Origin of the sequence: Companilactobacillus kimchii DSM 13961 = JCM 10707, assembly GCF_001435445.1 — a bacterium.
In the GTDB taxonomy this organism is placed as follows: Bacteria; Bacillota; Bacilli; order Lactobacillales; family Lactobacillaceae; genus Companilactobacillus; species Companilactobacillus kimchii.
In genome coordinates this window covers 115344-164890 of the sequence record NZ_AZDH01000017.1, presented here as the reverse complement: position 1 = coordinate 164890, position 49547 = coordinate 115344, and the positions used below count along the sequence as shown (strand labels likewise).

Annotated in this window: 40 protein-coding genes; 8 read left to right on the top strand and 32 right to left on the bottom strand. The window is 34.4% G+C overall.

Annotated elements, in window-relative coordinates; all coding sequences use genetic code 11:
* From FC97_RS07760 to FC97_RS07750, 3 genes are all read right to left on the bottom strand, one after another.
* Window positions 1-1265: PTS galactitol transporter subunit IIC (locus FC97_RS07760; protein WP_235628558.1), on the bottom strand; the 1265-nt coding region annotated here is incomplete at its 3' end.
* A gap of 34 nt (window positions 1266-1299) precedes the next feature.
* The gene (locus FC97_RS07755; RefSeq protein WP_054642181.1) at window positions 1300-1611 is read right to left on the bottom strand and encodes a PTS sugar transporter subunit IIB; all 312 of its coding nucleotides are present in this window, start codon (window positions 1609-1611) and stop codon (window positions 1300-1302) included.
* Between the two features lie 32 nt (window positions 1612-1643).
* Window positions 1644-2108, bottom strand: a complete 465-nt coding sequence (locus FC97_RS07750) for a PTS sugar transporter subunit IIA (protein ID WP_054642180.1) — start codon at window positions 2106-2108, stop codon at window positions 1644-1646.
* A 286-nt stretch (window positions 2109-2394) separates the two neighbouring features.
* Here FC97_RS07750 and FC97_RS07745 point away from each other — a divergent pair, with 286 nt between their 5' ends.
* Window positions 2395-3183: a DeoR/GlpR family DNA-binding transcription regulator gene (locus FC97_RS07745; protein ID WP_225868665.1), complete on the top strand. Its 789-nt coding sequence runs from the start codon at window positions 2395-2397 to the stop codon at window positions 3181-3183.
* Between the two features lie 69 nt (window positions 3184-3252).
* Here the strand turns inward: FC97_RS07745 and FC97_RS07740 are convergent, their stop codons facing one another.
* Genes FC97_RS07740 through FC97_RS07730 form a run of 3 tightly spaced genes read right to left on the bottom strand, consistent with a single transcriptional unit; the run spans window position 3253 to window position 6952 of the window.
* The gene (locus tag FC97_RS07740) at window positions 3253-4179 is read right to left on the bottom strand and encodes an ROK family protein (protein WP_056968038.1); all 927 of its coding nucleotides are present in this window, start codon (window positions 4177-4179) and stop codon (window positions 3253-3255) included.
* Window positions 4180-4190: 11 nt separating this feature from the next.
* Window positions 4191-5774 carry an alpha-L-rhamnosidase-related protein gene (locus FC97_RS07735; protein WP_054642178.1) on the bottom strand — a complete coding sequence of 528 codons (1584 nt, stop codon included), beginning with the start codon at window positions 5772-5774 and terminating at the stop codon, window positions 4191-4193.
* Window positions 5775-5776: 2 nt separating this feature from the next.
* Window positions 5777-6952, bottom strand: coding sequence for an MFS transporter (locus tag FC97_RS07730; protein WP_054642177.1), 1176 nt, complete (start codon window positions 6950-6952; stop codon window positions 5777-5779).
* A gap of 143 nt (window positions 6953-7095) precedes the next feature.
* Here FC97_RS07730 and FC97_RS07725 point away from each other — a divergent pair, with 143 nt between their 5' ends.
* Entirely contained in the window at window positions 7096-8058 is a 963-nt protein-coding gene (locus FC97_RS07725) for an AraC family transcriptional regulator (protein ID WP_054642176.1), read from the top strand.
* Between the two features lie 63 nt (window positions 8059-8121).
* On the opposite strand, the gene FC97_RS07720 is transcribed toward FC97_RS07725, so the two are convergent.
* From FC97_RS07720 to FC97_RS07670, 11 genes are all read right to left on the bottom strand, one after another.
* Entirely contained in the window at window positions 8122-8979 is an 858-nt protein-coding gene (locus FC97_RS07720; protein ID WP_054642175.1) for an AraC family transcriptional regulator, read from the bottom strand.
* A gap of 16 nt (window positions 8980-8995) precedes the next feature.
* Entirely contained in the window at window positions 8996-11137 is a 2142-nt protein-coding gene (locus FC97_RS07715; RefSeq protein ID WP_082604735.1) for a glycoside hydrolase family 65 protein, read from the bottom strand.
* Window positions 11138-11198: 61 nt separating this feature from the next.
* Complete coding sequence (locus tag FC97_RS07710) at window positions 11199-12659, bottom strand: PTS transporter subunit EIIC (RefSeq protein ID WP_056968036.1); 1461 nt, start codon at window positions 12657-12659, stop codon at window positions 11199-11201.
* Entirely contained in the window at window positions 12628-14088 is a 1461-nt protein-coding gene (locus FC97_RS07705; protein ID WP_056968034.1) for a family 1 glycosylhydrolase, read from the bottom strand. Before FC97_RS07705 ends, FC97_RS07710 begins: the two co-directional genes overlap by 32 nt.
* A gap of 321 nt (window positions 14089-14409) precedes the next feature.
* A complete protein-coding gene (locus FC97_RS07700) occupies window positions 14410-14718 on the bottom strand; it encodes a PTS sugar transporter subunit IIB (RefSeq protein WP_162257586.1) in 309 nt (102 codons plus the stop codon).
* Between the two features lie 97 nt (window positions 14719-14815).
* Entirely contained in the window at window positions 14816-15463 is a 648-nt protein-coding gene (locus FC97_RS07695; protein ID WP_054642173.1) for an endonuclease III domain-containing protein, read from the bottom strand.
* Window positions 15463-16086, bottom strand: a complete 624-nt coding sequence (locus FC97_RS07690; RefSeq protein WP_054642172.1) for a DnaD domain protein — start codon at window positions 16084-16086, stop codon at window positions 15463-15465. Before FC97_RS07690 ends, FC97_RS07695 begins: the two co-directional genes overlap by 1 nt.
* Window positions 16087-16150: 64 nt before the next feature.
* Complete coding sequence (locus FC97_RS07685; RefSeq protein ID WP_054642171.1) at window positions 16151-16630, bottom strand: hypothetical protein; 480 nt, start codon at window positions 16628-16630, stop codon at window positions 16151-16153.
* 47 nt (window positions 16631-16677) lie between these two features.
* Complete coding sequence (locus FC97_RS07680; protein ID WP_235628557.1) at window positions 16678-19497, bottom strand: helicase C-terminal domain-containing protein; 2820 nt, start codon at window positions 19495-19497, stop codon at window positions 16678-16680.
* A 9-nt stretch (window positions 19498-19506) separates the two neighbouring features.
* On the bottom strand, window positions 19507-23127 hold the full coding sequence (addA, locus tag FC97_RS07675; RefSeq protein ID WP_056968028.1) for a helicase-exonuclease AddAB subunit AddA: 3621 nt from the start codon (window positions 23125-23127) through the stop codon (window positions 19507-19509).
* Window positions 23120-26659 carry a PD-(D/E)XK nuclease family protein gene (locus FC97_RS07670; protein ID WP_054642167.1) on the bottom strand — a complete coding sequence of 1180 codons (3540 nt, stop codon included), beginning with the start codon at window positions 26657-26659 and terminating at the stop codon, window positions 23120-23122. The genes addA and FC97_RS07670 overlap by 8 nt, the downstream gene beginning before the upstream one ends.
* A gap of 102 nt (window positions 26660-26761) precedes the next feature.
* Between FC97_RS07670 and mvk the strand changes: the two genes are divergently transcribed.
* The 4 genes from mvk to fni are packed head-to-tail and all read left to right on the top strand — an operon-like array spanning window position 26762 to window position 30818.
* Window positions 26762-27712 (top strand): mevalonate kinase, encoded by a 951-nt coding sequence (mvk, locus tag FC97_RS07665; RefSeq protein WP_087882315.1) that lies wholly within the window; start codon window positions 26762-26764, stop codon window positions 27710-27712.
* Complete coding sequence (mvaD, locus tag FC97_RS07660; protein WP_054642166.1) at window positions 27705-28670, top strand: diphosphomevalonate decarboxylase; 966 nt, start codon at window positions 27705-27707, stop codon at window positions 28668-28670. Before mvk ends, mvaD begins: the two co-directional genes overlap by 8 nt.
* A gap of 23 nt (window positions 28671-28693) precedes the next feature.
* Window positions 28694-29773 carry a phosphomevalonate kinase gene (locus FC97_RS07655; protein WP_054642165.1) on the top strand — a complete coding sequence of 360 codons (1080 nt, stop codon included), beginning with the start codon at window positions 28694-28696 and terminating at the stop codon, window positions 29771-29773.
* Window positions 29766-30818: a type 2 isopentenyl-diphosphate Delta-isomerase gene (gene fni / locus FC97_RS07650; protein WP_054642164.1), complete on the top strand. Its 1053-nt coding sequence runs from the start codon at window positions 29766-29768 to the stop codon at window positions 30816-30818. Before FC97_RS07655 ends, fni begins: the two co-directional genes overlap by 8 nt.
* Here the strand turns inward: fni and FC97_RS07645 are convergent.
* Genes FC97_RS07645 through FC97_RS07635 form a run of 3 tightly spaced genes read right to left on the bottom strand, consistent with a single transcriptional unit; the run spans window position 30807 to window position 33944 of the window.
* Window positions 30807-32159 carry an RsmF rRNA methyltransferase first C-terminal domain-containing protein gene (locus FC97_RS07645; protein ID WP_054642163.1) on the bottom strand — a complete coding sequence of 451 codons (1353 nt, stop codon included), beginning with the start codon at window positions 32157-32159 and terminating at the stop codon, window positions 30807-30809. The genes fni and FC97_RS07645 overlap by 12 nt on opposite strands.
* 4 nt (window positions 32160-32163) lie before the next feature.
* A complete protein-coding gene (locus FC97_RS07640) occupies window positions 32164-33141 on the bottom strand; it encodes a hypothetical protein (protein WP_054642162.1) in 978 nt (325 codons plus the stop codon).
* Between the two features lie 41 nt (window positions 33142-33182).
* Window positions 33183-33944: a hypothetical protein gene (locus FC97_RS07635; RefSeq protein ID WP_054642161.1), complete on the bottom strand. Its 762-nt coding sequence runs from the start codon at window positions 33942-33944 to the stop codon at window positions 33183-33185.
* 189 nt (window positions 33945-34133) lie between these two features.
* Here FC97_RS07635 and lepB point away from each other — a divergent pair, with 189 nt between their 5' ends.
* On the top strand, window positions 34134-34799 hold the full coding sequence (gene lepB / locus FC97_RS07630) for a signal peptidase I (protein ID WP_054642160.1): 666 nt from the start codon (window positions 34134-34136) through the stop codon (window positions 34797-34799).
* Between the two features lie 36 nt (window positions 34800-34835).
* Window positions 34836-35021, top strand: coding sequence for an LBP_cg2779 family protein (locus FC97_RS07625; protein ID WP_054642159.1), 186 nt, complete (start codon window positions 34836-34838; stop codon window positions 35019-35021).
* A gap of 63 nt (window positions 35022-35084) precedes the next feature.
* Here FC97_RS07625 and FC97_RS07620 read toward each other — a convergent pair whose 3' ends face one another.
* The 12 genes from FC97_RS07620 to FC97_RS07565 all read right to left on the bottom strand — a co-directional run bounded on the left by FC97_RS07620 (window position 35085) and on the right by FC97_RS07565 (window position 49505).
* On the bottom strand, window positions 35085-36272 hold the full coding sequence (locus tag FC97_RS07620) for a DUF2075 domain-containing protein (RefSeq protein ID WP_054642158.1): 1188 nt from the start codon (window positions 36270-36272) through the stop codon (window positions 35085-35087).
* A gap of 33 nt (window positions 36273-36305) precedes the next feature.
* The gene (locus FC97_RS07615; RefSeq protein ID WP_025085059.1) at window positions 36306-36494 is read right to left on the bottom strand and encodes a 2-hydroxymuconate tautomerase; all 189 of its coding nucleotides are present in this window, start codon (window positions 36492-36494) and stop codon (window positions 36306-36308) included.
* Between the two features lie 306 nt (window positions 36495-36800).
* Window positions 36801-38303: a C40 family peptidase gene (locus tag FC97_RS07610; protein ID WP_056968027.1), complete on the bottom strand. Its 1503-nt coding sequence runs from the start codon at window positions 38301-38303 to the stop codon at window positions 36801-36803.
* Between the two features lie 13 nt (window positions 38304-38316).
* Window positions 38317-39588 carry a C39 family peptidase gene (locus FC97_RS07605; RefSeq protein ID WP_054642156.1) on the bottom strand — a complete coding sequence of 424 codons (1272 nt, stop codon included), beginning with the start codon at window positions 39586-39588 and terminating at the stop codon, window positions 38317-38319.
* Window positions 39589-39943: 355 nt separating this feature from the next.
* Complete coding sequence (gene rsgA, locus FC97_RS07600; RefSeq protein WP_056968024.1) at window positions 39944-41011, bottom strand: ribosome small subunit-dependent GTPase A; 1068 nt, start codon at window positions 41009-41011, stop codon at window positions 39944-39946.
* A 346-nt stretch (window positions 41012-41357) separates the two neighbouring features.
* Window positions 41358-42605: a peptidase T gene (gene pepT, locus FC97_RS07595; RefSeq protein WP_054642155.1), complete on the bottom strand. Its 1248-nt coding sequence runs from the start codon at window positions 42603-42605 to the stop codon at window positions 41358-41360.
* 13 nt (window positions 42606-42618) lie between these two features.
* Complete coding sequence (locus FC97_RS07590) at window positions 42619-43416, bottom strand: Nif3-like dinuclear metal center hexameric protein (protein WP_054642154.1); 798 nt, start codon at window positions 43414-43416, stop codon at window positions 42619-42621.
* Window positions 43416-44105 carry a tRNA (adenine(22)-N(1))-methyltransferase gene (locus FC97_RS07585; protein WP_056968021.1) on the bottom strand — a complete coding sequence of 230 codons (690 nt, stop codon included), beginning with the start codon at window positions 44103-44105 and terminating at the stop codon, window positions 43416-43418. The genes FC97_RS07590 and FC97_RS07585 overlap by 1 nt, the downstream gene beginning before the upstream one ends.
* 8 nt (window positions 44106-44113) lie before the next feature.
* Complete coding sequence (locus FC97_RS07580) at window positions 44114-45310, bottom strand: SAM-dependent methyltransferase (RefSeq protein ID WP_054642153.1); 1197 nt, start codon at window positions 45308-45310, stop codon at window positions 44114-44116.
* A gap of 155 nt (window positions 45311-45465) precedes the next feature.
* Complete coding sequence (rpoD, locus tag FC97_RS07575; RefSeq protein ID WP_054642152.1) at window positions 45466-46581, bottom strand: RNA polymerase sigma factor RpoD; 1116 nt, start codon at window positions 46579-46581, stop codon at window positions 45466-45468.
* 22 nt (window positions 46582-46603) lie between these two features.
* Entirely contained in the window at window positions 46604-48424 is a 1821-nt protein-coding gene (gene dnaG / locus FC97_RS07570) for a DNA primase (RefSeq protein ID WP_056968019.1), read from the bottom strand.
* Between the two features lie 220 nt (window positions 48425-48644).
* Complete coding sequence (locus tag FC97_RS07565) at window positions 48645-49505, bottom strand: GRP family sugar transporter (RefSeq protein WP_054642151.1); 861 nt, start codon at window positions 49503-49505, stop codon at window positions 48645-48647.
* Window positions 49506-49547: the final 42 nt, after the last annotated feature.

Sequence of the window (49547 nt, the reverse complement as noted above, 5' to 3'; positions counted from 1 at the left end):
AAGCCAATAGCCCACCATTCACCTGCAAAAGCTTTTGCAAAGAATAGACGGAAGTCTGGGCCCTCGAATGTTGACCAAGATAATTGTTGTCCAGCATGAACTTTAACAGTACCAGTTGTTTTAGCCAGGTTAGTAATAATTGGTGCAAAGTAAGTAGCACCATACAAGAAGATTGGTGTTGTAATTAATCCAAGGACTAACATTCTAAGTAAGTTGGCACCAGTTAATAATAATGCGGCTACAACGAATGAAAGATTAATGATTCCGGCAAATGGTAAAACTGTATTTCCCGGAAGAATCATTGCAAAAATCAGCATTACAGGTACCAAAATAATAACTGTGACCCACAATTCATTACGGCCGGCTAAAATAGGCCAATCAACTCCAATGAAAACTTGACGTCCATTGAAATGCTTTTTCATAAAATTACTCATGGCATCAGCGATTGGTGACAAAGCTTGCATGAATAATTTAGAAATCATTGGAAATAGAGTCATAGCGGTTGCTGCTTGAATGGCCAGGTTAAGTGATTTTGAAACTGAATATCCAGCACCAAAGCCTAACAAAACACCAATGATAGCCCCCATTACGGTATTATCTCCAAAGATCCCAATCTTTTTTTGAAGAGCTGCGGAATCGAATGGCTTGTTCATAATAGGAATAAAATCTAGTAGCTTATTCAAAGGTTGAAGAATTACAGCAAATAGTGTTACGAAATGAGGTACAGTAACACCGGGCATACCTGTAAGGTCTTCAATATGACGTTGCCACATATCTCCAGCTTTCAATTCAAGGACAATTTGAATACCAGCTACAATGAATCCGAAGAAAGCATTGTGAGTAAAGTACAAAACAACTACATAAGTAAAAATCTTATTCCAAACATTCCACATATCAACGTTTAATGTTTTTGTCCAATTGAAAGTTAGCATTATAAAGTTAATTGCTAATAACAGTGGAAAGAATAGGAATGCCGATTTATAGGACCAAGTTATAGCCGCAACACCAGTCCACCCAGCATCGATAGCATTTAAACTTAAATGGAATATTTTAGACATTGCTTTGGCAGCTGGTGAAATAGAATCCATCATATAGTTAACAACCAAGGTCATACCGCTAAAGGCAACTCCTAATGTTAGAGCAGCTAAAACCGATTTTTTAAGTTTTAAACCCGCACATGTTGCAAGGATAAACATAATTAAAGGAACGAACACTGGAGCACCTAAATCTAGAACATAATTAACAACAGTCTTTAAAACATCCATAATTCAATCTCCCCTCTAGTCTTTTTTCATTAATTTATGCAGATAAACTCTTTAGACCGGCAATAATTTCCTTGTATGAGACTTCTGGATTTTGTCCAGTGAAGATTGGTAATCCATTAACTGAAGTAATATTATTCTTGTCAACAATTGATTGAATCTCTTCATTAGGACGTGCAATCCAAACATAAATATCATAATTGGCTAAAATATCTGGTAATTTTTTAAAGTCAGTTGCTTCTACATCGACGCCAGTAATTCCATGATCTTCAAAAAAGTCTGAAATATGATTTACTACCAATTCACTCGATGCAACACCACTACCACAAGCTACAATAATTTTTGCCATAATTAATATCTCCTAACTAACAATTAATATTTTTATTTTATAAATTCATTTTGGATATATTGATACATTTCGGATTCATCTGAAATACTTTGAAAGTCATCAACGAAATCTTTATTCTGAATTAAAGCCATGAATTTTTGTAATAAAGTCAACTGATCATTCGAATGCTGAATTCCTAGGAAAAAAAAGGTATCAGCGTTTTCCTTTGTGTTATAACCCATTTGAAGAATTTCAATCGGAGTCTTTGTGGTAACGACACAAACGAAAGGTTTATTTATATTTTCAGGATTAGCGTGTGGTAAAGCGATAGAAATATGTTCGCTGACAACTCCCGTTGGAAACTCATCCTCTCTTTTATTCAAAGCCTCCTCATATGATTCTTTAACATATCCCAATTTCAATAATTTAGAAGCTATATTTTTGTATAACCCCTTTCTATCCTTTTCATCTACATTGAGAAATACTAAATCAGGCTTTAACATTTCTTTGTAGTCCATTATTTTATCCTCCTATAAGTTTTTATTCTGAAAACCAGATAATCTTTACATTCAACTTTAAAAAGGTTGTTATAATTGCTAAAATTTATATTGTTAAATTGATTATGTAGTTTGAATGCTTTTACTTCATTACCTTGCCTTCAATTCAAAGTATATTGAAGCGCTTACATCTCTGAAAGTGAATTCATTATTTTATGAAAATCATTCAAGTATTTCGACTGATTTCGTTCATAACCTGAACATTTAATGAACATTTGATGGATCTGCGCTTCCAGGAGGATAATTGATGCCCAAGGATGAACGTATATCTTCAATCTTAAATATTTTAGAAACTCACCAAAAAATTAGTGTAAAACGCTTAATTGACTTAACTGGTGAGAGTACTTCTACCATGCGTAGAGATTTGATTATATTAGAACAGGCCGGAAAAATTCAGCGTACATTTGGGATGGTATCTTTACTGCCAGATTCCAATATTGAATACAGCTCGCCATACAGATTGCAAGAACAGGTTAATGAGAAGAAATTGATGTGCCACCTATTGTCAAAAATCATCAAAGATAATCAAGCAATGTATATTGACCCTAGTACAACGCTTTCCTTTCTCCCACCATTCCTGAAAGACCACAGGAATCTGAATATCATTACTGATAATTTAAGAGTTGCTGTTAAAACTGGAAAAATGTCTAATATCCATGTATTCATAACGGGTGGTGAATTAAAGCCTAATTCAGACTCAATTATTGGCAGTCACGCAATTCAAGACCTTGCAATGTTTAGACCACAATTGGCAATTATGTCGTGCAGTTCATTAGACATGAATGGTGCTTACATGGCAAATGTTGAACAAGCAAATATTAAAAGACAGATGCTTGCCAATGCGCGCGAGGGTATTTTATTGGCTGATCATACTAAATTCAAGAATGACAGTTCAGATTACGTTAAATTAGCGGAATTCCCTGCTTGGACTACGTTGATTACTGATCGGAAACCTCCAATCGATTTTTTAGTTCGTTTGAGAAGATTAAATGTCAAAATAATTTATCCTAATTTTAAAAATAATCCGCTTATTTAGAGCAAAAAAAACTATGCCTAAAATGAACTTAAAAGTTCATCCTGAGCATAGTTTTTTTAGAATGTTTTATTAATTAGTGGCTTGCCCCTTATTCTGAAAATAATTGTCCATATTCATAAGCCAATTATATAGTGCTCCGTACAAGTTAGCGTCATTCTTAAATTTACTATTAATAATCTTAGGTTTAGACAAGGTGGTTTGAATTATAGGAACCTCACTACGTAATTTGATGAATTCCTGGTTAATCGTTTGAGCAACGATAGGTTGTGATGATATTCCACCACCGATAACATATCTATCCAGATCAATAATCGCTTGAATATTATGAATCAAAGTTGCAATATTACGACAATATCTCTCAAAAATTGGCATAATTGAATCATTGTCTTTATTAATTTCTTCAAATACTCTTTTACCATCATTTTTATTATTCAAACCTAATTTTGTGGCACATTCATTGATCATTTTTACCGCTGATCCAGAACTACCTTCTAAGTCATCATAGCCTAATTTTTTTGAATTATTAACTAAGAAACTAACTTCACCAGCTTGAAAGTGTGAACCATAAATCAATTGATGATTCATAATAATTCCGCCACCTACGCCTGTGCCTAACACTATAGCAGCACCATTTTTAATATCTTTCAGATTACCTAACCATAGTTCTGATAAGGCAGCAGCCTTGCCATCATTTTCAACGGCAACAGGAACATCAGTGTTTATCAAATCAGCTAACGACTTTTTATCCATAAATGGTAGACTACCGCCTCCATAAATCTTTCCATCATCGTGGCTTACTCTTCCCGGAACACTAAATGCAATACCTGTAAAACTTCCTCGGTAATAATCGATTATTTTTTGTAAGGAACTTATAAAATCATTTAAACTGTGCAAAGTTACCATTGAATTTTTCTCAATAAGTTTTCCCGAACGATCAATGATAGCATATTTGACATTAGTTCCTCCAACATCAAAAACCAAATATTTATTAATCATAATTTTCTAACCTACTTAACCAAATACTTTCTAATAAGGTATGTCGGCGTACAGCTCCAAGCATGACAATAACTATTGATTACTGGACTACCATATGGTGAGAAATTCAAATCTTCTGGTTCAAATGCTTCCCAGAAAGTATCGGCCCCAAGATCAACCATCTTACCCCAATAATTCTTGATTAATTCAATACCATCATCCTTATGCCCTGATTCAAATAAGGCTTCTGCTATATGATGATACATATAAGGAGTTGCAATACCTGTTACAGGGAATAATTTTTTAATGGCATTAGTCATCAGTTTGTAATTTTCCTCATCATTCAAAACATGTGCTAGTACCATCCATGATTGACTAGCAATATTTATTTCTTTATCTGGACCACTTGTAAAGAGACCCTTGTTTTTATCGTACATTTTTTCAATTGCGGCTTGTGATAATTTTTCAATAATTTCTTTATAAGTATTCAAATCGGGATCATGTTTCAGATCAGCTAAAGTTACAAATTGTTTCATTACATAAATAAGAATTGCTTGACCAGAAGTCTGTTTATCAATGTCATTCGACCAATCGACAAAAACAGGCCAGTCTTCATTCATTTGTAAAATATTGTCTGAATTAACCTCCTTCAAAGCTAAATCAATTTCTCTTTTTGCAATAGGATAGAGATCATCAACTACCGTTTGATCTTTAAAGTTGTCAAAATAGTTTTTAAGAACAGAAATAAAGAACAAACTATAGTCATACATAAAGGTATCATCTGGTGTTGACTGTGGTTTAGTGAAAACATTGGCTGAAATTTTACCTTCTTCAGTTGTCATTCCACCAAAGAGATACAAGCATCTTTTAACTAATTCCTGATTATTGAATGTGGCATAGTTTGCCATTGCTTGAAGACGTAGATCACCTAACCACAAGCGATGATCACGTTTGGGACCGTCTTCAAAAACTTCTTGCATACAATCTTGTAAAGTTTTGATACTTACTTGATCAATTTTTCTTAACATTGGATCATCAATTTTTACTTCTGGTACATCTTTAATAGAAACTGCACTTTCGGTCTCTAGTGTTGGGCTACTAAAACTGACACCCCATTTTGGTGAAGTATCCATAACTTCTAGTTCGACATATCTAAATGAATAACGGCGAGGCATGTGCAACGTTGTAGGTAAAACATCTAAATGAACGTATTCTTCAGTAATCCATGAACTACTCAACCAACCATCATAAGTACTTGAATCAACTCCAATTTCTGCCGGTGTTTCTGCAAAAGTTAAATGTAAGAATAAAGGCGCATCCATGGGTGAACCAACTGAATTCAAATCAATCCCAAAGTGTCCTACTTCATGATTACCGAAATCAAGAACGATTTTTTCACCTTTCTTAAATGAATATGAGGCCAGTTTGCTGATATCCTTGTCACTATCGACTGCCTTAAAACCATTCATAGCATTTTTGTCCGCTACAATGTCTACTATTCTTTTCGCAGAAATATTTTTATGTTTCAAAGTTGGTACATTATCTTCTGCTTTCTTTAGTAATTCTTCATTATGATTAAATTTAACATCGTTATTAATTTGAAATTTAAATGCCATGATTAGCCTTCCTTTACAAATTTTTTATTACGTACTGTTACAAAAATCAAACCAATTATTGCCATAACTGCAAGTACTGTTCCGCCAGCCATGAAAACACCATTTACAGAGCTTGTTCCTGAAATATTTCCTAACAGCGCTAATCCATAAGGTGAAAATGATGATCCTAAGTTAGAACCGACTAATAGTAATGACGTTGATAATGTTGCTGACCCTTTTGGTGAAACAACTGATACTTGATTGAAAAGATATGGTACAAGTAATGAGAATGAAATACCGGTAAGTACACCACCGATACCCGAAAGAACAATACTATTTGATACCGCTAATATGAAAAAGGAAATAGCCATCAAAACAATCGAAACTGGAATTGTATAATGTCTGATGATTTTGAAAATGGTACCAAAAGCAAATCCAGCTAACATGCTACCAATGGACATAATACTAATGATATTTGCTGCATCAGTTGCTGTACCATAACCATTTGACGTAAATAATAGAGCTAATTTAACTTGAACACCCATATAGATAATCAAAACTACAAATAATAAAAGTACATATCCGATAACTTGCATATTAGTAGATTGTTTAACTTCATTATTTGATCTGCCGTTGCTATCTTGTTTCTTCTCTGGGCTTGGAACAAATAGAATAAATAGAACTAAGATGGGTAAAATAATTGCATAGATCCAAAATGTTACGTGCCAGTTAACCTTCAATAATTGACCAGCTACATAAGTCATAATCGCTGTACCTAAACCTTGAAAGGCACTTTGAAATCCAATCAATTGAGCTCTCTCATCACCAGTGAAGTAATCGCTTATCATACTTACAGCTAATGAATTAAAGAGTCCAAAACCAACACCCAACAAAGCTCTGGATACTAAGACGACCGTAAAGTTACTGCTGAAAGCAGGAATGATACCTGAAATCAAAGCAATTATTAATCCCAAAATAACTGTTTGTTTTTGACCTATTTTCTTTGCAATGAAACTACTTAAAATAACAAAAATAACTACCATTAGTGCTGGAATTGTTGTTAACATTTCTACAGATGATAGGGACTCATTTGAGAATGTTTTGGCCATTGCGGGAATATTACCTGAGATGGCTCCAGCAGAAGTCAACACTAGAGAAATTGAAAGCAGTGAAAACTTCATTAACCAACCTTTCTTCATAATAAATACCTCCTAGATAATCTTTTTTTATAAGAATTTCGGTAACTTGTTATCGTTTACATATACATTAAACAATGATAGCGTTAACATAACAATGTCAAATATAATTACTAAAAGTAACAAATATACAGGTGGTATAACGAATGAACTTAGATAAATTACTTAGAGAACCCGATAAAATAGAGAAAAAGCAACTCGAAAATCATGCTTTCGTTATGGATTTTCCACAAATGGAAAAACGTCTTTTACACGGAAATTACCGATTAAACAACGAAATATTTTTTAAAAATAATTCTCTTTATATTTCCAAACATCATCGTTTTGCTCCATATCCTCTTCATTCTCATCAGTTCTTGGAACTCAACTATATGTATTCCGGTAAATGTCGTGAAGTAGTAAATGGTCAAGAAATAAATTTGCATCAGCACGATATTCTTCTATTAGATACTGGTAGCAAACATAAAATAGATCCATTAAACGAGAATGATATTTTAATAAATTTTCTCTTTAAAGAAACCGATTTGAGTCTTGATTTTCTAAACAATATTAATCAACAATATTCACCATCTTTTAGTTTTGTCGTCAATGCTATCATCGGCAACAATTATGATAATCACAAAAATTTCTTATTACTCCGTGAATCAGATTCTTCTTTACCGTTTATTCTGGAGCAAATAATGAATGAATATTTCTTTCCCAAATATTTTTCCAATCAAATTATTAAAAACTATATTCCTATTATTTTTTTCGAAATGGCCAGAGCTGTGAATGTTCAGGTTGAAAATGAGGTTATTCCTAACAATGAAATCATCGTATCTATTTTGAAAAATATCGAACAAAATTACGCTAATATTACTTTGAATCAGATTGCTAAAGAAATGAATTACAGTAGAAATTACGTTAGCAACTTAATTAAAAATAAAACTGGAAAAACTTTCTCTAACATTCTTAATGAGCAGCGCATGCAGCACGCATACGATCTATTAACAAATACGGATCTACCAATTGGAATTATTATTGAACGGATTGGTATGTCGAATCGGACACAATTTTATAATAAATTTGAACAGTATTATCATGAGAAGCCCAGTAAATTTAGAAATTAGAAAATAAAAATCCATCGTAAAACTGTGGATGATCTACACTACAGTTTTTACGATGGATTTTACTTATTCTATTAGCGAATATTTTTTGCGATATTGTTTGGGTGACATTCCCACTTGAAATTTAAAGTTACGATAGAATGTTTTATTACTAGAAAAACCAGATTTTACTAAAATAACACTAATGGAATTATCCGTATTAATTATTTCCCACTTGGCCTTATCGATTCGATAATTATTTAAAAATTCAATAAAAGTTTGACCAACATTCTTCTTGAAAAATCTCGAAAAGTAATAAGGACTAAATCCTGCTTGCCCAGAGACGTCCTCTAATGAGATTCGATATTGATAATTCGATTCTACATAGGTAAAAACCTTATTTAGAGTTTCGAGAATCTCCTTACTCTTTAAGTTAACATCTAGATCCTTAACATCTTTTGTAGTTGGCAATTTTCTAATCATTATGGAAATCAAATGATACATCAAACTAGTAATAATAAAATTCATATCCGTTGCCGATTTATTTTCTTCTTCAACAATCAACATGAGAATATCGTGCATTTCTTTGTTAACAGCATCACTCCAAAAAGTGCTGACCTGTGAGATACTATTCAACCTAGTGACCAAATTAGAATCCTTGACCATCGATTCATTGAAGAGATTCATATCGAATTGATAAACGAAACGGTTGGAATCAGGGGTGGCAACGATATAGTGAATGTCACCACTTTTGAAGAAAGCAATGCCAGTATCTTGCAATTGATATTGCTTGTCATTGATACCTAAATTAAGTTTTCCTTTTGTCAATAAAATTAATTCATATTCACGGTGCCAATGTGGGGTAGTTAAAATATCGCCCCTATTTTTTATAAACTTGAAACCTAACTTAGGGTCAATTTTTGGCATTTCCAAATAAATAGCCACGTATTTGCCTCCTGTATTACTTCTCTACAGTAGATTTAACACCATTGACTACAATATTAATAGGATCTCCTGAAATAATAGTTACTTTAGTATTGTTTTGAGTATATTCAATATTTAACAATCGGCCTTGATACTGAATTCGAATTGTTAATTTGTTCCAAAGTTTAGGCAGATTATTTTGTATATAGAGCAAACCATCTTTAATCTGGATACCACCAAAGCCTGAAACGATAGCAACCCAGCTACCACCTAGATTGGCAATATGTAAGCCATCATTAGTATTACCCTGAAGATCGATTAAATCAGTTTTAGCTGTAGCAATGAAGTATGAGTAAGCCTTATCCTTTAAACCTAATCTGGCCGCTAAAGCACTAAAAATTGAACGTGAGAGTGACGAATCATGTGTTGTAATATTTTCATAGTAATCAAACTCTTTAACTAACTGATCCTTAGAAATATCATCGAATAAGAAATCAGCAAACAAAGTATCTGCCTGTTTATCGACCTGGTATCTGTAAATCGTCAGAGGATGATAATGTAGCAATAAAGGATAGCTTTCCTTCGGCGTTTGTTCAAACGGCCAAATGGGTTTCTTGAAATACGAATCATCCTGTTCGTTAATGCCTTTTTCTTTATCAAATGGTAAAAGAATAGCATCACGGATTGTTGTGAATTCTTTTATCTCATCTTCACTAACACCCAATTGCTGTGCTTTTTCAGGGAACTTTTCAATCAATTCAATAGCAAAAGTCAAATTGAATTTAGCCATGCGGTTTGTATAATAATTATTATTAACGATAGCTGAATATTCATCTGGCCCTGTCACATCGAAAAAGCAGAATTTTTGTTGACCATCAATTTTAGTGAAGCTACCAAAATTGGTCCAGAATCTAGCTGTTTCCAAAACAATTTCTAATCCGTATTTCTTAATTAACTGATCATCATTAGTGACGTTGTAATAACGGTAAATGGAATATGCAATGTCAGCATCAATATGATATTGAGCGGTACTTGCGGGATAATAAGCACTGGCTTCTTTTCCGTTGATAGTTCTCCAAGTGAACAAAGCACCATCTTTTACGCCTAGTGTACGGGCACGTTTTTTAGCTTCGGGCAAAATATTATATCGATATGCAATCAAGTCAGCTGCAATTTTGGGATTTGTGTAAGCAAAGAATGGAGACATATACATTTCAGTGTCCCAGAAGTAATGCCCTTCATAACCGACACCTGAAAGGCCTTTGGCAGAAATATTAGTTTTACCATCCCTACCAGCAGACGACTCTAATTGGTAAAGATTAAAATGAATAGCTTGATCTAGCTGATCATCCCCATCAATCTTAACTTCGCTTTGATTCCAGAAATTTTTCCAAAAATGTTTTGATTCAAGTTCTATTTCTTCAAAAGTAGGCACATTATCTAGAGAAATTTCTTGATTGATATTACCAACAGCCGCAATTACATCAAATGTTATTGGGGTATTCGCTAAAGAAAATGTCTGCTTTAAATTCTTGTCTGTAGTTAAGCCCATTTCAATAAACAATTGACTATTCTCAGTAGTTATTCGCAGTACATTTTGATTCTGTGAAGTCAGAACATTATCGTACTGCAAGGTTGTAATTTCTCTGGATTTTCGAGGATCATCACTATCTTGTGCCGTCTCACCAAACTTCATATCCTGCACAAGTCTAATTTTCCCCTTATAGTCATCACTGGAAATCTTATAACGTAAACCTATAAACTGACTTTTTTCTTGATTGACAACACCAGTTAGCTCTAAGTTAATAAATTCATTTTTGGCATTAGAAATTTTATAAGTTGAGTGTAATATTCCTTGGGCCATATCCAATTTCATATCCTGCAACTGTGTGTGTATAAATTTGTCATCATTTTCATCATAAATTTCTATCTGTCGCAAATCAGGTAGCTTAACTATAGTTTGATTCTTCTCAGCATATCCGTAAGCTTTCTCACCATAAATGATATTTGATTCTTCATAAAATCCATTAACAATTGTTCCTGCATTATCAGAAGGACTAATTGGATCACTGGCTCGTATCCCTAGGTGTCCGTTGGCAATAGAAAAAATAGATTCTAAGTATTCTGGTTGAGTCGATTTTAAATCATCTAACCTAAGCATTTTTGATAATTTAATCATTTTACTATTCTCCAAACCAAAGAGAGGTCGGTAAAGATACCGTTCCCTCTCTTTTTTATTATTAATTAATTGATGAAACGCTATTTAAAGTCACTTCAGTTTTAGGCTCATTAGTATTAGTGGCTTTTTTCTTTTCTACGACTTCTTTAGAACCTTTGGATAGAATTAGGCTAGCAATGAAAGAAACAGATAATGATAAGGCCATCATTATCACACCATTTACAACATTGGTTAGACCTTTGGCACCATTTAATCCGAGAATGGCCATAAAACTATTTTGAGGAACATATAATGTAACGCCCATAATACCGCCATACAGTCCAGCGACTCCAGCACCAATTACAGCACCAATCATTGGTTTCTTATATTTAAGATTAATACCATACATAGCCGGTTCGGTAATTCCCATAATTGCTGAAATTCCTGAAGATGTGGCCAATGACTTTTGACTAGGCTTCTTAGCTCTAATTCCAAAGGCTAATGCAGCCGCACCTTGTGCTAAGTTGGAACAAACTTGTGCTACTAAAATTAATGATTCATGTCCTGTTGAAGCAAATGTTGATAGAAAAATTGGTGTCAGTGCGTGATGCATACCTGTCATAACAATGAAAGGCATACCAGCAGCTAATAAAGTAACCATAATGAAGCCCAAACGTCCCTGAAGCATATTGATGACCCAAGCTAATCCTGCACCAGCAAATGAACCTAATGGTCCTACAATGATTAATGCGATTGGAGCACTAATCAAAAGGATTAGAGTAGGATTTAAAATGATTTTCAAGGAACTAGGAGTTATATGATCTACGCCTTTTTCAATGAAGCCCATGACCCAAACCATAAGTAGTGCAGGAATTACTGTTGCAGCATAAGTATCAGGTGCAATTGGAATTGATAAGAATGAAATTGGTTTACCAGATGATACCCACGCTGTGAAATTAGGATGTAATAAAATCCCAGCAACAATAACAGCTAAAGAAGTATTAACCTTGAATCGTTTTGAAGCATTAATTGCTAATAAAATGGGCATAAAGTAGAAAGCTGAGTCGCCCATGATATCAAGAACTTTATAAGTTGGTGCGTTAGAACTCATCCAGTTGAAAGTAGTTGCCAAAGATAGGATAACTTTGATCATACCAGCAGCAGTTAAGGCTGGAATCATTGGTGTCATACAAGCTGTGATTGCATCAATGATCTGATTAAATATACCTTCTTTTTTCTTAGGATCATTGGGTTGAATATTAGATGATTCAACTGTATCAGAATCACCATTAATTACACCCAATTTAATAATTTCATCAAAAACGTGGCTTACTTCATTACCTATTACAACTTGATACTGATTAGCAGTCCTAACAACCGTAACAACTCCATTTAAACTTTCGAGTTGCTCTTTATCGGGCTTATTATCATCTTTTAAATCAAATCTTAATCTGGTAGCACAATGAACTAAAGAGTTAATATTCTGCTTACCACCAACTCCTGAAACAATATCAATGGCTAATTTTTGATAATCTTTTTTCATTATTATTCTCCCCTAAACTATTTAGTGATAAATAATTCTTAAACCAAAAGAAACTATCTTTTTTAATACGCTTATTTGTTCCATTTTCAAAGTCATCCAAGTCCACATAGATAACTCCATACCTCTTAGACATTTTTCCTTCACTAACACTTACCAAATCAATTACTCCCCACATTAGGTAGCCGATTAGTGGGATGCCGTCTTCTTCAACTGCTTTTCTCATCTCTGAAAAATGTTGTTCAAGATATTTAATTCTATAAGGATCATGAATCTTACCATTAGTTACTCTATCTTTAGTGGTTCCTAATCCATTTTCGACAATAAATACCGGCTTTTCATACCTTTCGTAAAGTTGATTTAAAGTAATTCTTAATCCAAGTGGATCAATCTGCCATACACCATCTTCATTCGAAAGATAAGGATTTTTAACCGTTTCAAAGCCATTAGTTGCTGTATGTTCCAACCTGTCTCCATCAGCAGCAGAGCAAGCACTTGAATAATAACTGAACGAAACGAAGTCTACTGTATTATTCTTTAGTAACTGCAAGTCATCACTGGTTATATCCAATGTTAAATTATTTTGTTTGCAGAGATTATTAAAATAACTAGGATAGTTTCCCCTTACTTGTACATCTGAGAATAATAATGCTTTTCTATCGCTTAAATTAGCTGCCCAGACATCTTCAGGGTTGGGTGAATATGGATATGTTCTGCCCGCCGCTATCATACAACCAAACTTAAATTCTCGGTTAATCTTACGTCCCTGCTTAATTACTAAGGAATTGGCCAATAATTGATAATGTGCAGCTTGATATTCTTTTTGCAAAATGTTGTCTTCTTTAGTAAAGATCAATCCACCTCCAATAAACGGAATATGCAAAATCATATTCAATTCATTAAATGGGATCCAATAATCCACATATTCAGAAAATTCTGTCATAACACTATTGGTGTAGTGTAAGAATAAATCAATTACTTTTCTGTTAGACCAACCACCATATTTAGTTACTAAATTTAGTGGGATTTCAAAATGACTTAAAGTTACGATTGGTTCCATATTGTATTTTTTAAGTTCCCTAAAGATTCCTCTATAAAAATTCATTCCATCACGATTAGGAGTTGTCTCTTCACCAGTTGGAAAAAGTCTAGTCCAGGAAATTGAAAATCTAAATGCATTAATTCCTAAATCATGTAGCAATTTAATGTCTTGAATGTACGTATGATAAAAATCTATTCCCAAATCACTGGGATGATGATCGTTGTTATATGTATTAAAAATATTATTATCGTCATCCCTATAAACAAGTTGAAGTCTTCGTTTATCCATAGGTAACATGTCAAAATTGGATAATTTCGATTTTGCGTGATTGCTATTTCCCTCGGTTTGTCCGGCGGAAATGGCACCACCCCATAAAAATTTAGTTTGCATAGAAATACCTCTATCGTATGGTTTGTAGGAGATGATCATCTCAATTAACGATTACAGAATACATCATAAATCGCTTACATTCAGTGTGCTATCTTGTCCAATTATTCTCATATTTTGCGATTATATGAATTGAAGTTCTCAGGATGTCGTGCTTGATTTTACATTTTGTAAAAATAATAATGATACAAAAAATAAGGCATTCTATTTGAATGTCTTATTCATTTTAATTCAATACATATGTTGATAATTATTTTTCAAATACCCAATAAAATCGTTTCTACTTGCTGCCATCATACAACCAATTTGATTTTATTATGGATACTAATTTATTTTAGATAACGCAAAAGAAAGAACCTTCTCCCCATTCATCATCCCATAATCTTTCATATCGATTACATCTACTGGGATATTAACTTCATTCACTATATTATCGTATTGAAAGCTTATCTGTGGGCCTAATAAGATTATTGCTGGATTGTGTTTTTGGGCCTCTTCAGGAATAGCCGCGCTGGCAGTAGCAAAAATATAAACATCAATATTTCTTTTTTTCGCGGCCTTCCTCATTTTTGTAACAAGTAATGAGGTAGACATTCCGCCTGCACAAGCCAACATGATTGTTTTTGTCATAATAATTTTCCTTTTGTATACGTTTTCAAGATACTAATAAGTATATCGCTGTAAAAAAATAAAGTAACATCAGAATTTTTTCTGATGTTACTTTATCCAATTAATCTTTTTCATTTTCAGCATTCAACTCATCGCATTTGATAATCAATTGATTGGTCTCTTTAGCTGGGTCGAGTTTCATAGAATACTTGCGGCCGTATTCAATCATTGTATGATGTGCCTGATGTAGCTCTTCAGGAGGCATGACACTGACAATCTTCTTCTCAACTTGCAATGGATTAGCTTTCTCATCAACAAAATGTAGTCGCTTAGAAATAGCCGAAACATGTGTATCTACAGCAAATGTTGGTTGTTGAAAGACATCACTTAAAACCACATTGGCGGTTTTTCTACCAGCACCAGGAAGCTCCATAATTCCCTTTCTAGTTTCAGGTACAATATCATTCAATTCTGTATGAACGACGCCAGCTGTTTTGATAATATTTCTAGCTTTGTTATGGAATAAGCCAACACTTTTAATAATCTCTTCGACGTCTTCCACATTGGCATTCATCAAATCTTTAGGCTCTGGATATTTGGCAAACAAAATTGGTGTGACTTTATTAACTGAGACATCCGTTGCCTGAGCACTCAAAATTACCGAAATTAAATATTGAAATGGTGTTCTTGAATCTAATGATGGTCCGACGGGTCCAATATCGTCCTCCATTTGACGAATAGCCCAAACTATCTGTTCATCTTTTAACATTAATATCCCAACTTCTTTCGACGGTCTTGTAATTGTTCTGCTGTCTTTATATTACTCTTTTCCCAACTAATAAGGATCCGATCCATATATTTTAATGAATAAGCCTGATTCAGCACGGCCTCACGTAAAGCCAGATCAATCAATTCAACACTGTAATGATCATCATCGATCCATTGATGAATCTGTTCTTGTTCGATTGGTGATAAAGGACGGCCAAATTCGACTTCAATTTTTCTAAACAGTTCTTCAGTTTCCGACATCAAACGATTCTGTTGATTAGACTCTTGTTCTTGTTGCAGTAAATTCTTAATACGATGATAAATTGGTGTTAATGAATAAATATCTCGCTGTTGATGATGATCCATAATTGTTTTTAACTCAATTACTCCCAATTTAATCAAACCCTGAATAATAGTATAAATACTGGCCTCATCCATACCAGTATCTTTAGCCAAATCTTTTGCCATTGGAAAAGTGACACCCTTTTGAGCGTACATGGATAGAGCTAGATAAACAATTAGATCCTTTTCAGTCATGCCCAAATTATGATAGTTTTGCAGAACTAAATTATTGATACTAGTACTGCCGCTTTCCACGAATTCATTAAATAATTCATCTTCCATACTTAATTACTCCAATTAACAAAAAAAGCCTGAGAACATGTTATCTCGACTTTTTTTATTTGATTTAAATATTATTTATTATTTGAATACTTTTGCCAGTACGGAAATCGACCAAATTATAGCCGATACTGCCATTTTTCTTTTGGAAAGCTACTTCCCAAGTTGGCTTTTTCTTGTATAGTCCCAAATTGATATGCAAAATCTTTTTGGCGCCATAACGTTGAGCTACATCATCAATAACAGTTTGACGTACGGGTGCTGTATTCTTGTTGACTATTTCTGTTTTACCGCTTTTTGCGTTGATAATAATATAACGATATTTTTGACCTTTGGTTAAACCACCAACTGCGTAATATTGTTTTTTGCGGGTATAGTTACCGAAATAATCCGGCTGAACGATTCCCGCTTTTTCTTTTGCAATATCGTTAGCTTGTGATTTTGCACTTGAAAATGGTGCAAATGAAAGATTCAAATATGTTAGTACTGACACAATAGCAAGTGCGATCAAAGATATGGTCAATAAAACTTTTGTACTTCTATTCATAAGTTCTTCCTTTTCTCAGTTACCAGAATAGTATAGCAATCTTTTGGCTAATTCAAAAACTCATTTATATCTTTTTTAATCGTATCCATATCTTCATTAACAACTGGTAGACCCTTTGGTAAAGAATCTAAAATTGTTTTACCGTAACTCTTAGTTAAAATGCGATTATCTAATAGTAAAATAACACCGCGATCACTTGGTGTTCTAACTAAACGTCCTAAACCTTGTCGTAACTGCAGAATAGCATTAGGCAAGGAATCAACCTTAAAGACATTGAGATTTTGTTCTTTCAAGATATCCTGTTTAATTTTCACATCTGGTTGTTCAGGTGATTCAAATGGAATTCTTGTAACAATCAAAATCTCTAACATTTTCTTGGGAAAATCGACTCCTTCCCAGAATGAATTGGCACCAAGTAAGACTGAGCGACGACCAATTGCAAAGCGTTTCTTTATCTTCTCATTTGAGCCCGTGACTCCCTGAGCTAAGATTTCCCACTTTTCTTTGACATCTGTTTCCATCAGTCGATCGTAAACATTACTTAAAGTGTTTAGCGAATTAAAAAGAATCATTGTTTGATGATCTAAATTATCCAAAATATCAACAATGTATTTTGTCACCATTGCATAATATTCTTCACTATTTAGAGACTGAATATCTGGCAAACTAGATGGTAAATAAATTTTACTATTCTTTGAAATACTATTGGAATCAGGTAAGATCACCATTTGATTAATCTGGTTTTGATTCAATTGTGTATCCAAAATGAAATGTGAAAAATCCTTTTGAATTGTAATCGCGGCTCCAATAGCAAAAATCTGACTGAATCGTTCTGTAGTTTCCTCGATCAGGCCTTGAATATCAAATTGACGCCAACTAATTTTAAGTGTATTAACTTCATAATAATCACGCATATCAATTTGAACACCGAATTTAGTATCCTTTTCTTGAATAGCCTGTAGTAAGTCATCCAAATTCAAAATAACGTCGCGTAACTTGTTATTTTCAATCGTTAGATTCGAGATAACTTTAGAAAGTTCGACCGAAATAAAATTCTTTTGGAAGTTATATTGATCAAATAAAGTCTCGACACGATTAGAAACGAGTGACAGTTCAACAATCAAATCGGACAATAATTCAAATAATTTAGGATTGTTTCGACCAAACTTGTGGTTACTATCCAAAATTGAAACGAAATCTTCACGATCTTTGAATTTAACTTTATTTTGAACATAAGTTCCAAAAATATTATATTCCAAACGTTCCATTAATTCGTCGATTGCTTGAAAATGAGTTTCCATTCCTTGCAAATCTTGGTAATTCCACAACTGCGTCGTTACTTCAGTAAAGGCATAACGTAAAGTTACACGATTCTGATAAAGAATATCACTTATTTTCTTAACGTATTCGTTCAATTTAAGAAAATCAATTGTTGGTGAACTGGCGCTACGCAGACTCCCAGCAAAGTGATTGGCCTCATCAATAACTAAATAGGAATTCTTACCCCAATATTGACTGTCCAAATGACGGGCCAAAAAGGCTTGATTAGTAACTAAAATCTTTGATTCTAAATAACGATTTTGCTGGTAAAGCCAGAAATCATCATTACTAAAGATCGTATTTTCTTTAGACTCACCACGATGACGAATAATACTGAACAAGGGACTGTTGTAATTAGTCAGGTGTAGTTCACTCAAATCACCAGTCGTTGTCATTGTGAGCCAAACGATAATTTTCATCTTCAAAATAGCCGTATGACTATGCAAACGGTAATTATCCAAAGCCTCATAGAAACGATCCAAATCAATAAAATTATAACTACTTTTGACTATTTCGGCGTGATACTCATTGTTAGTAACTTGATTAAGCAAAGGAATCGATTGCTCCACGATCTGTTGTTGCAAAACCTTTGTTGTTGTCGCAATAACCAACTTTTGATCAATATTAACCAAATAAGATAATGGCAAAAGATAACCCAATGTCTTACCTGCACCAGTTGGTGCTTCAATCAGATTCCATTTTTTGACCTTATCACGGTGTTGGCTCGTATGATAAATGTTATCCATCAACTTGGATTGATTAACACGATAGTCCAAAATTCCATCCAACAACTCTTTCTTTGCTTCACGAGTTTGCGGATATTTAGTTGTGTGATCAATCTTTTCACTAACATGAAAGTCTTTTTTACGTAAAATCAAGCCATTCTTCTCATACAAATAAGCTGGTAAGACTGAAGAACGTGAATTCTTCTCTCGCTCTTCCAAAATAGTTTTGAAAACCAAATTAGTTTCACGGATAGTATTCTTACCAAATTTAGCTAGCATTTGTAAAGTCGGAATTGGCAATTGCTGAATTCGTTTTAGAATAATCAAAAACAATTCGGCAGTAACATGTGCATCACTGTTGGCACTATGTGGATTCTTATGTGTAATGCTCAAATAATGCGTTAAATCTTGTAGTTTGTAACTACTAATGGTTGGAAAAAGTATTTGCGATAATTCAACAGTATCGATAGCTTTGACATTGAGTTGGTTCATTCCGATACGTTTAAGTTCTCGATTTAAAAAGGTCAAATCAAAATTCACATTATGTGCAATAAAAACTCGATTTTTTAAAAGTTTAAAGATATCAGGTGCAACTTCTTCAAATGTTGGTGAATCCTTAACATCATCATCGCTCAACCCCGTTAAAGCCGTGATTCGACCTGGAATCGGCACTTTAGGATTGATTTTTTGATCATAGATATGTGTTATTTCACCGTTTTCGATAAGGGCACAGCCGAATTGAATTATACGCCCGTTGTCATGCCAATTAGAATTGGTTGTTTCTAAATCAACAACAGCGTAAGAATTTTTCAAATCATTCACCTCTCATCTTCATTTTTCTTGTAAATCAATAGCTTTACTGATCTTCAAGAAGTAAAGATATTTACCCACGACGGGTTTGTTCTTAATCACAGAAATAGCTTCTGCGTATAAATTGACTTGTCCGGAATATTTAGAGACTAATTCTTCAAAGTTTTGATCAGTTACATGATCAGTCTTATAGTCAAAAATAATTATTCCATGATCTAATTCAATTACTCCATCAATAATACCATGAACTAATATTTTATCGTTAATAGAATAGTCTTTTGAAGAGTTTTTAAACAATTTTTGTGCTGGCATTAGAATTGAACAGGGAAATTCCCGACTGACATCATTATGATGTTCGATAATTACTTGTCCTAAATTGCTTTGATAAAAATTAGCTAAGCTCTGACAGTCAATTTTTTCAGCCAATTCATCTGTTAGTAGTTTTTCATTGACCATTTGTTGAATTAAATCTTGAAAATCAGCAATTTCGGGTGTTTTATCTAATTTGATCTTTTGTAAAACTAAATGAGTAGCACTACCTACTTCAGCAGCGGTCACTTTTTTAGTCTTTGTTAAGAACTGTGGCTTTGCAAATGAACCTAAATTATAACGAGATTTATCTTCCAGCAGGTCTTCAGCCATATTCTCATCGTCCGGATCCGCAAACAAACCTTTAATTTCCGAGACTGACTGATAAGCTGTCGTATCAACTGATTCTTGATAGCGATAATTAAAATCAAGCAGTTGTTTGACAGTTTTCTTAAATAGATCCGATGGTTCTACGGGAATCTTCTTAGGAATAATAATTTTAGAAGCCAAATCATCTTTAACTTCCGGATAAACCAGATTCAAACGCAAGTTACAATGTTTATTTAAATATAGTTTATCAGAGACTGTTTCCCGATCTTCATCTGACAAGGTACTAATACCAACTAAGTCCTGAAAATTATTAGCCTTTAGACGAATGGCTTCATTAATAACACCGGTTTTAGGACTAACTTCATCCCAAGTATTGATTGTATCCTCAACTTTTTTGGTAAAACCAAACATGATTAGTTTTTGCTTTGCACGTGTCAAAGCCACATATAACAAGCGCATCTCTTCCGAAGTCGTGGCAACTTTACGTCGATTACTGATAACACTGTGTTGAATAGTACTATATTTCAAACGATTTTGACTATTAATTAGCGTGATACCAATTCCCTGGTCAGTATCAAAAACTGTTTGACCTTGAAAATCAAGCTTATTAAACTGTTTAGCCATATCTAAGTAAATTACGATTGGAAATTCCAATCCTTTAGAGGCGTGAACCGTCATGACTTTAACAGTATCATCCGTTGCTTCGATGCTATTAGGTTGTGACAAGTCTTTATCAAGGTCCTGCATCCGTTGAATAAAATTAATAAATTGATGCAAGCCTTTGTAGTTAGTTTCTTCATAAGCATTAGCTCGTTGATAAAGGGCATGTAAGTTGGCAGCACGTTGTTTACCACCAGGCATCCCTGAAACGTATTCTAGGAGACCTGTTTCTTGATAAATTTTCCAAATCAAACGGGCAATGGAATTTTTGTTGGCAAAATCGCGATAATTTTCCAATTGTAACAAGAAAGCTTGAACTTTATTATTGATATTTTCTTTTGACGTTTCAGCGTGCAAGTATTCATTTAAAGCTGTAAAGTAGAATTCTTGTTTATCCACGAGACGAATCTCAGCTAACTCTTCTTCATTCAAGCCCACAATTGGTGAGCGTAACACAGCTACTAGTGGAATATCCTGATAAGGATTATCAATAATGTTTAACATCGACATCATGATCTGTAGTTCTGTTGTTTGAAAATAATTCTGAGCATCAGTAACCATAATAGGAATATCGGCTTTAGCAAAATAAGAGATCAGATCAGTATTGTTTTCCTTAGTTCGAGAAAGAATGGCAATGTCAGAATATTTGATAGTTCTCATTTCATCTTTTTTGCCATCATAAATTTGATACTGATTTTTAATTAAGACCTGAATCCGTTTGGCTGCATTTTCAATCAATAACTGACGTTTTTCAGTATCTTCATCATCATTATTTACTAGTAAATTGAACTCATTTTCACTATCAACTATATCTGGGAAGTTAGTTCCGGGAATCAGTTTAGATTTGTCATCATAATCAATATCACCAATTTTTTTATCAAAAATTCGTTTAAAAATTTGATTAACAAAATCGTCAACTGATTTAGCCGAACGGAAATTTTTAGACAATTGAATCAATTCACTAGGATTATCCGATCTTTGAAAATCTTCATACTTTTGAGCAAAAATATATGGTGCCGCTTGTCTGAAACCGTAAATTGATTGCTTAATATCCCCTACCATGAAGAGGTGATTATCATCATTTGATAAGAGTTGGATAATTTTTTCTTGCATGGCGTTAACATCCTGATACTCATCAATCATCAATTCATGAAATTTAGTTTGATAGTAATCAAGTGCCACCATATGTTCATCAACCGGGGTTTGTAAAATTCTTACAGCCATATGTTCCAAATCATTGAAGTCCAAAGTATGACTATTATTCTTTAAACGACCGTACTCTTTGATAAACCCACGTTCAACTTCTACCAATTTGGCAATAATAGTTTGTGACTGTACTAATGATTCCTGAACACCCGCTTCCGACTGCACAAAGAAATCATTAAATAATTTATCCAATTGTCGCTTTAATTGATCACGTAACTTTTTAGATTTCTCTAAAAGAGCAAGGTCATTCCCCTCTTTGTCATCCTTGGAAAGTCGTTTGGCTGTTTTTAATTTGAAACCAATTAATTCAGTTCTGATATCGGAATACGTTTTTACTCCTACTTCATTTTCCAAGGATTCAAAATCTTTCTTAGCTACGTTGAAAGTTTCAAAGAGTGATTTATTAACCAATTCATCTTCATTTGCTAGATCAATTCCCTGATTAGTTAATTCGATTAATTGTTCTAAACGTTGTTTAAGTTGAGGAATAACATCTTTTTTGTAAAAATTTGATTCAGAAAAGCTGTCAGTAAACTGATACGTAGCAATCAAATTGTCCAACCATTGTTGTGTTTCAGCATTAGTAATCGCAAAATCATATAATTTGAAAACAACATCCTTCAAACCATCATCACTGCGGTCATCAGTAAAGTTGTCAGTTAGCTTAATAAAGTCGGGGTCATCCTTGTCATAATACTTATTTCGCAAATTATCATATGCTTGTTCTTTCATGATTGACTGTTCAGTTGTATCACTCAATAAGCGAAAATTAGGATCTAAGTCAATAACGTAATAAAACTTTTTGATAATACTTAAACAGAAGGCGTGCAGAGTACTGATATTAGCAATGGGAACTCGGAAAATTTGTTTTTGAAGATGTTTGTGAGTTTCTACGTCCAAACTTTTATCATTCACAAGTTCTTTGATTCGTTTTAGAAGACGTTCTTTCATTTCTAAAGCCGCTGCATCAGTAAAAGTAGCTACTAAAAGATTATCAATGTTTTCGCCGTCTTTTAACATTTCAACAATTCGTTCAATCAAAATAGTCGTCTTACCTGAACCAGCCGCTGCTGAAACTAGAATATCGTGTCCACGATGATAAATGGCTTTTTCTTGATCATCGGTCCATTTAGGCATCCTCTTCACCATCCTCTAAAATATTTTGTATCTCTTTAATAACGTTTTCTTTATTGTAATTGATAACGTCGTGGTATTCATTTTCTGGCAACATTGCATCAAATTCAAAAATAGGTCGATAATCGCTATATTGCAAACCAGTCATTTGTCCGTAGCGATAAGGATTCAAATTCAATTTACCAGAGTATATTTTTTCTCCTGCTTGACGAATCAGATGATCGTTATAGTTTAGAATTCTGAATAGATCTTCTTGAGAAATAACATTGTTACTTCCCTTTTTTACAACTGGTGAAGTTTTAGCAACTTTACCCTGCTTAGTAAGAGCCTGAGTATCGATATTAGCCAACAATTCCTCATCATTGACCAATAGACCATTTAGCTGGAATTGCTTAAAGATTTTATTCTGAATATCACTATCTTGAATATCCGCAGAATCGTCTAATGACTTAGTATTGATCAAAGAACGATCCAAGGTAATCAACGGATTTTGAATATGTTCGTATAAAGCTCCACCCACTTTAGCGTTTTTACGGTCTGTTAAGAGATGAAGATTATTCAGAACACTTTGAATATAAGTTGGCATCTGCATCGTAATACCATCTAGGAACTGTGAAAAATCAAAGCTTTTATTACCTGACTTGTAATCAATAATCGTTAAGTAAGTGATGTCATCCAAAACCATTTCATCAATGCGATCAATTTTTCCACGAACGTTAACTAAATGGCCTCCTGGGATCTGATAAGAAAGACCTGGTAGATCTTGTTTATTGTTGATACGACCAAAAGTAACTTCTGACTTTTCAGGCTCAGAACTGTTACGTAAGAATTGTAATTTCATATTCTTAACTAATTGAATCAAAGTGGTTTTCAACTTGTCAGCAATATACTGCATGCGGGCAGAGGAGTTAAATATTCTATTTTCTGGTAAGTCAATTTGGGCAGCAAACAGATCAGTTACCAAGTTCTGAATATCTCCGTCAGACATATCACGTAATGATCTTCCCTGCTCTTGATGTAAATACTTAACTAAGCTGTCCAAGACTGCATGGAAAATTGACCCTGTCTGTGCTGGCGTAATTTCAAATAGCCGTCTAGGTTTTAATCTCAAACCATACTTTAAGAAGTACTCATATTCGTTCATGTAAAAAGTCTCTAATTGAGAAATGGAGACATTGATATTTTTACCATATAGAGCTTCGACCGTATCCAGACTCAAACTTTGTGGAATGTTTTGATAATTCAATGAACTTAAGGCAAATTCTGAAGTTTCTGGTTCTTCATTTAATAAGACGCCACGGACATATTTCCAAGCATCTGGTAAATCAGTTTTGTTGTCTAATGCAGAACGTGAAACACGAATTAAGTAATTTAGACTGGAAGCTTTAGAACCTAAATAACGGATAACTTCATTTTCAGACTGATCATCACTTGATGGATTCAGTAGTACTAATTGTTCAATCAAACGGAAATGATTTTTAATTCGAACTACATAACTGGATAAGTCTTGTTGTTTGTTATCCTCAGTAAAATTAGGATATGTGAAGATCAAACGTTGAGAGCCAGTCGTAAAAGTAATGTCATGCAAAAATGGTTCAGAGTTATTCATCACTTCGTCTGGTTCATTCAAGTATTTTCCATCGGTTAGTTCGCCGTTGAGGAATAGTCGTTCGTCATCAGTTACAATATCATTAGAAACCGTTGTTCCAGGCATGTTATTAGTTGTCGAACCCAAAATAAACGTTATTTTTCGATTATTAGGCTGGATCATTCCGATTTCTGAGATACTGACAGCATCCAAAGTTGAAGGAATTTGTGAATAAGTGGCGTTTTCAAAGGCCGCATCCAAAATTTCAATAAAGTCTTTCGAATCAAATTCACGTTCACCAAAAACTGAAACGTATTCGTCTAAAATTTGATTAAATAAGCTGACAATTTGTTCCGGTTGATTAGCTAGGGTTAGATTCTTTTGTTCAGTTGCTTGTTTTTGCCACAATAATAATGTATCAAAAACATGATTCTGTTCTAAAAAATTGTACAGAAAACTAACACTATCAAGTGAGGAATGAGCTTTCTTCAAAAACTTCTCTAGCTGACTGTAAATATTCTTTACGAATTCTTTGATTTGATTGATCAATTGATATTCGGATATCTTAATTTTATCAACTACAGGGTCCAACTGGACATCTGGCTTAAAGCTCGGTCCCATCCAACCACGTTTGGTCGTTCCATTGGTTAAAGCATAGTTTTCGGTTAAATCGACAGCCTGACGAAAAACTTGTAGTTTATCTCTAAAAGCTTCGGGTATTAGCAATTCAGTTCGCAATAAGCTAATTACGTCGTCCACTTGTAAACCACGATTAACGATAGCAAATAGCAAATCAATCAAACGTTTAAAAGGATGATTGGCCATTTTCTTTTGTAAATCAATGAAATATGGCACTTGGTTATTTTCCATAAATGATTCAATAAATGAAGCATATTCGGATAAATCACGTGCGACAATTAGAAAATCCTTATAACGATAATCTTGAGTAGCTACTAATTGACGGATGTAGGTACTAATAGCTGAAACCTCAGTTTGTTTATCAGTACATTTCCAAATTTGAACGGAATTTTGACTATCTAGACCACTCTTCTTGATCCCACCAATGTTAGATTCAATCCAGTAGTCCTCTAATTTGCTCAAATCGGGACTGATTCTTTTTTCATCAGCAAAGTAATTTCTGGTTACAATACGATTTTGTTTAGCCATGTCATGAAGTTGTTGATAAGTTGCAGCTGGACGGAAGAAGAAGTCAGATTCATCGGTAGAATCAAAAACCGGTTGATCTAATACCAATGAAATGTTTAAACTACCGCTGTTGATTAGCATTGATTTTACCAAATTGGATTCCGTCGCTGTAAAAGATGAGAAACCTTCGATATAGAAATAGTAATGGGATGTTCCTAGCTTGGTATTTAGAAAATCAGCTAGTGAATTAAGTTGAAAGTCATTTGTGTTGTAGTTTTGAATCTGTTCTAAATAAGCTCCATACATCAAATTCAATTCTTTGATTTTATCAACAAAAATACCCTGTTGTTCCGAATTTAAGGCTAAATCAATATCATCTGGTTGGACCTGCCCATTCATGAATTCATCAAATTGGGAAATCATCTGATCAATGAATCCTGGCTTATCGATCATCCCGGCAAATATTTTTAATTCTGACTTATGTTCTTGAACGATATTCTTCAATAACATAGCTGATTTAGTTTGTGTTAAGGTTTCTAAATTATAATCACTACTGTCACGTAAAAAATACCAAGCTAATCGTGAAAACGAAAAAGTTTGGACATTGTTAGTTGCAATTAAAGAATCATTGTCTTTTTGAAAATACTTCAGAATATTGACTTCTGATTCGAATTTTATATGATTTGGTACTAAAAAGAAGAATTGTCCCGTCGGATCCTTGGTATAATCCTCTTGGAACAACTCCATCATCTTCTTATGATGATCAAATTGGTTTTTACCTAGTACGAAATTTAATGTCATTATTCATCACCCGAAAAAATTCTATCATAGTTGGTCGTTTGAAAGTGGAAATCACATCAATAGATGTATAAAATAAAGACTTAGAGAAATTGAGGTGAGCATGTGCTTAAAGGAATAGGAAAAAGTCATGGGAAAACAATCATAATGGGAGAACATGCGGTAGTTTATGGCTACCCTGCTTTTGCAATCCCTTTGTTGAGTACCCCCGTGATCGTCAAAATGCAGCAAAGTAAAGAAAATTCTTTAATTTCAAAGTACTATGCAGGAAAAATAGATAAAATCCCTGACTCATTGTCAGGCGTAAAGTATTTAATCAACTTATTAGACTCTGAGTTGAACAAGGAACATTTAAATTATACGATCAACATTGATAGTGGATTACCAATTGAACGTGGTATGGGTTCTTCAGCTGCGATTGCGGCCGCAATTACACGTGCCTTTTTCGATTTTTTCAAAAAAGATTTAGATCATAATCTATTATTAGATTACGTAAATAAATCAGAAACTGTTACCCATGGTAAGGCTAGTGGTCTGGATGCTTTAACAGTCAGTTCAGACGATCCAATTAAATTTGGTAAAGATGTGGAACCTGAACACTTTAATTTTAATTCTGAGGGTTTCATCGTCATTGCAGATTCAGGTGTTAAAGGCCGTACTAAAGAAACCGTTGCTGACGTCAGGAAGATGTACGATCAAGATCCTAAGAAAATTGGAGCTTACCTACAACAATTAGGTGACTATGCCACTCAAGCTAGTGATTACCTTATTAAAGGTAATCTCAAAAAACTAGGTTTAGTCTTTACTTTAGCCAATGAAGCCTTAACTAAATTGAACCTAGCTATTCCCAAAACGGACAGGCTAATTGAGGCTGCCAATCATGCCGGAGCTTTAGGTAGCAAAATCACTGGTGGCGGCCGTGGCGGTTGTATTATCTGTTTAGCTAGAAATCTGAAGAATGCTCAGATGATTCAAAAAGCATTGATCAAATCTGGAGCTGAACAAACTTGGATTCAACCATTATCAATTTATGCGGAGGACGAAGACATTGGTTAGAACAGCACGTGCTTTTACAAATATTGCTTTAATCAAATATTGGGGTAAAAAAAATCAAACTTTGAAATTACCATGTACCAATAGTCTTTCATTAACACTGGATCGTTTTTATACTGATACCAAATTGACAATAGCTGATAATGATCACGATACGGTCTATTTGAATCATAAATTGTTAGATGAAACTCAGAATAAACGTATTCTTAAATATTTAGATACGGTTCGTCAATTCTATAGCTTTGATGATCATTTCATCGTGGACACAGTTAATCATGTTCCTACCTCAGCTGGTTTTGCGTCTTCAGCTTCAGGTTTTGCGGCTTTAGCGGCTGCTATCAATGAAACAAAACAATTAAATTTAAATAAAAGAGAACTTTCAATTTTAGCTCGTAATGGCTCTGGTTCTGCTAGTCGTTCAATCTATGGTGGCTTTGTTGAGTGGATTGCTGGAGACAGTAATGAAACTTCTTTTGCTACACCTATTGACGAGAATCCTCAAATTGATTTAACGTTATTATCTGTGGTTATTAATAAGGGTAGTAAAAAGATTTCTTCTACCGTAGGGATGGAAAATAGCGTGAAAACCTCCCCTTTTTATCCAAATTGGGTTACACTAGTGGCTTCAGAGATAAAAGAAATTAAGCAAGCAATTGCCAAAAAAGATATCCAAAGGATTGGAGAAATTGCCGAACACAACGCTATGAGCATGCATGCTTTAACGCTTTCAGCTAATCCTTCATTTACATATTTCGAACCAGAGACGATTCGAATTTTTCAAATAATTCAAGAATTACGTCAAAAAGGCATCCTCGCATATGCTACAATTGATGCCGGTCCGAATGTTAAAATTATATGTACTAATGAATCGATTACTAAGGTTCAAAAATACATTGAGGAACAATTATCCAATGTATCTTGCGTTGTTGCTAATATTGGTAGTGGCATCCAATACATCTGATATAAATTGAAAGGTATGATATTTTGTCTACAGGAAAAGCACCTGGAAAATTATATTTGGCTGGAGAATATGCTGTTGTTGAAACAGGATTCCCCGCAGTTCTTACATCAGTAAATAAGTACGTTACTGTTACAGTTAATAAAACTCAAAATGGTGGAACTATCCAGTCAAAAAACTTAAATAAGGAACTCATTCACTGGAACCGTCAAGGAACTGAACTAGTCTTTGATGACTCCGAAAGTCAATTACAGTACATTCTGGCAGCTATTAAGTTCATCGAAAAGTACGCCCTAGAACGTGGCAAAAAACTAAGCTATTACGACTTACTAGTTACAAGTGAACTTGATTCCCAAGATGGTAAAAAATATGGTTTAGGCTCATCGGCAGCCGTAACTGTTGCCGTAGTTAAAACTTTAGGCGACTTTTATCATTTAGATCTGTTAGCGATGGATATTTACAAAATTGCTGCTATTTCACACTTATCCGTTCAAGGAAATGGAAGTCTAGGTGATATTGCTGCTAGCGCCTTTGGTGGTATTGTAGCCTACTACTCCCCAGACCGAAATTGGATTTTTAACATGATTCGCAATCATAGCATTACTGAAATCTTATCTTTAGATTGGCCCCAACTAAAGATTCAAAGTTTAGAATTACCTAAAGACCTTGAATTAACCGTTGGTTGGACTGGCTCTCCAGCTTCAACCTCTATCTTAGTTGATCGTATCGCTTTGACTAAAGCCCAAAAAGTTAAAAAATATCAACATTTCTTACAGGAAAGCCGTAAAAATGTTGAACAATTGATCAAAGGCTTTAAGAACAATGATTCAGCTTTGATCAAGAAAATGTTTAGCAAGTATCGTTCTTTGTTAGATGATTTGGCTGAATTCAGTGACGTTCATATTGAAACTGACCTACTAACCAGTCTTTGCGATATTGCTGAAAAACTTGGTGGTTCTGCTAAAACTTCCGGTGCCGGTGGTGGCGATTGTGGAATTGTCTTAAGTGATAAGAACTTAAATGTTGCTGAATTGAAAAAAGAGTGGCAAAAAGTTGGAATCACTCCTCTTACTTTAAAAATCGGAGAAATAATTGCTCATGCCTAAACAAGATGCCCAAATTCAACGTAAAGTTGAACATCTTTTCTTAGCTGAAAAATACTTCACAGACGAGTCATTTGCTGATTTTGATGGCGTTAGATTATTACATAACGCTTTACCTGAATTGAACTTGAAACAGATTGATCTTTCAACTCAATTTATAAATCGGAAAATGGCTTTACCTATATACTTCAACGCAATCACTGGTGGATCTAAACAATCGACCAGATTTAATACTGAACTATCTCAATTGGCTCACAAATTGAATATTCCTGTTTCTAGCGGTTCAATGGGAGTCTATCTTCGTTTGCCCGAGGAAACTAGGGATTCATTTTCCGTTCTACGAGATAATAATCCGGATGGATTCGTAATTGCTAATGTTTCTGCTAAAGCTAACGCTCAACAAGCTCAAACGGCTATCGATTTGATAAAAGCCAATGCCTTACAAGTTCATTTAAATGCCTTACAGGAATTAGCAATGCCTGAAGGTGATAAAGAATTTATGTGGTTGGATAATATCAAACAAATCGTTGCCTCAGTCAATGTACCTGTAATCGTTAAAGAAGTCGGCTTTGGAATGTCAAAAGATAATCTAGCCGACCTTTACAAAGTTGGTGTCAAATACGTTGATATTTCAGGCTTTGGTGGAACTGATTTTGCTCAAATTGAAAGTACTCGTAATCATGAATTGGATCTGACTTATCTAGATAGATTTTCACTTTCAACTGTCGAGTCACTTTTGGAATCCATTCCCTACCAAAATAAAATGACCATCTTCGCTTCTGGTGGTATTAGAACACCAATGGATGTTATTAAAGCTATTCGTATGGGTGCCAGTGCCGTTGGAATGTCAGGATTAGTTTTGCATCACTTACAAAAGTATTCTTTAAGTGAAACGGAAATCTTTTTTGATGAATTCATTAAACAGTTGCAATTAATCATGGCTGCTATTGGTGCTAAATCAATTGCAGATATTAAAAAAGCTCCCATCATCTTTGATGGAAGCTTAGTAAATTACGCTAAACAACGTAACATTATTTTACCGTCTTAATCCTTTAGGATAGACGTTTTTTATTTGGAAATTACTATAACGTCCCCAACTGAAAAGCTTACCTTGATAGGATAAACCGATCCATTTATTATCAAAATTTGGATGTTCTTTCAAAATGATTGATTCACCATGAAGATATTTTTCAAATTGATCATCATCTAATTCAAAAACAGTTTTTAACATCTCAGGTTTGAGTGCCAATATCCAAGCGATATCGGGCTCAAACCTATTTTTTTTGAATTCTCCCAGTTTTAAACCGTTTCTCAAGATATGTAATCCTTTGAAACGACTATCTAAACTAGCAGCCTGATATAAGAAATCACTGATGTGTAACCAGTTATTTTCAGTCAAAGTGGTTAAATTAATTTTAGCAAATTTTTGAACAAACTTGATATCATCTTTTTTCAAATTGTTGCTGATTTGGCGCTCTTTAGGTTCTTCAACTTCACCATCTTTAATCATCTTGCACATGAAATGTCCTTCACCGTTAAATTGATCAGGGAACATTCTTAAGGCTTTGGACAATTCAGGATTGTCATTACCCCACTCTGGTTTAGCGTCTTCCATGCTAGAATACTTCTTAACATCTACCAAATGCATGTCAGGATATTTCTTCAAGAACCAGTCAACGTTTTGTTCATTTTCCTCTGGTGAGAAGGTACAAGTTGAATACACTAGTGAACCACCATTATTTAATAACTTATACGCTGAATCGAGGATATGTTGCTGGCGATTAGCACATTGCTCTACGTAGTCTAAAGACCAATACTTAACCGATTCAGGATCTTTACGGAACATCCCTTCACCTGAACAAGGTGCATCCACTAAAATCTTGTCAAAAAATTGTCCAAACTTCTTTTCAAAATCCTTAGGTGAATTGTTAGTAACAACCGTATTGGATATTCCCATTCTTTCAATGTTAGAAGACAGTACTTTAGCACGCTTAGTGTTTATCTCATTACTTACTAAAAGGCCCTTAGAGGCCATTTTTGAAGCAATATAAGTAGTTTTACTACCAGGAGCCGCACAGAGATCCAGAATTTTTTCGTTTTCTTGCGGATCAAGGATCTCTGTCACATACATAGCACTTGGCTCTTGACTATAGACATAGCCAGATAAATGATCAATTGAATTACCATTTATTTCACCAAAATAACCAATATTACTGTATTCAATTGGTTGCTCTAGAGAATAAGAAACATTTTTAAAGTTAGGCTTAAGAGGATTAAGTCGGAAAGCTTCTTGGCTGTCTTGTTGAATAGCGTCAAATAGCTTGTCAGCACGCTCCCCCATTAAATTACGATATTTTTCTTTAAAGTCAGGACTCAAATCGACTTTCATTAAATTATTCACTCCGTTTTTTGGTAAAAATTATTTGTGACATTCCTATTAGGATTGTGATCAACACAGAAACTAATATGAACATATTAAATGTATTATGACTAATAATGGCAATTTTCCAATTAACTGCAGCATAACCGGCAATAAAAGGAACTAATGTATAAATCAAGTAACGAATCATTAAACCATTTTGATAATTATTCTTCAAGTCACCTGTTAAATGTGATCTAGACAGATCATATTTCAAAGGAACCAAGATATAGAAATCAACAATTACGATCAAAACGAATAATAAAACAATTCCCACTAAATACATCTCACCGTTATTGGCTGTTTCAGCGTTAGTAAAATCATCTGTCTGTGGTACATATTTATGGGATGACCTAGCATGTAGAACACTCTTGATTTTCGACAAACTCTCTTTATTGGAAAGAGCATTACCATCCAAGACCGTTGTCACTTGATTCAAATGCAGTTTTGACTTTGGTTGATTTGGTGATAGTGAGATCAATGTTTGACCATTTAAAATATCCGCACCATCAAAGCCGATATTACCGATAACTGAAATGTAGCGATCACCCATCTGAATGTAAGTTTGTCCCTGAGGTTTGTAGGATTCTAATTGGGATGATTTACCCTGTACTGCAAACGGAATTTGTGAAATAAAATCATCTTGCGAGAAATAACGTCCCGAAGTTATTGGTAATTTATTGATCTTATTATGTCCGTAGATATATCCTAGATCACTGTTACTTTTTTCAAAGAAAATTAGTTGATAAGCTGAAACTTTCTTTTTCTTACTCAATTCTTGAACTGCTGTAACTAAATTCTTTTTAGACTTGGTATGCAAAACAATAGCTTGTTCACTCATACCTAATCGGTTCATTGTATTGTTGTACTTAATTGAATCACTCTTTGAGATAGCAACGCCAGTTAGCAAAACTATCAGAAAAATAACAATACTTGATATTACCTTTTTCATAAATATCTCACCTATTATTTTATCTTGTACCTTATTCTACCCTATTTGACTAGATAAAGTTGATCGTGAACTAAATCATAATGTGAATAGGTCTGATTGATGCGTTCAATTCGAGAATCATCAATTAATTTGGCTTGATCCCAGAATCCTTTACTGTTGGTGGCACCGTATTTTTCACCAATAACCAAGAAATTTACGTCCAACTCACGAATTCTTCTCAATACTTTAATATCAATATTTTCTCGATCGGGACTCCAAGCTAAGATAACATTGTCAACTTTATTACCATACTCATCTAAAGCTTGTAAGGCATCCATCGATTCAACCTTTGTTAGTAGATCTTTACCAGTTTGATTATGAATGGCCCAGCTTAGGTCATCCGTACAGTACGTTTCTACATTCAAATTACGTAATTCTTTCGATAAATAACCATTACCGGCCATCAGTTCCAAAAAACTTTGGTCTGGAAATTCTGTTACTAAATCTTTAACGAAGTCTTGAGTAATTGTCGCCCAGTAACCAAACTTATTCTGTAATTGTGTACGGAATTCACCAAGATCGTGGTCAAATGTTTCCAAATTTTTCAAAAGAGCTTCAAAATCGGCTTCTTTAATATTCATATTCTCACGTAGGCAATCGGTAATTTCATCTTCACTCAATTCCAAAGTGGGAAAATGATATTTTGGCAATCGATGGTGCGACAAGCTATCAAAAACACGTTCTATAAATCTAATTTTGACATTGAATCTCATCCCATTAGGTAATAATGCTACATCTTGTTTTAATCTATCAATATAATTCATCTTTTCTCCCAGCTGATCCGATATTTATAATATACCGCTAATAGTTTACTAGAATCCTGATACAACATAAAGTTATAATTCTCATGGAAAAGTTAAATAATATTAAAATTTTTAGTTAGAATAATACATTTATTTCCAATAATTACGAAAAAGTGTAATATCTTAGTTAGTACATATAAGAGGTGAAACATGGCAGAAAATAATAGAAGACGTCGGCCTCAAAAGGAAGAAGAATCAGGTTGGAAGTTTTGGCTACAAACTATTGCTATGACACTTGCAATCTATGCTATTTTCTTTTTAGGGTTTAAGTACATTCTTTCTAATGACAAGGTATCAGGACCATCGATGCAACCGACCTTTGAAAATGGGGATAAGGTAATTGCTGCTAGACATTCAAATATCTCACGTGGTGATGTTATCGTCTTGAAAGCTCCAGACGAAGCCGGTTCGTTTTATATTAAGCGAGTGATCGGTTTGCCCGGGGACACAGTGGTTTCTAAGAACAACAAAATGTATATTAATGGTAAACTATATAAGGAGGACTTCCTCAAAGCTGGTTCTAAATTAAAGGAACCTGACACCAGTTTATATGCTGGTAAGCCTTATAGTTATACCTACGATTTTACTTTAAGTTCTCTAGCTAAGGATTCACCCGAATATAAGACACGTTACAGTAATTCTTATCTAAAAAAGGTCGAGAAAACTAATAAGGTCCCTGCCGGAACTTACTTTGTTATGGGAGATCATCGAACTGTTTCAAAGGACAGTCGTATTATTGGCTTTATTAATAAAAAGAGTGTCATTGGTGAAGTTAAGTGGCGTTATTGGCCATTTACTAGATGGGCAATCTTTTAGATTTAAGTTTTAAACAAACTTATTGGAGGTAGTTTCATGGATAAACCAAATATTGCTGAAATGATAATTCAGTATGAAAAAGATAAAGATATGAATGATACACAATTTGCATTCGAAAGCCATCTTTCAGTTGAACGTGTTCATAACTTGAAGTCAGGTGATTACGAAGCAACTAAAGACGAAGAAAAAACTATTTTGGAATATATTAAACTACATCAATAATGCAATATTTGTAGTTTACCCTTAAAAGCCGACAGTCAGATGATTGTCGGCTTTTTGTATACCTTATTTTTTTAATTGATCAAATATTTTTGAATCATGAAAGTAAACAAAACATCCTTTGACCCCACGCTTTAATAGAACATTCATTGAATTTAAGATAATTCTCTTCTTAACATCACTCAAATTAACAATATCGTTATCATGTCGCTTTTTGAAGGCTTCTTGATCCTCATATTTATCGATATCTATCTTGATACAATTATTTTTATCATAAACAATTGATGGCCCAATGATCACTGCCACATAGTTCAAATCGAAACCTTGAACAGTATAAATTGAACCAATTTCATTAATTGTTTCTGGCTTCTGAGCCCAAGTGGTATTGGAATAATTATATTGATCCCATGGTAGATGGAAGTTACCTTCATTGACGTAATGTTTCTTTCCATCCAGAGTCGAAGGATAATCAGCAGTTGCCACGATTCGTGACTCTCCTACTTCTTTGTTCTTCGCCCTTAAAGTTTGATACATCGTTTCAGCATCATGATAAACTCGAAAATCATAATCACTATCCATTGATAAATAATCCGCATTTTCTTGTTCCAAAGGTGTAATTTGCAAATTATCGGTTAAATCATTGATCCACTGTAAAACTTTTTGAGGTGCTTGCATACGCATTTGTGTTGTCAATGTTGCACTCTCAAAGTTAACTTGATCTGGGATGATTTGTTGTAACAGCTTATTTGACCAATAACTCTTTAATTTCAAAACCTGATGAGCATCAAAAACTAAAATTACGACTTTACTTAATTTAATAATCTCTGCTAATTGATTTTTCTGCGTAAAGTTATTGTAATTATCACTCTCGCTTAGTAGTAAATGAGCTTCATCAATTACTACTACGTCAGCTTGCTGCTGATTCTTATGCATCCGATTGATAAAAGTCGTTGGCCTAAGAAAACGATTTTTGCGTAGCTGATCAAATTCACCGGCATTTTCTTGATAAACCTTTAATAACTCGGGATGATTAACTAGAAAGTAATTATCCGTTTTATTCTGTTTTGCCAATGTTTCAATATTTAAGAATAGTTGCGTTAAGATGACACTCTTACCCGTTCCAGCATCCCCATTTAGTTGAAAAATGGACTTCTGAGGACTTTTTAATCCCTCTTTAGTAAACGATAGTATTTGATTGAAAATTCCTTGTTGTTGCTTTGTAAGGTCCTTATTTGGAAAAACTGATTCTAACATTTTACCTCCAAATTAAAAAAAGCCTTTCGGCTTTTAGTTTTCGTCACTCTTTAAGATTCCACCAACAGCGTAGTGTTCTTTAGCCATTTCATTCAAAACGACATGAACATGTTCTGCAGGAGCACCAGTGTTTTTAACAATGGCGTCAGTAACGTCTTTAACCATACCCTTTAATTGCTCAGGACTACGGCCTTCAATAAGATCAATGTGCACTAGAGGCATAATAAATTCTCCTTTATTTATACATGGCCTCGACCATGTTATTTTTACTATAAACAGTTCTATATCAAGACTTTGAGCTATGTACAGAATTTGTCTAATATTTTTATTTACAAACCGATAAGATTTTAATAAGCCAAGTTAACGCAATGAACCTATTGAAATCAATTAAATTGTAAAATAAAAAGCAACACGATTATCTCATAATCAGGTTGCTTTTTAAACTACTTATTTATTAGTATTTTAGATTACTGATTTTTTCAACATAATCATCTTCACATAACTAATTTATCAGTAATATAACTTTAATTATGCAAATACTCTCTTAACACCGGCGATATTTCCACGATTACCGTAAATTGAATGTACCTGAACGGCATATGGCCATGATTCAATCATTGTGTCACGGTTCAATAAAATACCAACGTGCCAGATAATTCTTGTTGATGGGTCAGTGAAGAAAATTAAATCTCCTCTTTGACGGTCATTAAAATTGATATGTGGAATTCTTGAATCTGCCCAGTAATCACGACTGTTCCATTCATGACCTGGTTGTGCATGTTGAATGTTTGAAATCGGTGCGGAATCAATACCTGAAGCATAAAGTGCTTGTGTAACTAATCCTGAACAATCAACACCATAAGCAGGCATACTTCCGGCACCAGAAATCCATGTCTTACCAAGATACTTGTTTGCTTGATTGATCATGGCTTCAATGTGTTGTGAGCGTGTACTTGTAATATTTGTTTGAAGTGGTGCTACATAAGAATCAATACCATACCAATCAGCTTCTGAATAACCCATAGCTTTCCATGTTACCAAATTGACGATACCTGTTACAGGTAGACCTTTTCTTGATTGAAGTGATCTAACACTTGAAGCAACTGATCCATCATAAATTGTGTGTGCATTTGAATAACCAAAGTATCTTCTAACTAGCCAAACTTTGACACCTTCAACGCCGTTGTATAAGTCATAACCAACGGAACCACCACTAGGCTTGATTTGACTATTTTGAATTTGTAGCCAACCACTTGGATTTTGATATGCGGCTCCTACAGCTGAATCATCACTGTTCAACCAAATATCATTACCAATTTGGTAGTAAGTTCTGCCGTTGGCATTATCTGTACGATTGTATTTCCAGACTGAGTTAGCAGCGTAATTGGCTTGACCGTTCTTGTAAAATCCTGCTTCATTGCGAGAATAACTAGCAGCTCCCCATGATTTAACACGAACTACACCACTCTTTTGGTGTCCGTATGTCAAAACAACATTGTCAGCATTAGCATATTCGTTTGTAGCAACACGATAGAAAGTTTGACCATTGTAGACTAACTTTTGATCAGTTAACCAGGCAGTATTTCCACCTAATACACGGTTAGAAATAGCAGTACCATCTTGAGTGTAAAGTTGTGTGAATCCTTTTGTGTCAACGATTCCCTTTAATGGTGTGATATTACTTGTTGTGGAATTAGCTTGTGTTGTTACCTGAGCTGATGTATCTTGAGTAGTTTGTTGAGCAGCAACATTCTGTGTTTGAGCATCATCATCATCGTTAGTTGTTTGTTCAGTTTGAGTAACTTGTTGATCATTTTGTTTTGTTTGAACTTGAGTATCATCAGATACTTGTTCTTGGTTTTGAGTTTGGTCTGTTGTTTGTGATTGTGAAACAGCTTGTGATTTGGTAACTTGTTCAGTTGTTTGATCAGCGTTATCTGTTATTGTGTCAGCTTTAACACTTTGTTGTGACAAAGTAACTGCAGCCAAAGCTACACCACAAGCAAAAGCAAATTGAAACTTTTTATTCATTTTTTCTTTCCCCTTAATAACTTATTGCGCGTCTTTTTTGCGTGTTCCAATTATTGATAAATTGATTAATCCCCATTTGGAGTGTTTGGTTCGTCCAGCAATCGTTGTAGTAAACATAATTTTTGTCATAACCTGTCACAACTAAAGCATGATATGGGAAACCATATAGTGTATTCCATGTCACAACAGGATGGCCGATATTAATTTGAGACTTGATAGCATTGAAAGTTTGACCAGTCAAATTCTTGGCTGTACCTGCATACTTTTCGACTAAACTCATCAAAGCTGGTGGAAAAATTGTAATTCCAGTTCCATCCCAAGGTTGCCCAATATAACCATAGTTAGGATTGCTACTACGAGGCATTTCTCTGGCCATTTGCATCTTGTTAACTTTGGCTCCGGCATATTGCAACATCATTGTTACAGCAGTAATCTCACAACCATTTGGTAATTCAGGTCGTTGAGCAATCAAAGGAACGCCTGAAATCCATTTGGCATCTTGATATTGACCTTGACTAAGGACAACATAATCCTGTGGTACCCAAGTATTACTTCCAACTTGATACCAATCTTTACCACCGAATTGAGCACGACTATTAACTTTCCAACTACTACCGGTTGGTAAATTATTTCCCAAGTAAACTGCCTTATCACCAAAGCCTTGGAAATCATGAACACTAGCACCACTCTTATAAACGACTGTTACAGTCCCGTTATATGGCTGAGCATAATCGCGATAAGTTCCCATCGTTGAATCCACATATTCAGTTGTGGCAACTCGGTAATAGACCTTGTCCTTATAAGTACGACGATAATCAGCACGCCATGCAGTATTTGGGCCTAAATAGCGGTTCGTTATTGGTTGATCATTATTATCGTGTAAATTTACAAAATTATCACTAATAGTAAATACACCATTTATAGCTTCGTCATGATAAGTTGCTTGAGCTTCTTGAACAGCTTGAGTAGATTGACTATTTTGAGTAGTAACCGGTGTCTGAACATCGTTTGAATTATCCGGTGTTGTTGCAGAAGGTTCATCTTCACTTTGTTTAACTGTATTGTTTTGAACAGTTTTTTCGTTTGAATTCTCAGGAATTTGAATCCAAACCGAATTCTTATTGCTCTCAGAAACATTGTCTGTTGTTTTTGTCTGAGTATTTGCTTGTGTTGTTATTGCTTGTTGTTGGTCATTAGTGTCTTCATCAGCTTTAACAATTGTGGTTGAAAAAAGGCAACTAGAAGCAAACAAAGTAGCATATAGCAATTGTTTTTTTATCAACATATTCTCCCCTAAAAATAAGTTTTATAAATAAGTCCTTAGCAATTTTCCGTTTTTCCCATTAATACCCCCGACATAATATGACATTAATAATTCAATACTAATAAGAATGTCATTTTTTACATGTCCCTTCAAACACAAACGACATGTAGAGTTACTGTACTTTTTCGTTATTATATTTTTTAATTTTTTAATTGTATTTTTGCGTAAAAAGTAGAGTATAAATTGATTTGATGTTTTGAATTTTTTTGTTTTTTGTATTTTATGTTTTCGTAAAACATTTTATTTTACAATATGATTATCATTATTGTTTACAAAAAAATAGAACATCAAAATTGATGTCCTATTTTTCGAAATTTTAACGACGTTTAATTTGTTGCATATGTTTTCGTGATTTTTTCATGGCTTTTTTACTGCCAAATGCTTGATTAATCTTTTCATTTTCTAGTTGACGCGAATTCATTTTGCTATAAGACATTTCACGTTGCAATTTAAGGTAACTCTTTAATCTGTCAGCATCCAAACGTCCGTCTTTAACTGCTTCTTTTACCGCACAACCAGGCTCATTTTGATGACTACAATCACGAAAACGACACTCTTTCGCTAACTCTGTGATATCCTCAAAAGTCTTAGAGAGGTTACCGACAAATAATTGTAATTCTCTCATACCCGGAGTATCAATAACAATACCTCCATTTGGTAATAGTAATAATTGTCGTGATGTAGTTGTATGTCGCCCCTTATCGTCACCTTCCCTGACCTGTTTAGTCTTCAATTCAGAATCTTCTAAAAACCAATTGATCAAAGACGATTTACCAACTCCTGACGAACCGATGAAAGCAACAGTTTTTTGAGGTTTAATATACGTTGCTATTTCATCCAACCCTACTTTCGTTTCGACTGAACAGGCAACTGTATCAACACCCATACAAACATCTTCTAATTCCTGCAATTTAGCAGTAACATCAGCACATAAATCTGACTTAGTCAACACCACCACTGGAATAGCGCCACTATCCCAAGCCATCGTTAAATAACGTTCAACTCTACGTGGATTAAAATTAGTATTTAACGACATACAAATAAAAATTGTATCAATATTACTAGCAATAATCTGACCACTACTATCATTACCTGAAGCCTCACGGGCTAAAATACTTTTGCGTGGCCAAAGTTTTCGAATAATTCCTGTTGAGTTAGCTTCTACTGAAACTAATACCCAATCGCCAACAGCAGGATATTCGGTTGTATTAACAATTTGATGATTCATTTTGCCTGAAATCTTAGCCGGCACAAAACCTTGATTGGTTACGACTTGATATAAGTCTCGATGCTGGCTAGTTACACGTGCCCAAATTAATTTTCCAAGATTATTCTCTGATGATTTGATTTCATCTGTAAAACCATATTTTTCAATAATATTCAATTTTTTATTCCCTTCACAAGTGACGGTACTCTAAAACTTGCGAAAAAAAGGGTGCAGCTTACCCACTGCACCACAAAGAGAGAAAAAGTATCTTTCGTCCATTCGCAAGGCACTAGGGTACACAAAATAAGATAGGTTTAAAACCTATTTTTTCTATGTTCTAATGAAATCCTATTAAATGAACAGCATACGCGGTTCCTCCGTTATTTTATTACCGTTAAGATAGCATTATTGATCATTTTAGTCAATTCAAATTATTCCAAGGTTACATAACAAAAATATTATGAAGCATTTGTCTAAAAAAGCTCTAGCAAAGGATTATCCCTCAGCTAGAGCTATATTGGATTTATTTTTTATTTTCGCTGTTTAACTTGATGATTTCAAGAACGACATCAACTGCTTTTTCCATTGACTCTTCAGCCACATATTCAAAACGTCCATGCATATTCTCGCCACCAGCAAACAAATTAGGTGTTGGTAAACCTTTAAAGGAAATGGTTGAACCATCGGTACCACCACGAACAGGTGCTTCATCAGGTTCAATATCTAGATTCTTCATTGCCTTTTCAGCAATCTTAACAACATCCATATGGTCCTTGATAACATCGATCATATTGTAATATTGATCACCCATGTCGATCTTAACAGTTCCTTCACCATACTTATTGTTCAATTGCTTAACAATTTCAGTAACCTTATTCTTACGTGCTTTCAAACCATCACGTTCGAAATCACGAATGATATAAGACATATCAGTATGATCAACAGTTCCGTTTTCCTCTAGTAAATGGAAGAAACCTTGGCGTCCATCAGTTTGTTCTGGTACTTCATCAGCAGGTAAGGCATTTTCAAACTCACGGGCAACGGTCAATGAATTGATCATAATACCCTTAGCTTCTGAAGGATGAACATCTTTACCAGTAATATGTACTTTCAAACCTGCAGCACTGAAAGTTTCATACTCCAATTGACCAACGGGACCACCATCAACCGTATAAGCGAAATCAGCACCAAAGTCAGGAACATCAAAATTCTTAGCACCAGTTCCGATTTCCTCATCAGGTCCCAAGCCAATCTTGATCTTACCATGTTTGATTTCCGGATGAGCAATCAAATATTCCATAGTTGTGATAATTTCAGCAACACCTGATTTGTCATCAGATCCTAGAAGTGTATCACCACTTGTTGTAATTAATGTTTGTCCGGCATACTTTGTCAATGAAGGAAATACTTTTGGATCTAGTGTGTATTCACCAGCATCATCAAGTTTAATAACACTCTTGCCATCGTAATTTTCAACGATTTTAGGTTTAATATCTTCTGAATTAAAGTCAGCGGTATCAATGTGAGAAATCAATCCCAAGACTGGAACATCATAATCAAGATTAGATGGTAGTTCGGCGGTTAAATATGAATCAACCTTACGAATTTTTACATCTTTCAGACCAATTTCTTCCAATTCTGTGGCCAATTTCTTCAAGAAAACAGTTTGTCTTTCAGTTGAAGGAATTGTTGTCGAATTTTCATCTGAACGAGTATTTTGTTTAACGTATCCTAAGAAACGAGGAATTAATTTTTCATATTTTATTGCCATTACTACACTCTCCCTATAAGAAATTATATGGTTCTGTATCTACCTCTGATTGTACTATATCTAGGTCCCATTTATTAGATTTTTTCCAATCTTCTAACAAACTTGCCATTTCTTTAATAAAGATTGCTTCAATATGATGACCTGGATCAATTACATTAAGCCCATTAGCCATCATATCGTGTGCAGTATGATAATAAACATCCCCAGTAATGAAGGTGTCAGCACCAGCTTTAATAACTTCCGGATAAAACTTTCCGGCATCGCCACCAATTATGGCAATTTTTTTAACTTTTTGACCTAGATCTGATTTAACATAACGAAGATTAGGAACATGATAAGCATCACGAACCATTTTGGCAAAATCGACTAATTCCATCGGTTCCTTCAGTTCTCCCATACGACCCAAAGAATAATCATCGTCTTCATTTAAGTAACTAACGTTATTCAGACCCAATTCTTCCATTAACCAATCATTCATTCCACCATGAGCCTTATCAAGGTTAGTATGAACGGCGTGTACAGCAATATTGTGTGATAACAAATCACGGTACATTTGATTTTGTGGTGAAGTTAGATCTAAATTACGAGCTGGATGAAACATGATTGGATGATGAGCTAAGATGAAATCAACATTTTTGTCGATAGCTTCTTTAACCACTTGTGGACGAACATCTAGTGTCGTCATAAGACGATGAACAGTTTGTTTACGATTGCCGATTTGGAAACCAGTTGGATCACCATCTTCTTTAATTGACAATGGAGCAAATTCTTCAATTCGATTAATAATATCTTGAACTTGAATTTCTACCATTATAATATCTCCTCAATATATTTAATATCTTGGTTCATTAAATCAATTTTAGCTTGATCAATCTTTTTTGCATGGGACATATTCTCAACAGCTTTATGATAACTATTAAGTTTATGTTGCCATTTAGCAATAAAGGTTGGCGTCTTCTTGGTCATTAGTACTGGACCCATTAAAATTTGGGCTGAATTTAGTGGCTTAGCTTGTGCAACTTTGTTAGCTTTAATAACTTCATAAACGTGATGTTCTTCTTCAATGATATCTTCATCGACAATCTCAAAATTATTTTCGACTAACCAATGACGTACCAGCGGTTCACCAATATTAGGTTGTAAAATTAGCGTCTTAACATTGGATAATTGATCTGCAGTTGCTCGTGTGAGAATATTTTGAATCAAAATACCACCCATACCGGCAATTACGACCGTATCAATTTGATCTTCAGGTTTAATAACAGCTAGGCCATCACCTAAACGAACATCAATTTGTTTGCTTAATCCAAACTTATCAACGTCTTCTTTAGAACGTGACATGGGACCAGGTGCAACTTCACCAGCAATCGCAAATTGACAAATTTTTTCTTCCATCAATTCTACTGGTAAATAAGCATGATCTGATCCAATATCAGCCACTCTTGTATCTTTATCAACCATTTGGTAAACGGCTTGTAATCTCTTTGAAAGTAAAGTCACTTTAACCTCTATTCCGCAGTCTTTTTATCTAAGTCTGTCATGTATTCACGTGTCATTGGCATTGCTGTACCACTAGGTCCATTTGTCAAAAGAAATTGAATAACGTCAATATTGCCACTTTCAAAGGAAGCAGCACATGCTTGTAGATACAAGTCCCACATACGAACGAATCTTTCACCATACATTTTATCAACTTGATCTACAACTTTATTAAAGTTACGATCCCAGATTTCAACGGTCTTTTGATAATGACGACGAAGTGGTTCTAAGTCATCAATTTGAAGACCTGCATCCAAAATATGACCAACATTTTCCTTAACATCAGGAATGTAGCCACCTGGGAAGATGTACTTAACTAACCAAGCATCGACACCGACACCGTAATGTTGACCAGTAATACCATGAATTAGAGCATTACCATTTGGTTTCAAAACACTCTTAACTGTTTCAAAGTAACCAGGTAGATTATCCTTACCAACATGTTCGAACATACCAACTGAAACAACATGATCGAATTTTTCATTAACTTCACGGTAGTCTTCAAGCATAACTTCCATTTGGTCACCCAAATTCTCATCTTGAATCTTTTGATTTACATAATTGTATTGCTCTTGACTTAATGTAACACCTTTTGCCTTCAAACCATACTCTTTAGCAGCAGTGAACATCATTGTTCCCCAACCACAACCGATATCAAGAATTGTTTCACCAGGCTTAGTATTTAACTTATTCAAAATATGACGTACTTTATTCATTTGAGCTTGTTCCAAAGTATCCTCTGGAGTTCTGAAATAAGCACATGAATAAGTCATAGTCTTATCAAGCCATAATTTGTAGAAGTCATTACCAATATCATAATGTTCTTGAATTTCTTTTTTGTTACCTTCCTCTGAGTGATTAAACTTAGGAATGTATTTTTTCAATTTTAAACTGGACATAAAACTATCAGATTGAGTATAAGCAGAAGTAATCAGTTTCTGGATTGAACCTTCAATTTCAATTTTCTTGTCCATATATGCTTCGCCCAAAGTTAGGGTAGCATGTTTTACAACTTCAGAAATAGGAACTTTGTCATTAAACTTAATAGTTACATCAGACTTTCCTTCTGGTCCATAAAGTTTTTCCTTACCATCCCAAAAAACAACCTTGATAGGAATTGTAAATGAACGTGAAAATATTTCATCATAAATCTTTTTATCTAACATAACCATCCTCCAAAAAAATATATATACTAATTGTAAATCAAGTTGTGAAAAAATATAAACCAAAAGTCCCTATTTTCAACAACATATTTATGAAAATGTCTCTTTTATCCATGAAAAAGAGGACCACCTTTTGGCAATCCTCTAGTTTTATTCAATTATTCAAGGAAATCCTTCAATTGTTTTGATCTAGAAGGATGACGTAATTTTCTCAAAGCTTTGGCTTCAATTTGACGAATTCTCTCACGAGTAACACCAAATACTTTACCAACTTCTTCAAGAGTTCTTGTACGACCATCGTCCAAGCCAAAACGTAAACGTAAAACGTTCTCTTCACGATCTGTCAAAGTATCTAGAACATTCTCTAGTTGTTCCTTCAACAATTCGTAAGAAGCATGATCTTCGGGACTTGTGGCATCAGAATCTTCAATAAAGTCACCTAGATGTGAGTCATCCTCTTCACCAATAGGTGTTTCCAAGGAAACTGGTTCTTGAGCAATCTTCAAAATATCACGGACCTTACCAGTAGGCATATCCATTTCGGCACCAATTTCTTCAGGAAGTGGTTCACGACCTAAGTCTTGAAGCAATTGACGTTGAATTCTGATCAACTTATTAATAGTTTCGACCATATGAACTGGGATACGAATAGTTCTGGCTTGATCGGCAATAGCACGCGTAATAGCCTGTCTGATCCACCATGTTGCATAAGTGGAGAACTTGAATCCTAATCTGTAATCAAATTTTTCAACAGCCTTCATTAGACCCATGTTACCTTCTTGAATCAAATCCAAGAATTGCATTCCACGACCAACATATCTCTTAGCAATGGAAACAACCAAACGAAGGTTAGCTTCAGCCAAAGCTTGTTTAGCTTCTTCATCACCTTGTTCAATCTTCAAAGCAAGATCAACTTCTTGTTGAGCATTAAGCAAAGGAACACGACCAATTTCCTTCAAATACATACGTACAGGATCATTAACCTTAATATCTGTCGGAGCAGTGGTAGTCTCTTTCTTGCTCTTCTTTTCTTCGCTTTTTTCTTTAAGAAGTGCAAGTTTACTTGGGTTACCCTTGTCATCAACAACACCGATACCAACATCTTCCAATTCACTGATGAAGTTATTTAAAGCTTCACCCTTCAACTTGTAAGGCTTGATAATCTTTTCTTGTAAGTCATCTTCAGTAATCTTACCTGTTTTCTTAAGATCCTTGATGAGCTTCTTTGTAGCAGTTTTTAATTCTTTTGATACTGTTGTTTTCTTTGTTGCCATATATTATATTCCTCCAGTATGCTTAATTGCTAAGAATTCTTCTAACCTCAATCAATTGCTTAGTTAAATCTAACTGCAATTTATTGTCACCGACCATCGCCGCCTTTTTAAGCTGTTCATTAATTTCCTTAATCTGCTCTTCCAAACTGGAATTCTTGATATTGCTAATATAATCCTCAATTTCTTGATCATTATATTCTTCCGGCATATTCATCATTTCCAAATCGGCTAACAAATTCTTATCGTCATTATCCAAGACATTCATGAAATCAGAAATATTGATTTCTTCTTCCACATCATCTGAATCGACATAAGATAATAAACTATCAAAAATACGTTGATAACTCTGATGGATAAACTTGAATCCATCACCTTTAAGATTAATACGAACTTCAGGATAATTAATTGCCCAATATAATAGGTAACGTTCCGATTTCTCTAAACGATCATACTTGGGCTTAACACTTGAAGTTACTTTCTCTAAAGCTCTCTGTTGAACATCTTTATAATTGTTGGCTGGTTCCTTAATTGCTTGTTGTCGACGCAAGGCATCCAATTCCTTATTGATTGCCTCTTTGGAAACACCCATTTCGTCAGCAACCCGACCAACATACATATCGATTTCAACCGGTGATTGCAACTTAACTATCTCATGCAAAGATTGGTTTAAAAACTCTAACTGATCATGTTCATTATTCAGATTATAGTTACGTTTAAAGTAATTCAGAATAAAAGAAATCGGTGTCTGCACACCATTATTAGTCAAATTCTGAAACTTCTCGTTACCCTCACTTCGGATAAACTCATCAGGATCCTTCTTATCAGGAATACTGATAACACCGTAGGTGAAACGATCATCATTCATCTGGGTCAAAGCTCGATAAGTAGCCTCGACTCCTGGATCATCACCATCGTAACAAACATTAATTTGATTAGTTAAACGACTTAAAGTATATAACTGATCATCTGTCAAACTAGTACCCATTGAAGCCACACCATTGGTGACACCAGCTTTATAGGCACTAATGACATCCATGAATCCTTCAAATAAAATTACATTACTTTTTTCACGGATCTCTTTTTTGGCATTGTTCAAATTGAACAACGTTTTCCCCTTATTAAAGATCGGCGTCTCTGGACTATTCAGATACTTAGCTGTCGAGGCAGTTTTATCTAAAATACGACCAGAAAAGGCAATGATATTTCCAGATTCATCAGTAATAGGAATCATTACTCGATCGCGGAACCGATCAAATAATTGTCCCTCCTGATTCTCAGCAAACAATCCTGACTTTCTCAAGATATCTTCACTGACATCCCGTCCCTTAAAGAATTGCAATAAGAGATCGTTATTATTTGGAGCATAACCGATATTAAAAGTTTGGATTAAATCTTCACCCAAATCACGATTATTCAAATACTTCAAAGCTTGTGTACCATTTTCCGTTTTTAGTAAAATGTGGCTATACAATTTGGCTGCATCAGCGTACATCTTAAGCAAAACGTGACTATCAGAATTCTGATATGGCGTACTTGCTTGGTACTGATCAGGCACAGAAATGTTTCCCATTTGAGCAACTTCAATTATAGCTTCTGGGAAAGTCTTATTCTCAATTTCCATAATGAACTTAAAAACATTTCCACCACGACCACAACTGAAACAATGAAAAATTTGCTTGTCCTCCGCTACAGAGAATGAAGGAGTTCTTTCTTCATGAAACGGGCAAAGTCCAAACAAATTCTTACCGGATTTTTTCAGCTGCACGTACTTACTAATCACATCAACAATATTAGTCTTTGAAGTAACCTCATCGATGAATTCCTGAGGAATTCGTGTTGCCATAGCATACACCTCCTCACAGAATATTTATAAGACAGGCACACAATCTAACACATCTATTTCAAGAAAACAAACATGTTGAACTGCTCACTAACGACCTAGAAATAAAAAAGTGCTCCCACAAAAAAGTGCAAACTGGGACCACTAGTCGCTTGTCAACTATTTATTATACACGGTTTAGTATAAATGTCACGTAATATAATCCTAAGATTCAAAATACATTTTATTCTTTTGTTGCTCCTATCATTATTGCTCCAACCACTATTAAGACCAACCCTATCAATGTGAAAAACAATTCCCTTTTAGACTTTTTTTCATGTAATATCAATAGTCCGCCTAATGTAGCTACAATGACATTTAACTGAGATAAAGTATATCCAACGGCAACGCCATTCACCTCATTACTAAAAAGAATTGCTATATTGGCAATGGCAAAAAATATTCCCGTTACCATATTCTGCCAAGTTTTTACGTCTAATATTTTACGATTTTTTTGGACTCCAGCAATAATAAACATAGTAATCAACATTGCTATCGATTGAGGTAACAATATATCCCAACTATTCAAATCAAAGATTCTAGGAATAACTGCATAACCAATCAATCCAAGTGAAGATATGGTTAAAACAATTAGTCCTGATTTCAAATTTATATTTTTTTCTTTCTTCTCATTAGAATATGTAGTCAGATAAATACCTACAATAATGAAAGCCAATGCTCCAATGCCTAAAATGAATTGCCATCCAGATTGCCATTCATGAAAATACAAAGCACCCATTAAAGTAGTACCAAGTAGCTGTTCGCCTGTACTTACTGGCATTGCCATTGAAACGCCCACTAAATCAAATGCTTTAACCTGTAATAATTGTCCAACAATCCAAAATAAACCGCAAAGAAAAGATCCAATAATCAAATTACTATTTACAGTTGTCGGATGCTTGAAGAAAAAAATTATCACTGCAAAAACAAAAGTGGTCATAGCCATTCCCATAACTTTATTAGTAAATTTTCCACCGATCTTTTGCATGACAATAGATTGAAATCCCCATCCTAGTGCCGGAATTAATGCTAACAAATATCCCATAAACTTCTCCTTTAAAAAAGCCATCATAATCTAGCAAAGATT

Bases quoted from the DNA above. Each gene is read 5' to 3' on its own strand.
- FC97_RS07755 (WP_054642181.1), bottom strand. From the start codon at position 1,611: ATGGCAAAAATTATTGTAGCTTGTGGTAGTGGTGTTGCATCGAGTGAA.
- FC97_RS07750 (WP_054642180.1), bottom strand. From the start codon at position 2,108: ATGGACTACAAAGAAATGTTAAAGCCTGATTTAGTATTTCTCAATGTA.
- FC97_RS07745 (WP_225868665.1), top strand. From the start codon at position 2,395: ATGCCCAAGGATGAACGTATATCTTCAATCTTAAATATTTTAGAAACT.
- FC97_RS07740 (WP_056968038.1), bottom strand. From the start codon at position 4,179: ATGATTAATAAATATTTGGTTTTTGATGTTGGAGGAACTAATGTCAAA.
- FC97_RS07735 (WP_054642178.1), bottom strand. From the start codon at position 5,774: ATGGCATTTAAATTTCAAATTAATAACGATGTTAAATTTAATCATAAT.
- FC97_RS07730 (WP_054642177.1), bottom strand. From the start codon at position 6,952: ATGAAGAAAGGTTGGTTAATGAAGTTTTCACTGCTTTCAATTTCTCTA.
- FC97_RS07725 (WP_054642176.1), top strand. From the start codon at position 7,096: ATGAACTTAGATAAATTACTTAGAGAACCCGATAAAATAGAGAAAAAG.
- FC97_RS07715 (WP_082604735.1), bottom strand. From the start codon at position 11,137: ATGATTAAATTATCAAAAATGCTTAGGTTAGATGATTTAAAATCGACT.
- FC97_RS07710 (WP_056968036.1), bottom strand. From the start codon at position 12,659: ATGAAAAAAGATTATCAAAAATTAGCCATTGATATTGTTTCAGGAGTT.
- FC97_RS07705 (WP_056968034.1), bottom strand. From the start codon at position 14,088: ATGCAAACTAAATTTTTATGGGGTGGTGCCATTTCCGCCGGACAAACC.
- FC97_RS07695 (WP_054642173.1), bottom strand. From the start codon at position 15,463: ATGTTAAAAGATGAACAGATAGTTTGGGCTATTCGTCAAATGGAGGAC.
- FC97_RS07690 (WP_054642172.1), bottom strand. From the start codon at position 16,086: ATGGAAGATGAATTATTTAATGAATTCGTGGAAAGCGGCAGTACTAGT.
- FC97_RS07685 (WP_054642171.1), bottom strand. From the start codon at position 16,630: ATGAATAGAAGTACAAAAGTTTTATTGACCATATCTTTGATCGCACTT.
- addA (WP_056968028.1), bottom strand. From the start codon at position 23,127: ATGCCTAAATGGACCGATGATCAAGAAAAAGCCATTTATCATCGTGGA.
- FC97_RS07670 (WP_054642167.1), bottom strand. From the start codon at position 26,659: ATGACATTAAATTTCGTACTAGGTAAAAACCAATTTGATCATCATAAG.
- fni (WP_054642164.1), top strand. From the start codon at position 29,766: ATGCCTAAACAAGATGCCCAAATTCAACGTAAAGTTGAACATCTTTTC.
- FC97_RS07645 (WP_054642163.1), bottom strand. From the start codon at position 32,159: ATGAAAGTCGATTTGAGTCCTGACTTTAAAGAAAAATATCGTAATTTA.
- FC97_RS07640 (WP_054642162.1), bottom strand. From the start codon at position 33,141: ATGAAAAAGGTAATATCAAGTATTGTTATTTTTCTGATAGTTTTGCTA.
- FC97_RS07635 (WP_054642161.1), bottom strand. From the start codon at position 33,944: ATGAATTATATTGATAGATTAAAACAAGATGTAGCATTATTACCTAAT.
- lepB (WP_054642160.1), top strand. From the start codon at position 34,134: ATGGCAGAAAATAATAGAAGACGTCGGCCTCAAAAGGAAGAAGAATCA.
- FC97_RS07625 (WP_054642159.1), top strand. From the start codon at position 34,836: ATGGATAAACCAAATATTGCTGAAATGATAATTCAGTATGAAAAAGAT.
- FC97_RS07620 (WP_054642158.1), bottom strand. From the start codon at position 36,272: ATGTTAGAATCAGTTTTTCCAAATAAGGACCTTACAAAGCAACAACAA.
- FC97_RS07615 (WP_025085059.1), bottom strand. From the start codon at position 36,494: ATGCCTCTAGTGCACATTGATCTTATTGAAGGCCGTAGTCCTGAGCAA.
- FC97_RS07610 (WP_056968027.1), bottom strand. From the start codon at position 38,303: ATGAATAAAAAGTTTCAATTTGCTTTTGCTTGTGGTGTAGCTTTGGCT.
- FC97_RS07605 (WP_054642156.1), bottom strand. From the start codon at position 39,588: ATGTTGATAAAAAAACAATTGCTATATGCTACTTTGTTTGCTTCTAGT.
- pepT (WP_054642155.1), bottom strand. From the start codon at position 42,605: ATGGCAATAAAATATGAAAAATTAATTCCTCGTTTCTTAGGATACGTT.
- FC97_RS07590 (WP_054642154.1), bottom strand. From the start codon at position 43,416: ATGGTAGAAATTCAAGTTCAAGATATTATTAATCGAATTGAAGAATTT.
- FC97_RS07580 (WP_054642153.1), bottom strand. From the start codon at position 45,310: ATGTTAGATAAAAAGATTTATGATGAAATATTTTCACGTTCATTTACA.
- rpoD (WP_054642152.1), bottom strand. From the start codon at position 46,581: ATGGCAACAAAGAAAACAACAGTATCAAAAGAATTAAAAACTGCTACA.
- dnaG (WP_056968019.1), bottom strand. From the start codon at position 48,424: ATGGCAACACGAATTCCTCAGGAATTCATCGATGAGGTTACTTCAAAG.
- FC97_RS07565 (WP_054642151.1), bottom strand. From the start codon at position 49,505: ATGGGATATTTGTTAGCATTAATTCCGGCACTAGGATGGGGATTTCAA.